46 protein-coding genes and 2 pseudogenes (1 of these 48 only partly in view) are annotated in these 48,584 nt (G+C 70.7%); 16 read left to right on the top strand and 32 right to left on the bottom strand.

The features are described from left to right. Positions 1 to 120 precede the first annotated feature (120 nt). From AB8A24_RS06765 to AB8A24_RS06750, 4 genes are all read right to left on the bottom strand, one after another. On the bottom strand, positions 121 to 864 hold the full coding sequence (locus AB8A24_RS06765; RefSeq protein WP_328965042.1) for an SOS response-associated peptidase: 744 nt from the start codon (positions 862 to 864) through the stop codon (positions 121 to 123). A gap of 37 nt (positions 865 to 901) precedes the next feature. Continuing rightward, positions 902 to 2,827: a helix-turn-helix domain-containing protein gene (locus AB8A24_RS06760; protein WP_369475131.1), complete on the bottom strand. Its 1,926-nt coding sequence runs from the start codon at positions 2,825 to 2,827 to the stop codon at positions 902 to 904. A 159-nt stretch (positions 2,828 to 2,986) separates the two neighbouring features. Further along, positions 2,987 to 4,378, bottom strand: a complete 1,392-nt coding sequence (locus AB8A24_RS06755; protein WP_369475135.1) for an MFS transporter — start codon at positions 4,376 to 4,378, stop codon at positions 2,987 to 2,989. Positions 4,379 to 4,482: 104 nt separating this feature from the next. Continuing rightward, positions 4,483 to 5,448, bottom strand: a complete 966-nt coding sequence (locus AB8A24_RS06750; RefSeq protein WP_369475130.1) for a MarR family transcriptional regulator — start codon at positions 5,446 to 5,448, stop codon at positions 4,483 to 4,485. Positions 5,449 to 5,659: 211 nt separating this feature from the next. Here AB8A24_RS06750 and AB8A24_RS06745 point away from each other — a divergent pair, with 211 nt between their 5' ends. Beyond that, entirely contained in the window at positions 5,660 to 6,766 is a 1,107-nt protein-coding gene (locus AB8A24_RS06745) for a serine hydrolase domain-containing protein (protein ID WP_369475129.1), read from the top strand. Between the two features lie 353 nt (positions 6,767 to 7,119). Here the strand turns inward: AB8A24_RS06745 and AB8A24_RS06740 are convergent. Together AB8A24_RS06740 and ppk2 are read right to left on the bottom strand one after the other, a co-directional pair. Then, positions 7,120 to 8,139: pseudogene (locus tag AB8A24_RS06740) on the bottom strand (PEP/pyruvate-binding domain-containing protein); the annotation flags it as partial. A 293-nt stretch (positions 8,140 to 8,432) separates the two neighbouring features. Then, entirely contained in the window at positions 8,433 to 9,227 is a 795-nt protein-coding gene (gene ppk2, locus AB8A24_RS06735) for a polyphosphate kinase 2 (RefSeq protein WP_328966109.1), read from the bottom strand. A gap of 178 nt (positions 9,228 to 9,405) precedes the next feature. Between ppk2 and AB8A24_RS06730 the strand changes: the two genes are divergently transcribed. Continuing rightward, on the top strand, positions 9,406 to 11,088 hold the full coding sequence (locus AB8A24_RS06730; protein WP_369475134.1) for a GAF domain-containing protein: 1,683 nt from the start codon (positions 9,406 to 9,408) through the stop codon (positions 11,086 to 11,088). A gap of 8 nt (positions 11,089 to 11,096) precedes the next feature. Here AB8A24_RS06730 and AB8A24_RS06725 read toward each other — a convergent pair whose 3' ends face one another. Both AB8A24_RS06725 and AB8A24_RS06720 read right to left on the bottom strand, forming a co-directional pair. Then, complete coding sequence (locus AB8A24_RS06725) at positions 11,097 to 11,597, bottom strand: pyridoxamine 5'-phosphate oxidase family protein (protein WP_328965038.1); 501 nt, start codon at positions 11,595 to 11,597, stop codon at positions 11,097 to 11,099. A 129-nt stretch (positions 11,598 to 11,726) separates the two neighbouring features. Next, complete coding sequence (locus AB8A24_RS06720; protein ID WP_328965037.1) at positions 11,727 to 12,053, bottom strand: STAS domain-containing protein; 327 nt, start codon at positions 12,051 to 12,053, stop codon at positions 11,727 to 11,729. A gap of 262 nt (positions 12,054 to 12,315) precedes the next feature. Here AB8A24_RS06720 and AB8A24_RS06715 point away from each other — a divergent pair, with 262 nt between their 5' ends. After that, on the top strand, positions 12,316 to 13,023 hold the full coding sequence (locus AB8A24_RS06715; RefSeq protein ID WP_328965036.1) for a response regulator transcription factor: 708 nt from the start codon (positions 12,316 to 12,318) through the stop codon (positions 13,021 to 13,023). Between the two features lie 101 nt (positions 13,024 to 13,124). Here the strand turns inward: AB8A24_RS06715 and AB8A24_RS06710 are convergent, their stop codons facing one another. Beyond that, entirely contained in the window at positions 13,125 to 14,000 is an 876-nt protein-coding gene (locus AB8A24_RS06710; protein WP_369475128.1) for a universal stress protein, read from the bottom strand. Between the two features lie 237 nt (positions 14,001 to 14,237). On the opposite strand from AB8A24_RS06710, the pseudogene AB8A24_RS06705 reads away from it, so the two are divergent. After that, a pseudogene (locus AB8A24_RS06705) lies at positions 14,238 to 14,558 on the top strand (phosphoketolase); the annotation flags it as partial. Positions 14,559 to 14,786: 228 nt separating this feature from the next. On the opposite strand, the gene AB8A24_RS06700 reads toward AB8A24_RS06705, so the two are convergent. The 3 genes from AB8A24_RS06700 to AB8A24_RS06690 all read right to left on the bottom strand — a co-directional run bounded on the left by AB8A24_RS06700 (position 14,787) and on the right by AB8A24_RS06690 (position 17,206). Beyond that, on the bottom strand, positions 14,787 to 15,068 hold the full coding sequence (locus AB8A24_RS06700) for an SHOCT domain-containing protein (protein WP_328965034.1): 282 nt from the start codon (positions 15,066 to 15,068) through the stop codon (positions 14,787 to 14,789). Positions 15,069 to 15,446: 378 nt separating this feature from the next. Further along, positions 15,447 to 16,307 (bottom strand): universal stress protein, encoded by an 861-nt coding sequence (locus AB8A24_RS06695; RefSeq protein WP_328965033.1) that lies wholly within the window; start codon positions 16,305 to 16,307, stop codon positions 15,447 to 15,449. Then, positions 16,304 to 17,206, bottom strand: a complete 903-nt coding sequence (locus AB8A24_RS06690) for a universal stress protein (protein WP_328965032.1) — start codon at positions 17,204 to 17,206, stop codon at positions 16,304 to 16,306. Before AB8A24_RS06690 ends, AB8A24_RS06695 begins: the two co-directional genes overlap by 4 nt. A gap of 205 nt (positions 17,207 to 17,411) precedes the next feature. Between AB8A24_RS06690 and AB8A24_RS06685 the strand changes: the two genes are divergently transcribed. From AB8A24_RS06685 to AB8A24_RS06645, 9 genes are all read left to right on the top strand, one after another. Further along, on the top strand, positions 17,412 to 18,113 hold the full coding sequence (locus AB8A24_RS06685) for a CBS domain-containing protein (protein WP_369475127.1): 702 nt from the start codon (positions 17,412 to 17,414) through the stop codon (positions 18,111 to 18,113). Positions 18,114 to 18,284: 171 nt separating this feature from the next. After that, a complete protein-coding gene (locus AB8A24_RS06680; RefSeq protein WP_369475126.1) occupies positions 18,285 to 19,154 on the top strand; it encodes a universal stress protein in 870 nt (289 codons plus the stop codon). Between the two features lie 28 nt (positions 19,155 to 19,182). Then, positions 19,183 to 19,872, top strand: coding sequence for a CBS domain-containing protein (locus tag AB8A24_RS06675; protein WP_328965029.1), 690 nt, complete (start codon positions 19,183 to 19,185; stop codon positions 19,870 to 19,872). 240 nt (positions 19,873 to 20,112) lie between these two features. After that, positions 20,113 to 20,721, top strand: coding sequence for a CBS domain-containing protein (locus AB8A24_RS06670; RefSeq protein ID WP_369475133.1), 609 nt, complete (start codon positions 20,113 to 20,115; stop codon positions 20,719 to 20,721). 12 nt (positions 20,722 to 20,733) lie between these two features. Continuing rightward, a complete protein-coding gene (locus AB8A24_RS06665) occupies positions 20,734 to 21,360 on the top strand; it encodes a CBS domain-containing protein (protein WP_369475125.1) in 627 nt (208 codons plus the stop codon). Positions 21,361 to 21,369: 9 nt separating this feature from the next. Next, positions 21,370 to 22,026 carry a CBS domain-containing protein gene (locus tag AB8A24_RS06660; protein ID WP_369475124.1) on the top strand — a complete coding sequence of 219 codons (657 nt, stop codon included), beginning with the start codon at positions 21,370 to 21,372 and terminating at the stop codon, positions 22,024 to 22,026. Positions 22,027 to 22,108: 82 nt separating this feature from the next. Then, complete coding sequence (locus tag AB8A24_RS06655) at positions 22,109 to 22,984, top strand: universal stress protein (protein ID WP_369475123.1); 876 nt, start codon at positions 22,109 to 22,111, stop codon at positions 22,982 to 22,984. Positions 22,985 to 23,420: 436 nt separating this feature from the next. Beyond that, positions 23,421 to 24,296: a universal stress protein gene (locus AB8A24_RS06650; protein ID WP_369475122.1), complete on the top strand. Its 876-nt coding sequence runs from the start codon at positions 23,421 to 23,423 to the stop codon at positions 24,294 to 24,296. A gap of 27 nt (positions 24,297 to 24,323) precedes the next feature. Further along, the gene (locus AB8A24_RS06645; RefSeq protein WP_369475121.1) at positions 24,324 to 25,313 is read left to right on the top strand and encodes a nitroreductase family protein; all 990 of its coding nucleotides are present in this window, start codon (positions 24,324 to 24,326) and stop codon (positions 25,311 to 25,313) included. A gap of 73 nt (positions 25,314 to 25,386) precedes the next feature. Here the strand turns inward: AB8A24_RS06645 and AB8A24_RS06640 are convergent, their stop codons facing one another. The 10 genes from AB8A24_RS06640 to AB8A24_RS06595 form a co-directional block, all read right to left on the bottom strand. After that, the gene (locus AB8A24_RS06640; protein ID WP_369475132.1) at positions 25,387 to 26,862 is read right to left on the bottom strand and encodes an AAA family ATPase; all 1,476 of its coding nucleotides are present in this window, start codon (positions 26,860 to 26,862) and stop codon (positions 25,387 to 25,389) included. 103 nt (positions 26,863 to 26,965) lie between these two features. Beyond that, a complete protein-coding gene (locus tag AB8A24_RS06635; RefSeq protein WP_328965023.1) occupies positions 26,966 to 27,841 on the bottom strand; it encodes a universal stress protein in 876 nt (291 codons plus the stop codon). 223 nt (positions 27,842 to 28,064) lie between these two features. After that, positions 28,065 to 29,429 (bottom strand): Ni/Fe hydrogenase subunit alpha, encoded by a 1,365-nt coding sequence (locus AB8A24_RS06630; RefSeq protein WP_369475120.1) that lies wholly within the window; start codon positions 29,427 to 29,429, stop codon positions 28,065 to 28,067. After that, positions 29,426 to 30,244: an oxidoreductase gene (locus AB8A24_RS06625; protein WP_369475118.1), complete on the bottom strand. Its 819-nt coding sequence runs from the start codon at positions 30,242 to 30,244 to the stop codon at positions 29,426 to 29,428. Before AB8A24_RS06625 ends, AB8A24_RS06630 begins: the two co-directional genes overlap by 4 nt. A gap of 1 nt (position 30,245) precedes the next feature. Next, complete coding sequence (locus AB8A24_RS06620) at positions 30,246 to 31,052, bottom strand: FAD/NAD(P)-binding protein (RefSeq protein ID WP_369475116.1); 807 nt, start codon at positions 31,050 to 31,052, stop codon at positions 30,246 to 30,248. Next, on the bottom strand, positions 31,049 to 31,534 hold the full coding sequence (locus tag AB8A24_RS06615; protein WP_328965019.1) for a cyclic nucleotide-binding domain-containing protein: 486 nt from the start codon (positions 31,532 to 31,534) through the stop codon (positions 31,049 to 31,051). The genes AB8A24_RS06620 and AB8A24_RS06615 overlap by 4 nt, the downstream gene beginning before the upstream one ends. Then, positions 31,531 to 32,700, bottom strand: a complete 1,170-nt coding sequence (locus AB8A24_RS06610) for a 4Fe-4S dicluster domain-containing protein (protein WP_369475114.1) — start codon at positions 32,698 to 32,700, stop codon at positions 31,531 to 31,533. The genes AB8A24_RS06615 and AB8A24_RS06610 overlap by 4 nt, the downstream gene beginning before the upstream one ends. A gap of 42 nt (positions 32,701 to 32,742) precedes the next feature. Beyond that, the gene (locus tag AB8A24_RS06605) at positions 32,743 to 33,279 is read right to left on the bottom strand and encodes a hydrogenase maturation protease (protein WP_328965017.1); all 537 of its coding nucleotides are present in this window, start codon (positions 33,277 to 33,279) and stop codon (positions 32,743 to 32,745) included. Between the two features lie 371 nt (positions 33,280 to 33,650). Further along, positions 33,651 to 34,517, bottom strand: coding sequence for a potassium channel family protein (locus AB8A24_RS06600; protein ID WP_328965016.1), 867 nt, complete (start codon positions 34,515 to 34,517; stop codon positions 33,651 to 33,653). A 101-nt stretch (positions 34,518 to 34,618) separates the two neighbouring features. After that, positions 34,619 to 35,104: a pyridoxamine 5'-phosphate oxidase family protein gene (locus tag AB8A24_RS06595; protein WP_328965015.1), complete on the bottom strand. Its 486-nt coding sequence runs from the start codon at positions 35,102 to 35,104 to the stop codon at positions 34,619 to 34,621. Between the two features lie 180 nt (positions 35,105 to 35,284). Between AB8A24_RS06595 and AB8A24_RS06590 the strand changes: the two genes are divergently transcribed. The 3 genes from AB8A24_RS06590 to AB8A24_RS06580 all read left to right on the top strand — a co-directional run bounded on the left by AB8A24_RS06590 (position 35,285) and on the right by AB8A24_RS06580 (position 37,282). Beyond that, positions 35,285 to 35,749, top strand: coding sequence for a Crp/Fnr family transcriptional regulator (locus tag AB8A24_RS06590; protein WP_079403917.1), 465 nt, complete (start codon positions 35,285 to 35,287; stop codon positions 35,747 to 35,749). A 45-nt stretch (positions 35,750 to 35,794) separates the two neighbouring features. Beyond that, positions 35,795 to 36,439, top strand: a complete 645-nt coding sequence (locus tag AB8A24_RS06585; protein ID WP_369475112.1) for a CBS domain-containing protein — start codon at positions 35,795 to 35,797, stop codon at positions 36,437 to 36,439. A 114-nt stretch (positions 36,440 to 36,553) separates the two neighbouring features. Beyond that, positions 36,554 to 37,282, top strand: a complete 729-nt coding sequence (locus AB8A24_RS06580; protein WP_369475110.1) for a response regulator — start codon at positions 36,554 to 36,556, stop codon at positions 37,280 to 37,282. A 13-nt stretch (positions 37,283 to 37,295) separates the two neighbouring features. Here the strand turns inward: AB8A24_RS06580 and AB8A24_RS06575 are convergent, their stop codons facing one another. The 10 genes from AB8A24_RS06575 to AB8A24_RS06530 all read right to left on the bottom strand — a co-directional run. Further along, positions 37,296 to 39,044 (bottom strand): GAF domain-containing protein, encoded by a 1,749-nt coding sequence (locus AB8A24_RS06575; protein WP_369475108.1) that lies wholly within the window; start codon positions 39,042 to 39,044, stop codon positions 37,296 to 37,298. Between the two features lie 85 nt (positions 39,045 to 39,129). Continuing rightward, the gene (locus AB8A24_RS06570) at positions 39,130 to 39,360 is read right to left on the bottom strand and encodes a DUF1918 domain-containing protein (RefSeq protein ID WP_107470136.1); all 231 of its coding nucleotides are present in this window, start codon (positions 39,358 to 39,360) and stop codon (positions 39,130 to 39,132) included. Between the two features lie 5 nt (positions 39,361 to 39,365). Then, positions 39,366 to 41,948, bottom strand: coding sequence for a cation-translocating P-type ATPase (locus AB8A24_RS06565; protein WP_328965011.1), 2,583 nt, complete (start codon positions 41,946 to 41,948; stop codon positions 39,366 to 39,368). Positions 41,949 to 41,956: 8 nt separating this feature from the next. Continuing rightward, positions 41,957 to 42,814: a universal stress protein gene (locus tag AB8A24_RS06560; protein ID WP_328965010.1), complete on the bottom strand. Its 858-nt coding sequence runs from the start codon at positions 42,812 to 42,814 to the stop codon at positions 41,957 to 41,959. Continuing rightward, a complete protein-coding gene (locus tag AB8A24_RS06555) occupies positions 42,814 to 43,716 on the bottom strand; it encodes a universal stress protein (protein ID WP_328965009.1) in 903 nt (300 codons plus the stop codon). Before AB8A24_RS06555 ends, AB8A24_RS06560 begins: the two co-directional genes overlap by 1 nt. A gap of 168 nt (positions 43,717 to 43,884) precedes the next feature. Then, a complete protein-coding gene (locus tag AB8A24_RS06550) occupies positions 43,885 to 44,184 on the bottom strand; it encodes a dsRBD fold-containing protein (protein WP_328965008.1) in 300 nt (99 codons plus the stop codon). Positions 44,185 to 44,205: 21 nt separating this feature from the next. Further along, on the bottom strand, positions 44,206 to 46,887 hold the full coding sequence (locus tag AB8A24_RS06545; protein WP_369475106.1) for a cation-translocating P-type ATPase: 2,682 nt from the start codon (positions 46,885 to 46,887) through the stop codon (positions 44,206 to 44,208). Beyond that, entirely contained in the window at positions 46,880 to 47,473 is a 594-nt protein-coding gene (locus tag AB8A24_RS06540; protein WP_369475105.1) for a hypothetical protein, read from the bottom strand. Before AB8A24_RS06540 ends, AB8A24_RS06545 begins: the two co-directional genes overlap by 8 nt. 99 nt (positions 47,474 to 47,572) lie before the next feature. Continuing rightward, positions 47,573 to 48,076, bottom strand: a complete 504-nt coding sequence (locus AB8A24_RS06535) for a flavodoxin domain-containing protein (protein ID WP_328965005.1) — start codon at positions 48,074 to 48,076, stop codon at positions 47,573 to 47,575. 308 nt (positions 48,077 to 48,384) lie between these two features. After that, positions 48,385 to 48,584, bottom strand: the final stretch of a protein-coding gene (locus AB8A24_RS06530; RefSeq protein WP_369475104.1) for a glycoside hydrolase family 65 protein. 2,203 nt of this gene lie beyond the right edge of the window; 200 of the gene's 2,403 nt are visible here — the last part of the coding sequence; the start codon falls outside the window, past its right edge; the stop codon is at positions 48,385 to 48,387.

Below are 48,584 nucleotides of genomic sequence, written 5' to 3'. Positions count from 1 at the left end.
CCCATCACATCAGGACACCGGACGGAAACCAGCGCCGTCAGGCGGAACCCAAGATCTGAAACAGAACACGCCTCATGGGGCGAGCCCAGACCTCAAAACCAGGTCACTAGGAGATGCTCCTCAGCGGCCCGGGGCGGGGGGCTCTTCGAGGAGCTCGGGCCCGTTGTTGCGCACGTTGTTGACCGCGGTCGACACGGCGCGGACGTCGAGCCTGCCGCCCGCAGGAGCGGCGAGCAGGGCGCGCAGCGCGTCCGGGTCCTGGTGCGACGGGTCGAGCCAGGCCTCGTAGTCCGCCGGGGCGAGGGCCAGCGGCATCCGGGGGTGGACCCGGCCGGCCGCGTCGGTGGCCTCGGTCGTGATGATCGTGCAGGTCGCCCACCAGGCCGCCGGATCGTCGTCGTCGGTGACGGCGGAGTCGCGCCAGAACTCGTACAGCCCGGCCATCGCCATCACCTCGCCGTCCTCGGGGCGGATGAAGTACGGCTGCTTGTAGGCCTTCACGGAACCGGAGGCGGGCACGGGCTCCCACTCGTAGAACCCGTCGGCGGGCAGCAGGCACCGCCGCTTGGCGAAGGCGCGCCGGTAGGCGGGCTTCTCGTGCACCGTCTCCACCCGCGCATTGATCATCTTCGCGCCGCCGGACAGGCTCTTCGACCACGAGGGCACCAGCCCCCAGCGCAAGGGGCGCAGTTGCCGCTCCAGTACCCCGCTCTCCCGGTCCGCGCGCTCCAGTACCGCCCACACGGCGTCGGTGGGGGCGACGTTCCAGCTCGGCTCCAGCACGTGCCCCGGATCCGGGGGCGTGGCCTGGAACAGGCCGGACAGGTCCTCGGGACTGCGGGTGGAAGCGTAACGGCCGCACATACCGTCCACCCTGCCGGCTGAACCGGGCCGGCGCGGGCTACGCCGCGAAGTCTCCCGGGCCGGGGCCGTCGTGGCGGTTCACCTGATGGATCCGCAGCGCGAGTTGGAGCTCCAGTGCCCGCTCCGGGCGCTGCCAGTCCCGGCCGAGCAGGCTGCCGATGCGCTCCAGGCGCTGCACGACGGTGTTGACGTGCACGTGGAGGGCCTCGGCGGCACGGGACCGGCTGGCGCCCGCGTCGAAGTAGGCCCGCAGGGTGTGGGCGAGGTCGGTGCCGCGCTTCGCGTCGTACGCGAGCACGGGGCCCAGGGTCTGCCGTACGTAGCCGCCCAGATCCGTCTGGTCGCCGAGCAGCACGCCGAGGAAGCCCAGGTCGTGGAGGGCGGCGCCGGTGCCTTCGCGACCCAGGGCGCACAGTGCGGTCCGGCAGCGGCCGGCCTCGGCGTAGGCGCCGGCGAACTCCGCGGGACCGGTGACCGGACCGGCGGCTCCGACGGTGACGGGAGCGGCGAGGGCCTGGCGCAGCTCGCCGGCGAGGCCTGCGGCGACGGGTCCGGGGCCGCCGCCGGGCACCTCGGCGGGGCAGACGAGGACGACGTCCTCGTGGTGCGGCCCGGCCAGCCCCTTCCGGGCCTGGGCGATGCGGGCGGCGGCGGCCAGGAGGCGGGCCCGGGGCACGGCCGTGGTGTGCAGGACGAACACCGCGTGCGGGTGGCCCAGGTCCACACCGAGCCGGCGGGCGCGCGCCGACAGGCCGGCCGGGTCGGCGGCCCGGGTGAGGAGGTCGCCCAGCAATTCGCCCCGGATCCGGTCCTCGGTCTCGGCGACCGAGCGGCGCAGGAGCAGCAGCAGGGCGGTGACCAGGCTGGCACGCTCGAAGAGCCGGCGGTCGGCGTCGTCGAGGTCGGCGCGGCCGGTCAGGGCGATGCTGCCGAGCAGTTCCTGCCCGGCGAGGACCGCGCACACCCACGTTCCGTGGACGAAGACGGCGCGTCCGCCGGCCCGCGAGGCGGTGACGGCCTCGGCGGACGGGGGCCGCGGGTCGGTGCCCGCCCGGGCGAGTTCGGCCCCCTCGGCGTCGTGGACGAGGGTGCCGCCCTGCAGGACGGTGCCGATGGCGGTGGCCACGTCGGTGACGTCGCCGCCGCGCAGCACCAGGTCGGTGAGCCGGTCGTGGGCGTCCTCGGCGCGGCGCATGGCCTCGTTGTGCGCCTCGATGGTGCGCGAGGCCGCGTTGAGTTCGACGAGTGCGGTGCGCGTCTCGTCCAGCAGGCGGGCGCCGTCGATGGCGATGGCGGCGTGGTCGGCGAGCGAGGACAGCAGGGCGACCTCGTCGGGCGTGAAGGTACGGGCGGTGCGGTCGGCCGCGTAGAGGACGCCGATCACCCGGGTGCCCAGGCGTAGCGGTACGCCGAGGATGGCGCGGAGGCCCTCCTCGGTGACGGCGGTGTCGATGGTCGTGGTGTGCCTGAAGCGCCGGTCGTCGCGGTAGTCGCCGGTGGAGTACGGGCGGGCGGTCTCGGCGACCAGTCCGCCCAGCCCCTCCCCCATGCCCAGGCGCACCTGCTGGAACGCGGCGGAGACCGAGCCGTCCGTCACCCGCATGTACGTGTCGCCCGCCTCCTCGTCGTTGAGGGACAGGTACGTCACGTCCGTGCCGAGGAGCGACTTGGCCCGGTGGACGATGGCCTTCAGCACGGCGTCCGGCTCGCGGAGGCGGGCGAGGTCGCCCGCGGTGTCGAAGAGGGCGGCGAGTTCGGCCTCGCGGCGGCGGTGCTGGCCGAGGGTGCGGCGGATGCGGAGTGCGACGCGGGTCGCGTCCGCGACCACCGCCGCTTCCGCGTCGGAGAGTTCAGGGTCCTGGAAGGCCTCGACGGGCGCGCCCTGGTCCAGCAGGTCCAGGAGGGTGCGCAGCCGCGACAGCGCGCCGGTGGCGCGGGTCCCGCTGTCTTCGGTGGTGGGCATCGGGTGCTCTCCGTGCTGCTCGACGCTGACGTGGGCGGCGCCGTTCGAGCCGGCGCCGCCCACGCCCAGCAGGCCTGTCCTGTCGGTCCTGTCGGTCCTGTCTGACCTGTCTGACCTGTCGCTACGGTCCGTACGGTCGGTCCGGTCAGGCCCGGAAGGTCAGTTGTCGGCCGGCACCGGGTCGTGCCCGGCCCGACGGGTGGCCGGGACCGGGCCCCGTGCCGGCGTGTGTTCCCCGGTCAGGCTACGCCCGCGGGTCTCCTTGGCCACCAGGACGGTCAGCGTGGTGACCGCGGCCGCCGCGGCGAGGTAGACCGAGACGGGCAGGGACGAGTCGTAGTCGCGCAGCAGGGCCACGGCGATGATCGGGGCGAGCGCGCCACCGAGGATGGAAGCCAGCTGGGAACCCATCGAGGCGCCGGAGTAACGGACTTCGGTGGCGAACATCTCGGAGATGAAGGCCGCCTGCGGTCCGTACATCGCGCCGTGCAGGAGCAGCCCGACGGTCACGGCCGCGGCGATCACCGGGAAGGACTTGGAGTCCAGCAGCGCGAAGAACGCGAAGGCCCAACCGATCATGCCCACCGAGCCGATGAGGGTGACGGCGCGGCGCCCGATCCGGTCGGACAGCGCGCCCCAGGCCGGGATGGCCACGAAGTGGACGGCGGAGCCGATGAGTACGGCGTTCAGGCCGTCGCTCTTGGGCAGCCCGAGGTGGCTGGTGACGTAGACGAGGAGGAAGGCGGTGATGACGTAGTACGAGATGTTCTCGCCGAGGCGGGTACCGATCGCGGTCAGGACCCCGCGCCAGTTCGTTCGGAACACCTCGGCCACCGGCGGCTTGGCCTCGGCCCCGGCGGCGGCCTGCTCCGCGGCCCGGGCCTGTGCCTCCAGGAAGACCGGGGACTCCGAGACCGACACCCGGATCCACAGGCCGATCATCACCAGCACCCCGGAGAGCAGGAACGGGATCCGCCAGCCCCAGGCGAGGAAGGCCGCGTCGGACTGTACGGCGGCCAGGACGGCCAGCACCCCGGTGGCCAGCAGATTGCCTCCGGGCGCGCCGGCCTGCGGCCAGGAGGCCCAGAAGCCGCGGCTCGCGTCGTCCCCGTGCTCGGAGACCAGCAGTACCGCCCCGCCCCACTCGCCGCCGAGCGCGAACCCTTGGATCAGGCGCAGGAGGGTGAGGAGGACCGGGGCGCCGACGCCGATGCTCGCGTGGGTGGGGAGCAGGCCCATGGCGAAGGTGGCCCCGCCCATGAGGAGCAGGCTGAGGACGAGCAGCCGCTTCCGCCCGATCTTGTCCCCGTAGTGGCCGAAGACCAGCCCGCCGAGCGGGCGGGCCGCGAAGCCGATCGCATAGGTCAGGAACGCGAGGAGGGTTCCGACGAGGGGCTCGCTGCCGGGGAAGAACAGCTCGTTGAAGACGAGTGCGGCGGCCGACCCGTAGAGGAAGAAGTCGTACCACTCGATGGTGGTGCCGATCAGGCTGGCGGCGACGATCCTCCGGATGGATCCGGATGTCGCAGGAGCGGTCTCGGGGGAGGCCATGAACACCACTTCCAGGCGGTCGACGAGGAGCTTCCGTGTCGCCACAACGTAGAAGTCGCCAGGTCCGCCGCATATGTGGCTACCCATCACATTCAGGCACCCTCCTATGTGTCCCACGGCCACACGCGCGTGGGACTCTGGGCGAGAGCCGTGCGCTGGGCCGGAGTGAGCCTGCCGTGCTGGGCTGTGACCAGGTGGGCGCCGGAGGGGGTGCGCCGGAGTGTCAGTGGTCCGCAGACCTCCGGCTGGTGCTCGGCGGCTTGCACAGCAGTGGCGGCGCGCGCCTGTGGCCAGCCGAGGGCGGCGGCGAGTTCACGGGTGGCGAGGGGCCGGGCCGCGTGGAGGAGAGCGGCGAGTACGGTAACCGCGTCGTCGAGGGCCACGGTGACCGACGGGCTGGTCATGTCCCGGTGGACTCCGACGAAGAACTGCCGCATTGCCTCAAGCCGTGCTCCTGCCGGGGTGCCGGGGCCGAACAGGTCAGCACCCACCTGCGCGGTCTCGGCCCACACCGCGTTCCTCCGGGCGCTGTTCAGCCAGGCGCGGAGCCAGACGTCGTCGTCGATGACGTAGCGTGCGCGGCGACGGCCGGGCTCGTGCTCGCGTGTGAGGACATCGAGCCCTTCGAGGTACCCCACGGCCTTGGACACCGAGGCTGGGCTGACCCGCAGCCGTTGGACGAGTTCCGCAGCAGTCCGCGCCCCGGAGGGGGCAGTTACCAGGCAGGCCAGCACCCTGGCGGCCGTGCGGGGCAGTCCGGTCCCGACCAGCATGGCAGCGAACCTGTCCGCGTAGGCGTGGACGGCGTCGGGGTCCCGCCCGTGCGTGGCCTCGGCGTCGGCGGCCGGTTGTGTCGCGGGCCGAGGCGGCCGGTTGCGTCGCTGCCAGGCGCTGGCCCGGTCGGCGTGTTCCGCGCGGTAGCCGCCGGGCCCGCCGTTGCGGGCAACCTCCCTGCTGACGGTCGAAGTCGGCCGGCCCAGCCGTCGCCCGATCGCGGCGTACGGCAAGTCCTCGGCCAGTCCCGCCTCGATGTCCCTGCGGTCCTCCGCGGTGAGTCGCCCGCCGCCCATGTCCGCCCTCCCACCCGTGGGCACCGCGAGCCGGCCGAACGCGACCGTCTCCGCACGCCCGTGCCATGCGTTGCGTTAGCCGTCACCGGCAACGCTACAAGATCCGGGAAACTCCCCGGTTCCCGGAGCTTCCTTCGCTTGCACCGCTTCTGTGGACACACGTGCAACGTAGCTTTCAGGTGTCGCGAAAAGCTGAAACCAAGGGGTTCACATGGAAGATGGCACGCCCGCGGTGCACGTCACCCGCAGGAACCACGACGCCGCCCGGCGTGTGCTCGACCGAGCGGTGCGGGAAGGGGAAGCACCGGGAATTCTTGCGGAGGTACGTGACGGTGACGGGCACTGGTTCGGCACGGCGGGGGTCGCCGACACACGGACAGGTCGGGCGCGCGGGCACGAGGACCGGTTCCGGATCGGCAGCATCACCAAGACCTTCACCGCCACAGTGGTCCTGCAACTCGTGGGCGAGGGCCAACTGGCCCTGGAGGACACGGTGGAGCGATGGCTGCCGGGCGTGCTCACCGGGAACGGGCACGACGGCAACACGATCACTGTCCGACAGCTCCTCGACCACACCAGCGGAGTCTTCAGCTACACCCACGACCAGCCGGCACTCAGTAGGCAGGAGAGCTACACGCCCGAAGAACTCGTGGAGATCGCCGTATCGCATCCGGCCGACTTCCCGGCGGGGACGGGTTGGGCGTACTCCAATACCAACTACGTTCTCGCAGGGATGATCGTTGAGCACGTGACCGGCCGGATGCTCGCCGATGAGATCACCGACCGTCTCGCCCGCCCGCTCGACCTGACGGGAACCGGCCTGCCGCTCGGCGCCGACCCGACTCTTCCCGGACCGCATTCGAGCCACTACACCAAACTGTTCTCCCCCGACCCGAACGCCACGGTCCACGACGTCACGGAACTGGAGACGAGTCCGTACTGGGCGGCGGGCGGCATGGTCTCCACCCTCGCCGACCTCAACCGGTTCTTCGCAGCACTGCTCGCAGGGCGCCTCCTCCGGCCGGAGCAGCAGCACGAGATGTTCACCATGGTCCCGACGGAAGGCTGGCTTCCGGGTGCCGCCTACGGTCTCGGGGTTTCCCGCCTGACCCTGCCTTCCGGCACGGTGGTCTGGGGCATGGGCGGCGCACTCTTCGGCTCCTGGTCGTACGTCTACGGCATACGCGAGGGCACACACATGCTCGCGGTGAACATCAACGCCGACTGGGCGGCAGGACCTTGGGAGGACCCCATCGGCATCTTCACCGACCTCCTGGAGGCCGAGTTCGGCCGCAGTGCCGACTCAGGTACCGCATGAGGCGATCAGGCAATCCGGTGTGCACCGTCATCCTCTGAGTCGAACGGTGAACGGTGATCCACGAAACTCCCCGGTAGCGGCTCGCCTTTCTCGACAGGCTCCTGGCCGGGCCTGTCCCCACCGGGCGCCGCCGACCTCATCCCTCACGTGGCGGCTCAGCAGCAGCTGAGGTCTTGGTCCGGCCGGCCGCGGTCTGTCGGATCACGTGGTCCCGGGTTCGGCTGTCGCCGGCCATGCGGACGAGGGCTGTCCGGTCGAGGGCCGCGTCGGCGGCGCGGTCGCCGCCTGGTGAGAGACGGTGACGGTTGGTTCTGCCGCAGCCGTCCGGCTGAGGGGCAAGGGGTCGGCTACGTCGTGTGTCTGCCAACCCGGGCGTCGAGCATCCACAGGGTGCCGTGTTCGATCGTGAACTCGACGTCGCACAGGTCCCGGTAGTGCGCCTCCAGCTGCTCCATGTATCCACACAAGCGGTCGAACGAGGCCGGATCCAACGTGGCCAGCTCCTGAAGCGGCAGGGCATCGCGGATACCCGAGACGACGTCCTCACCTTGTGCGTTCGGCAGGTAGTCGCCGTACAGACCGGGACGCCCCGTGCTCTGGTCGCGGCTGAACGCAACGCCGCTGCCCGAGTCGGCACCGAAGTTGCCGAAGACCATGCTCTGGACGGTGACCGCCGTTCCGAGATCGTCCGAGATGCGTTCGCGGCGCCGGTAGAGCCTGGCCTCCTCGCCGTTCCAAGAACGGAACGCGGCCAGGATCGCCTGCCACAACTGCTCGGCCGGATCCTGCGGAAACGCCCTTCCGGTGCGTTCGAGAATGAGGTCCTTGAACGTTTCGACGACCCGGATGAGATCGCAGGTGTCCAGATGTGAGTCGTTCACGACGCGGTGCTGAACCTGGATGCGCCGGAGCACGCCTTCGAACAGTGAGGCGTCAACGCCCATGATCACACTCCCGAACAGCTGCACGAGCCGACGGTAGGAGTCCCAGCCGAACCTCTCCCGATCGGGCCTCTTGCCCAATCCGAGCACGGACAGGTCGTTCAGGCCGATGTCCAGGACGGTCTCCATCGTGTCCGGCACGGAGCACCTCGCCCCCGACCGGACCGACAGCAGCAGCGGGTCGTCCACCTGCCCCAGCCGCTTGCCGGTGGCCCGTTCCAGCGCCGCCAGGTGTTGGCCGACCTCGCGGTGCAGGCCCTCCGGTGGCTCGCCGGTGGCCAGGAAGACGCGGCAGGCTTCGGCCGTGATGGTGAAGCCGGGCGGAACGGGCAGGCCCAGACGAGCCATCTCCGCAAGGTTCGCGCCTTTGTCTCCGAGGAGGTCGGCCATGTCCCGGCCTCCCTCGGCGAAGTCGTATACGTAGGATCCCATGACCTCCACCAGTCTCCTCGGCAACACCCCTCGTATCGGGGGCACTGATCGTTTCTGCGCGGACACGCGTCGTTCATTCGGGCACAACCGCCGGATACATGTACAGCGCTGCTCCTGCTCTCAGACTGTCTTGCCGGCTCTGCCTTCACGAGGGGCCGTTCGGCCCTTCCCGGAGCCAGTGGGCCCCGGGCGCTCTCCCCCGGTGGCCGCCGACGGGTTGCGGACGCGATATGCCGCCGGAGCCGTGGTCAGGTTCACGCAGCCGAACGCCGCCACCGCGACTGTGGCGGGAGTCAGGGTGTGCGAAGTGTGGCCGCGTGATCGGGTACGGCGGTCTGAAGCTCTTTGGGCGGACGCTGGTATCCGGTCGAGGGGGGCCGCGGCGGTAGGACGAGCGAGGGCAGAGCCACGTCGCCGTACGGGACGGAAGACAGCAGGTGGGCCATCATGTTGAGTCTCGCGCTACGTTTGTCGTCGCTCTCGACCACGTACCAGGGGCAGTCCTCGGTATCGGTGTGGACGAGCATCTCGTCCTTGGCGCGGGAGTACGCCTCCCAGCGGGTCAGGGACTCCAGATCCATCGGGGAGAGCTTCCACCCCCGCAACGGGTCTTCCGTGCGGCGGCGGAAGCGTTCCTCCTGGACCGCGTCGCTCACGGAGAACCAGTACTTGCGGAGCAGGATCCCGTCCTCGACCAGCATGCGCTCGAAGACCGGGCACTGGCGAAGGAAGCGCTGGTGCTCGGCCGGCGTGCAGAAACCCATGACGTGTTCCACGCCGGCGCGGTTGTACCAACTGCGGTCGAACAGCACGATCTCACCGGCGGCGGGCAGGTGCTCGACGTACCGTTGGAAGTACCACTGCGTGCGCTCCCGCTCCGTCGGAGTGGGCAGAGCCGCGATGCGCGCGACGCGGGGGTTGAGGTGTTCGGCGACGCGCTTGATCGTGCCTCCCTTGCCCGCAGCATCACGGCCCTCGAAGACGACGACCAGGCGGGCGCCTTCCGTTCGCGTCCATTCCTGGAGCTTGACCAGCTCCGTCTGGAGCCTCAATAGCTCGCTCTCGTAGACCGCCTTCTTGAGACCCATGATCGTCCCCTCCTCGTCGTCGTCCAGTGCCGAGATCAAGTCAGTCACGGCAGGCATCCGCGCGCAACGATGTCCCTCCGGGCCTGGGCGTGTCGATACGCTGACCCCCGGGGGACGGCACCGGCAGGCGGAGGGGAAGCGCGTGAGTGTGGAGGATCCGTTGAGTCAGGTTCCGCGGATGCGGCTGGACGAGCTCCTCGACGAACTCCAGGCGCGCATCGACGCGGTGCGGGGAACCCGCGACCGGGTGCACAGCCTGCTGGAGGCCGTCGTGTCGGTCGGTCGGGAGCTGGATCTCGCCCAGGTGCTCCGGCGGATCGTGGAGGCCGCCGCGCTGCTGGTCGACGCCGAGTACGGCGCGCTGGGCGTCATCGGCCCCGACGGACGGACGCTCTCGCAGTTCCTCACGGTCGGACTCACCGAGAAGGAGATCGCCGAGATCGGCCCCCTGCCGGCCGGCCACGGCCTGCTCGGGGAAGTCATCCACCACCCGGAGCCCCTGCGCCTCACCGACCTCGGCGCGCACTCCTCCTCCCACGGGTTTCCGCCTCACCACCCGCCCATGCGCACGTTCCTGGGCGTGCCGATCCGGGTTCGCGACGAGGTGTTCGGCAACCTCTACCTGACCGACAAGCGCGGCGGAATCGATTTCGACACCGAGGACGAGACGGTGATCTCCACCCTGTCGGTGGCGGCCGGCGTGGCGATCGACAACGCACGGCTGTACGAGGGCTCGCAGCGCCAGCAGCGGTGGCTCAGGGCGAACGCGGAGATCACCGAGAGCCTGCTGTCCGGGAGTTCGCGCCCTGCGGTGCTGGAGCTCATCGCCCGCCGCGCGCAGGAGATCACCGCGGCGCGGCTCGCGGACATCTCCATGCCGGTGGCCGGAGCCGATGGCCTGGTCGTCGAGTTCGCGGTCGGCGCCGACAGCGAAGCACGGCAGGGTCTCCTCGTCCCCCTCGCGGGAACGCTCTCGGGAGCCGCACACCGGACCGGCCGGTCCGTCGCGTCCCTGCACGCCTGCGACGATGACCGGTATCCGGCCGATGTCCAGGTGCGGGACGGACTGGGCCCTGCCGTGGCGGTGCCGCTGGGCACCGCTGCCGGAGCGAGCAGGGGTGTCCTGCTGCTCGCGCGCGCGTTGGGAGAGCCGGCGTTCGGCGAAGGGGAACTGGAGCCGCTCGTCGCCTTCGCGGGTCAGGCGGCACTGGCCCTGGAGCTGGCGGAGCGGCGACGGGACGCCGAGCAGATCGCCCTGCTGGAGGAGCGTGACCGGATCGCCCGCGACCTGCACGATCTCGCCATCCAGCGGCTCTTCGCCACCGGCATGACCCTGCAGAGTGCCGCTCGCCTCGTCGAGCACGAGGGTGCTGCGGAGCGGGTCGGTCGTGCGGTCGACGATCTGGACGAGACCATCAAGATCATCCGATCGACGATCTTCGGGCTCCGTACGAAGGACCGCGAGAGCGGCCCCGGCCTGCGGGCTCGCGCCGCCCGGGCCGTCGGCGACGCGGCCACGGCCCTCGGCCATCCGCCCCGTCTGAGCATGGAGGGCCTGCTCGACACGGACGTGCCGCCGCAGCTCGCCGACCACGTCATGGCGGTGCTCGGCGAGCTCCTGAGCAACGCGGCCCGCCACGCGCGGTCGACCCGCGTCGGCGTGATCCTCAAGGCCGGACCGGGGGAGATCACTCTGACCGTCTCGGACAACGGCAGGGGCATCCCGGCGCAGGGCCGCAGGAGCGGCCTGCGCAACCTCGCCGAACGGGCCGAGGTCGTGGGCGGAACCTTCACCGTCGACACGCCCGACGAGGGAGGCAGCAGGCTCGTCTGGCGGGCGCCGCTGCCCACCGGGACCTGACGCCACGGTCACGACGCGTCCCGGGCGGCCGACGTGGCCCGCGGCGCCTGCGCCTCGATCCTGAAGCCGGTGACGAGATCGGGGCGGATCCGGAGAGCGCCGGCCATGGGCTGTGCCACCCAGGGGCGCAGAAATTCCGCGTAGCGGTCCACCTCGCCGGCGTCGGCCACCGGACTCGCGTACCCGGTGACTACCACGCTCCACCCGAGGTGCGTGTCGGGGTCTATGACATCCGCTTCGTAGGCGACCACCAGACCGGGAACGTCGGCGGGTGCCACGAGGGAGGCGAGCGCACCGTCGTCGTGGATCCGGATGATGATGTCCCCGCCCTCGACGAGGTGGTTGACCAGGCGGACAGCGGGCAAGGCGTGCTGCGTGAAGACGATGCGTCCCAGGGCCACCGTCGCCACCAACCGGAGCGCCTCGGCCCTGTCCAGCTCCCGCATGCGCCGGGCAGGCGTCGTATCACGGACCTGCCCGTCGGCGGACTGCGTGCCGTCCTGGTCCATGATGCGCACCTTCGTCGAGTAGCCAATCGGTCCTTACGGCTTTCGATCCACCAGCCTCCCTCCCCATCCGGTGAGGGATCCAGGGCCGAACGGTCCGCATCAGGGCTCCGGATTCGAACGACCCCGCGATCACGTGACGACGAGCCGAAGATCTCTGTCCGCACCGAGCACCCGCATGGACTTGACCACCTGGGCCGGCACATCGCAGAGGAGGAGCCGCGTTCCCGACGCACGACAGCGGCGGTTCAGACGGATGAACAGGTCGATACCGGCGCTGTCGCAGAAGGAGAGGCCACACAGGTCCAGAATCAGGTTCCGGTGACCGGCTCGTGCGAGTTCGTGGAGGCGAGGCTCCACTTGCTCCGCCGTGTAGAGGTCGAGCTCCCCGGACAAGGTGACTTCCAGGCCGCGGGCATCATGTGCCATGGTCCGCAGGTCGATCAAGGCGGTCGTCATCGGATCCTCCGCGCTGCATGCGGCTCCGTCGAGTCGCGCCGTTCCCCGTGCGCCCTCAGTTCATCCGGTGCCGAGTGCACCCGGGAAGGTCCGGCAGGCCCTCCGGACAGGGCCGAAGGTCCCTCCTCCGAGGGCCGACCGGTCCCCCGCCGAGCCGAGCACGGACCGATGAGGGCCGATCGGCCCTGTCCGTTCGGCCCGCGCGGGAGGCAGGATGCTGAAGTTCGTGCGCCCAGGACGAACCCGGCGAAGGAGTTGCCTCATGACCGACAGCGGTGCCCTCCCCCCTACGAAGACGCCGATCACGGTCTTCCTGCTCGACGATCACGAAGTCGTGCGCCGCGGGGTGCACGACCTGCTGGACGCCGAGCCCGACCTGACCGTGGTCGGTGAGGCGGGCACGGCGGAACAGGCGCTGATCCGCATTCCCGCGCTGCGCCCCCGGGTGGCGGTGCTGGACGTGCGGCTCCAGGACGGCGACGGGGTGAGCGTGTGCCGTGAGCTGCGCTCCCGGATGCCCGAGCTGGCCTGCCTGATGCTCACGTCGTTCGACGACGAGGAGGCACTGCTGGACGCCGTGATGGCGGGAGCCTCCGGGTATGTGCTGAAGCAGATCTCCGGCACCGACCTGGTCACCGCCGTCCGGACGGTGGCGTCCGGGCAGTCCATGCTCGATCCCGGAGCCACGACCCGGCTCATGGCCCGGATGCGCGGCGACGTCCCCGAGGAGGAGCAGGTCCCCGGTCTGCCGGGCTTCACCGACCGGGAGAAGGAGATCCTCGTCCTGGTGAGCGAGGGTCTCACCAACCGGGAGATCGGCAAGAGGATGTTCCTTGCGGAGAAGACGGTGAAGAACATCATCTCGCGCCTGTTCATCAAGCTGGGTGTGGAGCGTCGTGTGCAGGCCGCCGTCATCGCCAGCCATGCGCTGACCCCTCCGAGCCGGCACTCGGTCCCGGCCGCCGAGTAGAGGGTGCCGTGGCGGGCGGGCCGGGCGGGGCGGGGCGGGGTGCACCGTACAGTCACGCACCCCGCCCCCGCCCCCTTCCCCTTCCCGCTCCCCCGGCCCGGTCAGGAGTGCGGGACCACCGCGACCGGGCAGGCCGAATGGTGCAGGACCGCATGGGCCACGGATCCGATGCGCATCCCTACCGAGGACTCGCGGACCCGGCGGCCGACGACGAGGAGTTGCGCGTCCGACGACGCGGTCAGCAGGACGTGGCCGGCGCTGCCCCGCTCCACGTGCTCGACGACGTCCACCTCGGGGTACCTCCGCCGCCACGGCTCCAGCGCCTGCTCCAGCGCGGCCTTCTCGTACGGCTCCAGACCGCCGAACTGGTCGGCGATCCACATCGAGCCCGGGCTGTAGCCGTAGACCGGGGGCAGGCTCCAGGCGCGGACCGCGCGGAGCGGGACCTTGCGTGCGGCGGCCGCCTCGAAGGCGATCCGCAGTACCTCGGCGGATTCCTCCATGCCGCCCTGCTGGCCCACGACGACCTCACCCAGCTCCGGCAGGGCCACCGGCCTGCCGTGCGCGGAGCGTACCGACACCACGGGGCACTCGGCGGCAGCGATCACCTGCTGTCCGGAGGAGCCGAGCAGGAAGCCGACGAGTGCGCTGTGCCCGCGGGTGCCGAGAGCGAGCAGCTCCGCTCCCTTGGCGGCATGCAGCAGAGCCGGCACCGCGGCGTCGGAGAGAACTTCCGCGGTGATGGTGAGCCCCGGGTACCGGTGGGTGAGCTCGCCCTCGGCCTCCCTCAGGATGTCCTCGGCGCGACGCGCTTCGGTGCTGCGGTCCTGGACGAGCGGGAGTACGAGCGGCTGCCACAGCCAGGCGTGCACCACGTGCAGGGGCAGGTCGCGCCGTACGGCTTCGCGAGCGGCCCAGTCGGCCGCGGCCCGGCTTTCCGGGGATCCGTCCACTCCGACGACGAGGGTGCGCTTCACAGGTCTGTCCTCCGTACTGATGCCGGGGCATCGGGGTCGGCCGGCAGGGGGAGCGGCACCGGCCGGGGGTGCCGGCGCCGCTGAAACCACCTTGGCCGCGACGGTCCGTGCCGCACAGGGGCCGACAGTCCCTCCCCGAGGGCCGGTTCTCCCCTCGCGACGGGAACGGGGCGAGGGCAGCGTGTCGGCATCGGCTCGGTCGACGAACGTTCCGAACCGCCGCACGGAGGAGCGGACATGACCGCGTATCCCGTCTCGGAGGTCGACGCCCACTGGCGTGCAGCCAACCACCTGGCAGTGGGCCAGATCCACCTCAAGGACAACCCGCTGCTGGTCGAGCCCCTACGTCCGGAGCACATCAAGCCTCGGCTCCTCGGCCACCGGGGCGCCCCCCGGCCTCGATCTCGTTGCACACCCACCCTGAACCACGTGGTCAAGGAGCGGTCCCTCGACGCCCTGTGCGTCTGGGGTCCGGGCCATGGCGGCCCCGCCGTCCTCGCCAACTCCTGGCTGGAGGGGACGTACACGGAGACCTGTCCCGGCATCACGCGCGACGCTACGACCAGCAGCCCGGGGTGGTCGAACGCGGCTCCGTAGACGTGGGACAAGGCGTACCCGAGCTCGCCGTCCTCGGCTCTCTTCCAGACCGTGCGCATCCGGAGCGGCACCACGACCGTCGGTGCGAGGTCCCCCCGTGGTGGGAGCACGTGCCCCTCCCTCTGGACCGGGAAGCCGAGCCATCCCCGCAGAGCGTGCCCAGGTACCCGGGCACTGGCGCCGGCGGGTTCAGCTGTCTCCCGGTCCCGGCCGGTCCCGGCCTGGCCCGTGCGCACGCAGTTCGGTCAGACGTCGTTCGTACTCTTCTTCGTCGATCTCGCCTCGGGCGAACCGCTCGGCGAGGACCTGCTCGGCGGAAGGCGCGGCCGGGGGCTGCGACGGGCCTGGGGGGAACCGGTCGACGCTACGGAGGAGCAGGACCACTGCCGCGACGGCCAGGACCGCGAGGAGGATGCCGAGGGACACGGCAACCCAGCCCCATCCTCCCATTCCGTGGTCGTACCAGAACATGGTTCGCGCTCCTGTTGCGATGGTCCGGGCCATGACGTGCAGGGCATGCCCCGCATGTCCTCACTGTCTGTCGGCCCGTGTCGTCCGGGCATGGGCCGGTCGGGGTCGCGACGGGGACCGATTGGCCCATCCCCATGGCCGTGTCTGCCTCTCGGTACGCCTCCCGCCCCAGGGCACCACGGCAAGTGTCGGCTCGTCACCGCAGAAGTTGTGCCAGAAGCCGAGTACCGGAACAGCACTGACGGCCCTGGCGCAGCGGGTGGGCGCCGAGACGACACCGTGTCCGCTCTAGGCCGGCGGTCCGTGCCGCGGCTTCGGAGCCGCCGGTGCCCGCGACGTGCTGGAGCTGGGGTGCCGGCCATGGTCGTGACGCAGTCCTCACCGCACCGGGACCGTGATCACCGGGCAGTGCGCCCGGTGCAGCAGCCCGTGGACGACCGATCCGAGGCGCATGCCCGTGTAACCGCCTTTCCCCCGACGGCCCACGACCACGGCGAGGGCATGCTCGGCGGCACCGGCGAGCTCCTCCACCGGGTGCCCGGTCAGCACCTCGTGGGTCAACACGACGTCCGGGTACTCCTGCGACCAGCCTGCCGTCGTCTCGGACAGCATGCGTCGTTGCCCCTGGAGCGCGGCCTCCTCGTCGTGGCGCAGGGAGAGCGGTGGCTGCCACACCGACACGGCACGCAGGTTGGCCCCCCTGAGGTCGGCCTCCTCGAATGCCAGCGCGAGTGCCGCCTTCGACGACTCGCTTCCGTCGATGCCCACCACCAGGTAGGGCGGTTGTTGAGTGACGTGCTCGGCGTCGCCCACGACGACGACCGGGCACCGCGCCTGCGCGCTGACGGGGACGACCAGGGAGCCGGCGCTGAGGAACTCCGAGGTCCGGCTCAGGTGGCGGGAGCCGAGCACGATCATGCGGGCATGGCTCGACAGTCGGCCGATCTCCGGAGCGGGGAAGCCTTCGACGAGGTCCACGACCGCTTCGACCTCCGGGTGTCGATCCCTGCTCCAGGCCGCAGCCGCGTCGAGGGCCTCCGAGGCCGCCTGGTGCAGGGCCATGCTGCGCGGCGTGTCGTCGACGTGTTGCGTGTCGTGCTGGGGAGGCACGGCTACGACGAGCCGCAGACGTAGGCGGCGTCGTGCGGCCTCGTCCACCGCCCAGGCCAGGGGCAGACGCCAGTCCCTGGCCGGGTCGACACCGACGACGACCTCCTCGTGTTCCCCCGCGTCGCTCACGATTCGCTCCCGTCCTTGTCCGTGTGGCGCGGAATGAGCTGTACGGGGCAGTGGGCATGGTGGACCAGGCTGTGCGTGACCCGCCCGAGGGTGGGCCCGAGATAGCTGGGTGACCGTCGGCCGCCCATCACCAGCAGGTCCGCCTGGCGCGAGGCCTCAACCAGTACAGAAGCCACTGACGTGCTCTTGTCCGCGTCCACCTGCACACTCAGGTCCGGGAACTCCTCGCGGATCCGGTCCGCCACGGCGTTCAGGTGATGGACCTGCTCGTTGGCGATTTCCTCCACGTCGTCGAGCAGGGTCACGACCTCGCCGACGGACTGCAGGATGTTCCACACGTGCAGCAGCCGCAGCGAGCCCGCGCGGAGCTGTGCCTCGCGTGCGGCATATCGTGCGCAGTCGAGGTCGTGTTCGTCTCGGACGGCGGCGAGCACCACGCCCGTCTCGGCGCCGTTCTCGGCGCCTCTGACGATGATGACGGGCGTCTTCGCTCCCGCTGCGACCTTGAGGCCGACCGATCCGAGCATGAGGGAGCTGAAACCGCCCAACCCCCGGCTGCCGACCACGATGGTGCCATCGGGGCCCGCGGCTTGGTGGAGGCTTCGGACAGGTGCGCTGCGGCTGAACTCGGGGTTGACCTGTAGGCCGGGGAACCGCTCCCTGACCGCGGCCGCCGTGGCGTCCAGCAGTTCGCGACCTGTCCGGCGGACCCGCTCGATGCTCTGCGCCGAGACGTAGAGGACCCGGCCGTCGGTGTCGGACCCGTGCACGATGTGCAACGGACGCTCGCGGCGTGCGGCCTCCGCCGCTGCCCACATCGCTGCCTGGCGGGCCGGTTCGGAGCCGTCGACGCCGACGATGACGGCTCCGAGTTCCGAGCTGCTCGTAGTGGCTTCCATGGTTCCTCCTCGGAGAGCCGCCAGGGGTCCGGCTCTCGGGTCGGTTCTTCGGGCTCCTCCGCCAGGAGACTGCGGCACGGGTCCGATCGGGCCCGGCTCCGGACCATTCGGCCCTCCTCCTCTCCTGGCATTCGGCGGATCGTGGTTATCGGCGTCCTCCGGCCTTCCCTTCCGGGTGGATCGCTGTGACGGCAGGAGGTGCCTCATGAAGCACATCAAGGTCGGAGACCTGATGACCGACGAGGTCGTCTCGGTCCTGACGTCCACCCCTTTCAAGGATGTCGCCAAGCTGCTCGCTCAGCACGACATCAGCGGATTGCCGGTCCTCGACGACGACGACCGGGTGCTCGGCGTCGTCTCCGAGAGCGACCTGATCGGCCGCGCAGTCGCCGATCAGCCACCGATGGGCGAAGAGCCCGATGCCGGCCGGGGTGGGGCCGCGTTCACGTTCCCGTCCGAGGCGACCTTCACCGCCGGTGAGGCCATGTCCGCGCCGGCGGTCACGGTTCATGGGGACGAGACCGCGGCAGGAGCCGCCCGGCTGATGGCCCGCCGGGGCGTCGAGCGGCTGCCGGTCGTGGACGACGGGGACCGTCTCGTCGGCATCGTCACCCGCCGTGACCTGCTCTGGCTCTTCCTGCGACCGGACTCGGAGATACGACAGCGTGTGGTCGCGGACGTACTCGTGGACACCATGGGGCTGGGCGCGGACGCGGTCACCGTCCACGTGGTCGACGGCATCGTGACCCTGGAGGGCCGGCTGGAGCGACAGAGCCAGGTTCCGGTCCTGATCCGCCTCACCAGCCAGCTGGACGGTGTGGTCGCGGTCGCCCCCCGTCTGACGGCCCGCATCGATGACTCCCAGCTCACCCCAACGCACCGCAGCGCCCTCGGGATGTCCCTGTGACCGCGACGTCCGGTGTGGACCGTCCGGGGGACGCCCGGACGGCCGCGCGCCGTGAAGTAGCGGGGGGCTGGTCGGCCCCATAGGGGGCCACTCGGCCCCTCCTCGGTCGTCGCGCCGCAGGCGACTCTGGAAGAGGACCGCGGCCCCGCGCCGCCCGAGGAGGTTCTGACGATGAAGCACCATGTGACCGTCGGCGTGGACGGCTCTCCGGAGAGCCGGGCCGCGGCCCGTTGGGGCGCTCGGGAGGCGGCCTTGCGCGAAGTGCCGCTGAGGCTCGTCCATGCCGTCGACTGGTTGATCAGCCCTGCGGTACCGGTGCCGGGCCGCGATGTGGCCGACCGTTGGGCCGACGAGGCGCTCACCGAGGCATTGGAGGACGTGCGACGCCGGCTTCCCGGCCTGGAGGTCTCGACCAGGTGCCTCTCCGGCAGGCCGGTGGCAGCCCTGGCCGCGGAGGCGGTGGACGCCGGGTTGCTCGTACTCGGCTCCCGCGGGGTGGGAGGCCTGGTCGGCTTCCTCGTCGGCTCGGTGAGCTTGTCGACACTGGTGGCCACCGAGACGCCGGTGGTGCTCGTACGCGTGTCGGACGCGCCGGAGGAGGCCGAGCCCGTCCGGGACGGGGAGATCGTCCTGGGTGTCGACATCCACGAGGCAGCGGACAAGGTTTTGACCTTCGCCTTCGAGGAAGCCGACCGTCGCAGCTGCGCCCTGCGTGTGATCCACGGCTGGACGATGCCCTCCATCTACCAGTACGCGCCCTTCTTCGACCCTGAGAACGAGCGGGAGGTCGGCCGGAGTGTCAGCGTGATGCTCGACGACATGCTGATGCCGTGGCGGCACAAGTTCCCGTCCTTGAGCGTCACCCACGAGGCGTTCATGGGGGCCGCCGGCGACCAGCTCGTCCGAGCCGCGGCGAGCGCGGACCTCGTGGTGGTGGGCCGCCGTCTGCGCCGCTCTCCTCTGGGGGCGCATCTGGGGTCCGTGGCCCATGCGGTCCTGCACCACGCCGCCGCCCCCGTCGCGGTCGTCGCTCACGACTGACAGCCCTACTCACACGGGAGATCGGACCATGTCTCACCGCACTGTCGCAGACGTCATGACCAGGAACGTGGCCACGACCGGCCCCGAAGCGTCACTCAAAACGGTCGCCCTCGACCTCGACCACAACGGTGTCTCGGCCCTGCCCGTCGTGGACACCCGTCACCACCCGATCGGCATCGTCTCCGAAGCCGACCTCCTCCGCAGGCAAGCCGGGCTGCCCGACACCGAAGGTCGTGATCCTCTGCACGGTACGGCGTCCATGGACCGTGCCTCCATGGACGCCCGAACCGCCGGCGATCTGATGTCCACCCCCGTCCTGACCGCCCGGCCGGAGTGGGGCATCGTCGAGACGACCCGCTTCCTGCACGAGCGGGGTGTCAAGCGTCTGCCGGTGGTCGACCAGACCGGAATCCTGGTGGGCATCGTCAGCCGCACAGACCTGTTGCGGCCCATGCTCCGTCGCGACGACGCCATCCGCGATGAGATCGTCGACGACGTGCTGGGCCGGACGCTCAGGATGACACCCGGCGGCGTTGCCGTGACCGTACGCGACGGGGTCGTCTCCCTGAGCGGCCAGGTCGAGGACCGGTCCACCATTGCGGTCGTGGAACGGCTGTGCCAGTCGGTCGACGGGGTCGTCAGCGTGGACCAAGCACTCGGCTACGCGATCGACGACCTGTCGACGGCTGCCGACCCGGACCGCACCGCCGCGCATTGACCCCTCACAGCAAAAGGGCGGAAAGAGTCCGCCCGCTTCTCGCGGATCCCGATCGTGCGGTGCACGGCCGCCGGCCGCTTCTCCGCATCCTCTCAGGGACTCTTTCCGTCAATGTCATGAAAGCACGCCCGACACGATCGACAACAGGGCTGATCAGCCCGAAGTGACCCCCTGACGGCCCTACCGCCGACGGGCACAGGTGTCCACGCTCGGACGTATCAGGACTCCGCTTCTGGAGGCATCATGAAGCAACTTCACACCGTCGAGGACGTGATGACGCATGCCGTCATCTCCGTCGACCGCAGAGCACCGTTCAAGGACATCGTGGAGACCATGCGGCAGTGGCGGATCAGCGCCCTGCCCGTCCTGTCGGAGGAAGGACGGGTCGCCGGCGTGGTGTCCGAAGCGGATCTGCTGCTCAAGGCCCAGGGCGCGGACGAGTCCCGCGCAGTCACCGCCGGGCAGCTGATGACCGTACCGGCGGTCACCGTGACCAAGGACGCCACCATCCCCGGCGCCGCACGCCTGATGGCTCGCGGCCACCTCAAGCGGCTCCCCGTCGTCGACGGCGCCGGCCGCCTCGTCGGCGTGGTCAGCCGGGGCGACCTCCTCAAGATCTACCTCCGCCCGGACGCGGACATCGCCGAGGAGCTCCGCCGGCTGATCATGGCCGAGCTCATCCCCGGCGGCTCGGCCATGGTGCAGGTCCACGTGGCCGACGGCATCGTCCACCTGGACGGTTCCATCCCGGACCCGGCTCTCAAAGACGTGCTGGTCCGAGTCGCACGCACGGTACCCGGAGTCGTGGACGTCACGGCCGTGCGCCTCGACACCGAAGTCCGCGCGTGAAGGAGGCTGACGATGAGGCACCGCAGCGTCGCCGACCTGATGACTCCGACTGCTGTCAGCGTCCAGCGGGGCACCCCGTTCAAGGAAATCGCAAGACTCCTGAAGGAGTTCGACATCTCCGCCGTACCCGTGGTGGACGAGGCCGAGCGCCCCGTGGGCGTCGTCTCCGAAGCCGACCTGCTCCGCGAGCGCGGCTCCGGCAGCGGCACGAACACCGCCGCCGATCTCATGACCAGCCCCGCCGTCACCGCCCGGACCGAATGGAGCGTCGTCCGCGCGGCCCGGGTCATGCGGGGGCGCCAGGTCAAGAGACTGCCTGTGGTGGACGCCGGCGGCCGGCTGATCGGCATCCTGAGCCGCAGTGACCTGCTTCAGCTCTTCCTGCGCAGGGACCACGCCATTCAGGAGGAAATCCTCGAAGACGTACTGACCCGCGCCCTCGGGCTCAGCCCGTCGTCGTTGACCGTCGAGGTCACCGACGGGCTGGTGACCCTCAGCGGGACCGTCGGCCGACGCAGCATGGTCCCCATCGTGCTGCGCCTGTGTCAGAGCGTCGACGGCGTCGTGGACGTGGTCAACCGGCTCGACTACGAGCAGGACGACGTGTCGGTCGGCGCTGGGCCGGCCACGGAACGGTAGGAGAAGAGCATGAAGCATCGGGAAGTCCGCGAGCTGATGACCCGCGAGGTCGTCACCGTCCCCAGCAACGCCCCCTTCAAGGAGATCGCCCGCACCCTGACGGAACACAAGGTGTCGGCCGTCCCTGTCGTCGACCAATCCGGCCACCCGCTCGGCGTGATCTCGGAACGGGACCTGCTGCCGAAATCCGCGGGCCAGAGCGACTACTTCCGGTCGCTTCCCGAACGGGAGGCATGGCAGGAGGACAAGGCCGCAGGTACGCGCGCCGAGGAGCTGATGTCCTCGCCCCCTGTGTGCGCCAGGCCGGACTGGACCGTCGCCGAAGCCGCCAGGTTGATGGAGGCCCAGGGAGTCAAGCGGCTCCTGGTGGTGGACGACTCGGACGTACTGATCGGAATCGTCAGCCGACGGGACCTGCTGCGGATCTTCCTCCGGGACGACGAGGACATCCGGCACGAGATCATGGCTGACGTGCTCGACCTCAGCCTGCGTCAGAGCCCCTCGGCCATCACCGTGGCCGTCACCGACGGCCGGGTCGAACTGCACGGAACCGTCGACTTCAGGAGCCTTGTCCCGCTCATCGAACGTCTCTGCCGGACCGTGGACGGCGTGGTCTCCGTAACCCAGCATCTCGGGTACGCCATCGACGACACGAACTCAGCCTGAACAGGCCGCCGCTCCGCCTGGGCAAGGGCGGAGACCGGATCCCGGACCCCTGTGGGCCCCCGCCCTGCCGAGGGAAGCCATCATGAACGATCGAATCGTCGCCGGCCTCGACGGATCCGCGGAAAGCCTCGCGGCGGCCCACTGGGCGGCGCGAGAGGCCTCCATGCGCGGCGTGCCGCTCCACCTCGTCCACGCCGAGGAATGGTCGTCGCCCCGCGGCCTCCCGGTGCCGACGAGCGAAGTGCGCCGCCACTGGGCCCAGGCGCTGCTGACCGAGACCGCCGACGAACTACGCGCGAGTCAGCCCGGATTGGATGTCGATGTCCGATCATTCGACGGCAGACCGGCCGCCGAGCTCGCCAGCGTGGCGGCCGGCGCGAGCATGATCGTCCTGGGCTCCCGGGGACTGGGCACCGTCACAGGCTTCGTCCTCGCTTCCGTCGGCATGGCGGTCATCCAGGCGACGATACGGCCGGTGGTCATGGTGCGGGCGAGCGAGGACGCGGTGCAGCATCCCGACGGCCGGCACGCAGCCCGCGACGTGCTGGTAGGCGTTGACATCAGCCGACCGTGCGACGCGCTGCTCGCCTTCGCCTTCGAGGAGGCGGCGCGGCGGGCCTGCGCCCTCCATGTCCTGCACAGCTGGTCGCTGCCTCCGCTGGTGGGGTACGGCGCGGCGTACGATCCGAGAGTTCACGCCCAGCTCGAAATGAACGCGAATGCCTCTCTGGGCGACGTCCTGGGGCCCTGGCGGGACAAGTACCCGGGCGTCGGCGTCATCTCACGCGCGAGCGCCGGGCATGCGTCTACCGAACTCGTCGACAGATCTTCCGAAGCGGGTCTCATCGTCGTCGGCCGCCGCATCCGAAAGTCCTCGATCGGCGCGCACATCGGACCGGTCACCCACGCGGTCCTCCACCACGCCGAGGCGCCTGTCGCCGTCATCGCGCACGATTAGCGGCGCGAGACGAGACGCTGCGGTGTACCGCTCCGCGCAGCGTCTCGGTCTCCTGTACGCAGGTGGCGCCACTGTGCATGATGTCCCGTGCGGTGGTCACGGCTGCCTCCTCACTCGCGTGCCCCTGACCGTCTCCAGTCCGGGCTTTGGGCCCAACGCCGCGCTCGTCGACGCGAGAGCATGGGGGCGTGGCTTCTCCGCGCCGTAGGCAGCAGCCCAAGGCCGTCCGAGCCCTTGCCGGACGCCGGGCCGACCGGCACACCGCCTGTCGTGACCGCACTGGTTGATCAAGGCCCAAGACCTCTCGTCCACCGCACCGCAGACAGGGCCGGTCGGTCCCACGAGGGGCCGACCGGCCCCTCAACAGGAGACCGTCGGGCAGTCAGGCTTGAGTGAGCGGGAGAGGCGCCGCCCCACGAAGAAGGAGATGGAGACCATGGCGAACCGAGTGACCGTCGGCCTCGACGGGTCCCCGGAAAGTACGGCGGCTGCCCGCTGGGCAGCCCATGAAGCCGAGCTCCGCGGTGCCTCCCTGGACCTGGTCCACGCAGAAGAATGGCTGGAGAATCCTCCCCTTCCCGTCACGACCACCGAGGACCGTCGGCGGTGGGCCGAGGCCGTCCTCCGCGACACCACCGAAGACGTGCGCCGCGTGCATCCGTCGTTGAAGGTCGACACCCGCCGAGTGGGCGGGCTGCCTTCCCTGGCGCTCACGCACGCCGCCGAGAACTCCGACATGCTCGTACTCGGCTCGCGCGCACTCGGCAGCGTCGCCGGGTTCCTCGTCGGATCCACCGGCTTCGCCACCGTCGCCGAGGCCGCGCGCCCCGTCGTACTGGTCCGGTCGGTGGACCGCGCCGGCAATCCGCCGGACGGTGCCCGCGACACCGGGCCCCTCGTGGTCGGCGTGGACATCCACCAGCCCTGTGACAACCTGCTCGCCTTCGCCTTCGAGGAGGCGTCCCACCGCCACTGCCCGCTCGTGATCATCCACGGCTGGTCGCCACCGCCCATCCTCAGCTACGCACCGGCTCTCGACCCGGGGGTCCAGCAAGAAATGGCCAACGGCGTCGTCACCACACTGGACGACATGATCAGCCCCTGGCACGAGAAGTACCCTTCTCTGCAGGTCGACTCCCGAGCCACCATCGGCCAGCCGGCGATTCAGATCCTCGACGCGGCCTCCACTGCCGCCCTCGTCGTCGTCGGCCGCCGTATCCGCCACGCCACATTCGGCACTCACATCGGCCCCATCACACATGCCGTGATGCACCACGCGGTCTCACCGGTCGCCGTCATCGCACACGAGTGAGGCCCATCGCACAGGCAGGAAAGCCTCATGACCGCATCGCTTCCGAACCCGGCAGAGATCGTTCCGCTCATCGAGGATGCCGTCACTGCTCCGTCCATGCACAACGCCCAGCCGTGGAAGTTCCTCTACCGACCGGCCTCCGGACTCATCGAGCTGTACGGTGACCCGGGCCGTGCCATGCCCCGTGCCGACCCGGACCACCGTGCCCTCCACCTGGGCTGCGCCGCCGCCCTGTTCAACCTGCGGGTGTCCGCAGCCTCGGCAGGGTGGGGCACAGACGTGCGGTTGCTGCCCGACCCGGACGATCCGTGGCTGCTGGCCGCTGCCGACCTCCGGGCACCCGGGCCCACGGACAGGGATCTCGGAAGCCTCCATCCAGCCGTACGGCGACGTCACACCAGCCGCTTTCCTTTCGCGGAGGAGGAGATCCCTCCGGCGCTGTTGGACGGTCTGCGCGCCGCCGCCCTTCTCGAAGGGTGCCGCCTGGCGGTACCGGACGCTTGGCACACGGACACCGTGCTGGGACTGGTTCACGACTCCGAGAATCGCGAGGAGATGGATCCCGCGATGACGGCGGAGACGATGGCGTGGACACATGCAGGCGCTCCGGAAGGCCAGACCCGTCCTGACGGAATTCCCGTGGACGCCTTCGGTCCGAAACACGCGGGTCGCGGTGGGGTCGTGCGCGATTTCGGTCGCTCCCGACGCGTTCCGGGGCGCGGGTGGGCCACCTTCGAGGAGAACCCGCACATCGTGTTGCTGGGTACTTCGGGTGACGGGCCCGAGGACTGGCTACGAGCAGGACAGGCCCTGCAGCGGGTTCTCCTTCAAGCCACCGCCGACGGGCTGGTCACATCCATGACTTCGCAGCCGCTCGAATGGCCCGCGCTCCGCTGGACGGTGCGCGATCCGGGCTCGGCGATGACCCACGTCCAGATGGTGATCCGGCTCGGCTACGGACCGCAGGGTCCCGTGACGCCCCGGCGCCCCGTGGCCGAGATGCTGGACATCCGATGAAACCGGAGATCGAGCTGTCGCCAGGACGTTCGTTGCGGCGAGCGTGCCTCTGCGCGCGGGGTCGTCATTCTCCTTAATCCGGCTCCATGTAAGGGCGGCGGAAGACCGGGGCCTGGCCGGAGCCGTAGGGGCGTACGGCCGCCATCGCCTGGATGACCGCGGCCTCCAGAAGGCCGCCGGTGTCGATGGGGACGGCCTCCTCCCACGGGGGCTCCGCGGCTGCCACGGCCTCGGCCACCTCAGGGGTGGCGTCGGATGCCCCGGGGGCGCGGGTGGTCAGGCGCGCGGCCGACACCTCTCCCGGAGCCTGGCAGTGCAGGGCCACGAGGTCGGCACTGGTGCGTTCGGCCATGCGCAGGGCGGCCTCGCGCTGTCCCGCGTCGGACCAGGTGGCGTCGAGGACGACCGACTCGCCACGGGACAGCAGGGTGGACGCCCGGTCGAGCAGGGCCGCGTACGTCCTCGCGGTCCACTCGGGCGTGTACAGCCCTTCGCCGTACCCGGCGGCCGCTGATTCCTCCGCCGGGATGCCTGCCAGCTCCTTGCGCAGGCGGTCGCTGCTGAGCAGCGTGACGCCCAGACGATCGGCCAGTGCGCCGGAGAGCGTGGACTTCCCGCTGCCCGGCAGGCCGCCGACGAGGGTCAGGCCGACGGTGGACGTGCGCAGATGGCGCAGCGTCGTGGTGACCAGGCGCCGCGCGGCCGCCTCCGCGCCGCGAGCGCCTTGAGCTGCCTGGATCAGGGACACCTTGGCCCGGACGAACGCGCGGTAGGCGACGTAGTGGTGCCACAGGGACGGCGGTGCGGGGTCGCCGGAGTACTCGCCGTACTGGGCGAGGAAGAACGCCGCGGCCTCCCGGGCACCCGTCTGCTCCAAGTCCATGGCGAGGAAGGCCGCGTCGTCGAGTCCGTCGACGTAGCGGAGGCGGTCGTCGAACTCCAGGCAGTCCAGGACGCGGGGGCCGTCGTCGAGGCAGAAGATGTCCTGGGCGAGCAGGTCGCCGTGACCGTCGACCACCCGCCCCTGCTCGATACGGGTGTCGAACAGTGTCTCGCGGCCTGCGAGATAGCGACGCACCAAGCGCTCGATCTCCTCCACCCCGTCGAGCAGGCGACCGTCTTCGGTCAGTTGCCTGACCTGCGTGAAGCTCGCTTCCCAGCGTGCGGACAGCGCGTCCCGCCTGCCCTGCTCGTCGATGTCCGGGCCGCGGGGCGCGTCCGCGTGGCGGGAGGCGAGGAGGCGTGCGACCGACCGCAGAGCGTCGTCGACATCGGCGCCTTGACTCACGAGCAGGGAGAGGCGGCGTTCCGCCGGCATGCGGCGCATCACCACGAGCGGCTCGGGCGTATCGGCGTCCGGTCCACGGAACTCACCCAGGCCCAGGTACACGTCAGGGGCGAAGCGACGGTTGAGGGCGATCTCCCGTTCGCAGACGATCCGCCGGGCCGCCGTGGTCGTGTAGTCGAGGAACCCCAGGTCGACCGGTTTCTTCAGCTTGTAGGCGCGGTCACCGACGAAGAACAGGACCGCGGTGTGCGTCTCGCACACCTCTGCGCGCGGGAGTGACGGAACATCGAGGCCGGTGCCGGTCCGGAGCGCGGACGCGTCGGTCCGGTGCGCCGGCGCCGGCGGCCCCTCGCGGTGGCTCGGCTCAGTCATGGGGAATGACGGCGACGGGGCAGCGCGCGTGATGGATCGCGGCGGTGGCCACGGAACCCAGTGGGGGTGCAAGGGCGGGACGATGCCTGCGTCGGCCGACGACCAGGAGCCCTGCGCCCTTGGCAGTCCGGACCACGACCTTGGTAGGGCTTTCAAGACCGATAGCGGGAGTTACCTCCACGCTCGGGAACTTCTCGCGCCAGGGGCGGAGAGCGCCACTCAGGAGCTTCTGCGCGTCCTGCCTGATCTTTTCGGTCACGTCGTGGTCCGTGCCCCAGGGAGCGTGAGCGTGGAGGGGCATGCTTCGGCCGTGGACGGCTTGCAGGGGAACACCTCGTGCCGCGGCGGCGGCGAAGGCGAACGCGAGCAGGTCATCGCACGGACCGTGCAGTTTCAGCGCCACCACGACGACGCCCGAGGCGCCTGGAGTGGACGGCGGACCCTCTTCGCGCGCCCCGGCGCGCACCAGGACCACCGGCCGCTCGGCCCGTGCCACGACGGGCATGCTGATGTCACCCAGGAAATAGCTCTCGACGGGCTCCATCCCCCGCGAGCCGAGCACGGTCATCTCGGACTCCGCCGACGCTTTCAGCAGCGCCTGCTCAGCGTCCTCGGCGACCAGGTTTCCGACGATGATCAGGCCGGGGTGGCGCGCTTGGAGCTCCGCCTTCGCGTGGTGCACGATCCGCTTCGCCCAATAGTTCTGATCCATCTCGGAGGGGAGGTGGGTCGGTTCCGGAGCCAGCAGGGGCCACGCGTGCAGCAGTCGCAGGGTGAGTTTGCGGCGGTCGGCTTCGTCAGCGGCCCAACGGGCGGCGGCGAGGCTCTCGGGTGAACCGTCGAGGCCCACGGTGACGACTGGCTCCATGCCGGCTGCTCCGTCAGGTAGGTGACTGGAAGGGCGGTGAAGTGTCCGGTGTCCGGTCGGCCGGAGCGCTGTCGTCCCCGATCGCGCCGGTAGCCGTGCAAGTGACCGTAAGCGGTACTCGATGAAGCACCTGTGCCAACGCGCCGAGCTACGGCCGCATGTCATCCGAGGAGCACCTGAGGCCTCCCCGCAGCGCGCAGGAGGCCGTCCTTCCAGGGCGTGATCAGTGGGTGCGTTCGATGTCCAGTTCCAGGAAGTGGGCCGAACACGAGATGCACGGGTCGTGGTTGCGGACGGCTCGCTCGCACAGCCGGGTGAGCTCGGCCTCGGAGCCCTCGCCCCGATCGAGGCCGGCTTGGACCAGCCGACGCAGGTCCTCCTCGATGGCGCCCTGGTTCTGGGCGGTCGGTGGCACGATGCGGGCGTCCGTGACACGCCCCCCGTCGTCGAACGCGTAGCGGTGGTAGAGCAGGCCGCGTGGCGCCTCCGTGGCACCGTGGCCGGTGCCGGCCCGGGCCGGCACCTCTACGCACGGGCGGGCCGGACGTTCGTACTCCGTGATGATCCTCAGGGCCTCCTCCACCGCGTACAGGACTTCCACCGCCCGGACGAGGATGCTTCGGTACGGGTTCCTGCAGACCTCCCCCCGTCCGGCACCCGCGCGCGACGGGGGGTCGCCCAGTCCGGCCTCCCGTGCCGCTTCCAGAGCCAGTGGGGACAGCAGGTGGCCGCTGACCGCCCAGCGCGCAAGGGAGCCGGTGAGGTGCCTTCGGCCGTCCAGCCGGGAGTGGAGGGCGGTGGAGTGGGAGACCTGCTCCTCGGCCACGTGGTCGGTGAAGTCCCGCAGGGGGAAGCTGTACGGCGGGAGTGTCTCGTCGTACGGGAGCACGGTGGGAACGCCGGACTCGATGGCGTAGGTGCCGGTCTCGGCGAGGGCGAGCAGGTCGGCGGTGCACTCGGCGTCCGGGAATTCGAAGCCGGCGACCCAGCGCACCGTGTCCCAGGCGTCGTCGAGGGCGGTGCGCAGCCGTTCTTCCAGGGGTCGGAGTTCAGCACGGGTCGGGGCGCGGTGGAAGCCGCCGATCCGGACGTTGACGGGGTGGATGGCCCGGCCCCCGAGCAGTTCGACCACGGCGTTGCCGGTCTGCTTCAGGCGCAGTCCGCGCTCGACGTGCTCCAGATGGGAGCGGGACAGACCGATCACGTCGTCCTCGCCGAGGAAGTCCGGTGCGTGCAGCATGTGGATGTGCAACGTCTGGCTCTCGATCCATTCGCCGCAGTACAGCAGGCGGCGCAGGGCGGCCAGTTGTCCGTCGACGACGACGCCGCACGCGTCCTCGATGGCACGGCAGGCACTCATCTGGTAGGCGACGGGGCAGATCCCGCAGATGCGGGAGGTGAGGTCGGGTGGCTCTGTGTGGGCTCTGCCCCGGAGGAAGGCTTCGAAGAACCGCGGAGGCTCGTAGATCTTGAGCCGCGCTTCGGTGACGGTGCCGTCGTGGATCCTCAGGTGCAGCGCGGTCTCACCCTCGACACGGGCGAGTGAGGGGATGCGCAACTCCTGGTATCGGGGCGCGGGGTCGCTCATCCCGGTCCTTCGGCGTCGGTCACGTCGGGCTGTCCTCGCTCCTCCGCGGCGGTGAAGGCGGTCACGTTGAAGGTGTGCAGGAACCTGCCGATGTCCTCCTCGCTCATCCCGTCACGCTGCATGAGCGGGACCAGCGCGGGAAGGTTCGTGGTTCCGGCCGGCCCGAAGCAGCCGTAGCAGCCGCGCCCGTAGGTCGGGCACAGGGCGCCGCAGCCCGCGTGGGTGACGGGGCCGAGGCAGGGTGTGCCGTGGGCGACGGTGACGCAGACGTTGCCGCGCCGTTTGCAGGCGAAGCAGACGCTGTGGTTCGGGATGGCGGGCTTGCGTCCGGCGAGGAACGCGGTGATGACCTCGACGAGCTGACCGCGGTCGATGGGGCAGCCGCGCAGTTCGAAGTCGACGGGTACGTGGGCCGAGATCGGCGTGGAGGTCGCGAGGGTCTCGATGTAGTCGGGGCGGGCGTAGACGGTCGCCAGGTACCCCTCGACATCGGCGTAGTTGCGCAGCGCCTGTACACCGCCGGCCGTGGCACAGGCCCCGATGGTGACGAGGTGGCGGGCTTCGGCGCGGATGCGCCGGATGCGCTCGACGTGCTCGGGTGTGCTGACCGACCCTTCGACGAGGACGAGGTCGTAGGGGCCGGGAGCAGCATCGCTGGACGCTTCCAGGAAGTGGGCGATCTCCAGTTCGGCGGCGATGCCGAGCAGTTCGTCCTCGCAGTCGAGGAGGGTGAGCTGGCAGCCGTCGCAGGAGGCGAACTTGAACACGCCGAGGCGGGGGCGGGCAGGGGGCTGGGGTGTGGTGGGGGTGCTCATCTCACAGTTCCCGGACGGTGAGCAGGGGCTCGGCCTGGTCGTAGCCGACGACCGGGCCGTCGCGGCAGAGCAACAGGGGTCCGAGCTGGCAGTGTCCGCAGTGGCCGGTGGCACAGCGCATGTTGCGTTCGAGGGAGACCCGGATGTGGTCGGGACGTACCCCTTGGTGGATCAGCGCGCGTGCGGTCGCGCGCATCATCACCTCGGGCCCGCAGACGAAGGCGACCGTGTCCGACGGTGTGAACCGGGCCTCGCGGAGCAGCGTGGTGACGACTCCGACCCGGCCGGTCCAGCCGTTGGCAGGCCGGTCGACCGTGACGGCGGCGAACGGCTTTCCCCAGGCGGGAAACTCGTCCCCGTACAGCAGATCGGCGGGGGTCCGGGCACCCGCGAGGACGTTCAGCCGCCCGAACGCCTGGGGCTCGGCCAGAACGGCGTCGACGAGGGGACGGAGCGGAGCGAGCCCGATGCCGCCGGCGATGACGAGCAGGTCGTTGCCGTGAGCGGCGGCCGGGTCCCAGGCGGTACCGAAGGGGCCGCGCACGCCGACCCACCCGCCGATCCGCAGGCCGCACAGTGCGCGGGAGACGGCACCGACGGCGCGGACCGTGTGCGTCAGCCGGTGCCCGTCCGCGATCCGGGACACGGACACCGGGATCTCGCCGACACCGAACGCGTACAGCATCGCGAACTGGCCGGGCGCGAAGGGCTTCAGGGCATCCGCGGCGGGCTCCAGTACGAGCGTGACCGTGTCGTGCGTCTCGTCGCGGCGGTCCACCACGCGGTAGGAGAGGGGAGTGAGCGTCATGGCACCGGCCCGCTCCCCGGCGGTCCCGGCGGTCCGTACAGGTCGAGCAGCCGGGTGCGGGTGGCTCGAAGCCGGTCGCCGATGGTCTCGGCGACGACGGTGACCAGCGACAGGCCCAGCGCCGTGTCCTCGGCGCACAGGTCATGGACGGCCGCGGCATCGAATTCCCAGGCTCGGACGGGGTCCCGGGTCTCGGCCGCGAGGTGCCACTGCCGCGGCGGGCACAGCCAGGACCAGCCGAGCAGGCTGCCCGCGCCGATGGTCTCGACGACCACTCGCCCCCGGCCGGGCATGTGGACATCGAGCGCGACCGTGCCCGAGCGGATGACCCAGAAGCGGTCGGCCTTCTCCCCCTCCTCGAAGATCCGCGTGCCGCCCGGAAGGGCGACTTCCCGGGCGAGGGTCATCAGCTTTCCGCGGTGCTCCGTCGTCAGAGCGGTGAACACCTCCTCGCCGGGAGGCCCGCCGGGTTGCGAGGTCACGGCGTGTTCTCCCGCTGCGTGGCTTCCTGGTGCAGGGCGTGGGCTTCCTCGGTGAGGTCGATGCCCGTGGGACACCAGACGATGCACCGGCCGCAGCCGACACAGCCGGAGCTGTCGAACTGGTCGTGCCAGGTGCCCAGCTTGTGAGTGAGCCACTGGCGGTAGCGGCTGCGCGGGGTGGACCGGACCGGACCGCCGTGGAGGAGCGAGAAGTCCAGGTCGTAGCAGGAGTCCCAGAGGCGCCAGCGCTCGGCGTGATCGCCGGTCAGATCGGTGACGTCCTCCGTCGTGGTGCAGAAGCAGGTGGGGCAGACCATGGTGCAGTTGCCGCAGCTGAGGCACCGGGCGGTGACGTCGTCCCAGCGATCCGCTTCCAGGTTGTCCCGCATCAGCGTGCGCAGGTCCACCGGCGGCATGGAGCGGCCCATGCGTTCGGCGGCGGCGCTCACGGCCTGGATCGCAGCCGCTCGGGTGGAGCCATCGGCGCTACGACCCGGTAGTTCCGCGAGGACCGCAGCTCCCTCCTCGCTCCCGCTCCGGCACAGGAAGCGGTGGCCGTCATCGTCCACCACCTCGGTGAGGGCGAGGTCGTACCCGGCGTCGGCGGCCGGCCCGCTCCCCATCGAGACGCAGAAGCAGGTGGCACCCGGCTCGGTGCACTCGGCCGCGATCAGGAAGGCACCCGTACGCCGGGACAGATAGGCGGGATCCCGGTACCGGCCTCCGCTCATCACCCGGTCCAGGATCTGAATGGCACGCAGATCGCAGGGCCGCACGCCGAGAAACGCGTAGGAAATGCTCTCCTGTTTCTCCTCCCGGACGACCGGCGCACCGTCCGGGCCTCGATCCGCGGACCACTGGCGGACGCGCTCCGGATGGAGGAACGACTTCCACGACTGGGGTCCCGCGCTGTGTGCGAAGGCCGCCCCGTCCTCGCGGCGGCGGAGCCGGTACTGCCCCGCCTCCAGCTCGACCCCCCACCCGTAGGGAAGGGCATCGGCGGAGTCCAGTTCGTCGAGGACGATCGCGCCGTCGCGCACGGTCGGGCCGATCACCGTGCGGCCGCGTGCCTTCAGGACACGCACGAGAGCGGCCAGACCGTCGCGGTCGAGGACCGCCTCGTCGTGGTGGTCGAGGACGGCTCCGGCATCCGAAGCGTCGGTCATGGTGCACCTCTCGGTCTCCACGTGTCCAGATCCGGCAGCATGTCAGACCGGCGGGCTCCCTGGTTCGAAGCTGGTCCGGCGAGTCCGCTCGCCGTGTTTGCGGACGTCTTCCTCGATGCGTCGGGCCAGAAGTGGCAGGGCGGCCGCCACGGCTGGGGTCAGCCCCGTGCCCAGCGAGCGGTCCGCTCCCTCGACCGCGTACACGATGAGGCGGCCGGGACCGCGCCCGAGACTGTCGGCGAGGCACAAGGCCTCGGCGAGCCCCAGCCCGTGGGTGCTCTGCCTACCCGCGGCGGCCGGGTGCGGCATCTCGCCCGGGGCCACACACCACCGGTGTGTCCGCCCGGGCCGCGCCGCAGGTGGGAAGCAGGCGTCGATGACGAGCGTGAGGGACTTGTCCTCCCAGAGGGTCATCAGGCGGCCGGGGTCTCCGTCGCTCTGGGCGAGCTCAGTACCGGAGGGGAGAGGTCTCCGTGCTTCCCGTTCGCACAACAACGCGATGGTGGCCCACCCCACCCCGTCATCGCGCCGGAACTCGTTGCCGATCCCGATGACCGCCGTACCGGCGAGCGGCTTCATACGTACCCGCTTCCTTCGTCGGGCGTCTCCAGGTACAGCCTGCCCTACGCGCGGGACGCGGTCCTGTGCCATGGGGCAAACGGCGCACGGCGCATCCCCCTGCCCGGGGTCCTCGCCCGGTACCGCGAAGTACCGCTGGGCGACAAGGCACGCAAGGAGACGGCGGAGTTGCTCATGACCGCTCCGGCCTCATCGTGCGACCAGGCGCGACCGTTGCGGAGGCGGCCTGGCTGGCATGTGTCACCACGAGCACATCGCCGGTCCGGACCTCGACGGAGTCTGCGGGGCAGCGCGGTGTGGACGCCGCGGCGTAGAAACGGGCTGACGGTCGAGGTCGTCGTCCACGCCGGAAGACTCACGGCAGGGCGTGGTCACCGGTGCCCGTGGTCGTGTGCGAACGCGGCGAGAGCTTGCCTGGGCGTGCCCTGGGTGTGCAGGAAGCGCTCGTCCAGGATGCTCGCAAGGTCTTGCAGGGCGGAACGCAACACCGTGGAGGCGAGCCGGACATCCCGATGTCCGGCTTCCGACCCCTCATCGGCGATGTCGAGTGCGTAGCCGATCTGGTGGGCGAGGGAGGTCCGGTCGTCGCCGTCGTGGAAGTAGTAGGACTCCGCGTACTGGAGGAAGTCGACCGCTGCCGCGGACAGCGCTGTGGCCAAGCCGTCCAGCATGGCGGCCCCGGCCGGGGAGTCGATCTGTTCCTTCCTGGGATGGGTACGGGAGAGGTGGGACAGCCGCAATGCCAGCGCCCTGCGGCGCGCCAACGCTGGATAGATGCCGAGGATCCAGGAGACCGTCGCGGTCAGAAGGGCGAACCCGACCAGCGCCTCCAGGGGTGCGAGGAGGCGCAACCACCCCTCGGCGGGTGCGACGTCACCGAGGCCGAGGGTGGAGAGCGTGACCAGCGAGACGTAGGTCGCGTCCAGCAGGCTCGCATGATCGTCGGGGTGCAACCCGCCCGCGTACACGAACGCCTCTGGCATGTGAGGCCAGTAGATCAGCGCCCAGCCCGCCGCCACGGTCAGGGCCCACAGGGCGACGACGGACACCATGGCGAGCGGGCCGGCCAGGCCGGCCGCTGTGCGACGGGTGCCCAGGACGGACGACAGCCGCCACAGTGTGGTCATGACCAGGCGGCTCAGCCCGCCGTGACGCGTCGGGTGCCACAGCGTGTGGAACACGTCCCGCAGGATCAGCAGGACCAGGGCCGCGCCCGTGACCGTCACCAGCCAATCCATCCGGCACTCCCTTTCCACCGCGTTTCGCCCAGGTTCGCGCACCTCCGTAGCCGCTGATCGCAGCCCACGCCGTCGCCAGGTGTCGGAAGCAGGGCCGGGCCTCACCCGGCGGTGGAAGTCGGCCGAGGTTCCGGCCCCAGGCGGAACCCTGTGACGAGTTCGGCCCGGATGCGCAGCACGCCGGCCGTCGGCCGGTTCGTCCACAGGTCGAGCAGCGCCTCAAGCCGTTCGGCGTCGTTGCGATTCTCGACGAGCTCGGCGTAGCCGATCACCACGACACTCCAGCCGAGATGCGTGTCGGGGTCGATGGCGTCTGCTTCGTAGGCGAGGACGATGCCGGGTGTACCGGGGATCGCCACCAACGACGCGCGTGAAGCGCCTGCGTCGAGCCGGACGATCACGTCCTCCCCCTCGACCACGTGGTTCACCGGTCGGATGGCCGGCAGCGCCTGGTGGGTGAAGACGACGCGGCCCAGCGGCACGGTCCCCAGGAGCCGCAGCGCTTCGGAGCGGTCCAGCTGCTCCGTGGACCGCATCGGGTCCAGGACGGAGCCGTGGTCCGGGCTCCGGGCGGTTGCGTGATCCATCACACGGCCCTCCGCTCCGACCTCATGGTTTCGGCCTCGGTTTCACCCAGCGTCCTTGCCTCCTCGTGTGCCGTGCCAGGGCCGAACGGTCCCCTGTCCTGCGGAATCGGGGGCTGGTCGGCCCATACCCAGCGCCTCTGGAGGCGCCCAGAATTGAATCGGAATCGACCGGAGGCCGCCATGAGGACCACTCCCCCTACGAAGATCGCCGGCGCGCTGCCGGCTGAGCACCGCTCCCGGCTGATGGACATCGCACGGGAGGTCAACTTCCCCGAGAGCGCGCGCCTCTTCAACGAGGGCGGCCGGGCGGACAGGTTCTGGATCGTCCGAACCGGCATCGTCGCCCTGGACGTGCATGTGCCCGGCAGACAGCCGGCAGTGATCGAAAGGCTCGGACCGGGCGAACTCGTGGGGTGCTCGTGGATGCTGCAGCCCAGTGCCTGGAGACTGGGCGCGGTGGCCACGACGCCGGTGCGCACGTACGAATTCGACGCCGCCGCGGTGCGCACGATGATGGATACCGACCCTGCTTTCGGCTCCGCGATGGGCCACTGGGTCGCGCAGGTGCTCGCGCACCGGCTGCACGCCGCCCGTATCCGGCTGCTCGACCTCTATGCCCCGCACGGCAGTGGCAGCTATCTCTGACGGCCGGTGTCCCGCACCCGAACCCCCAGCAGTGAGGAGGGCGTCATGCCCGCGTCCCGGTACACCGTCAGCGACGTCATGACCCATACGGCTGTGGCCATCGGCCGTGAGGCCTCGTACAAGGAGATCGTCGAGCTGATGGATGAGTGGAAGGTCAGCGCCGTTCCCGTCCTGGAGGGCGAGGGGCGAGTCGTCGGGGTGGTCTCCGAGGCGGATCTACTGCCGAAGGAGGAGTTCAGGCAGGACGACCCCCGGCTTCCCGATCAGCTGGAAGAGGCTTCCAAGGCGGGGGGTGTGCTGGCCGAGGAGCTGATGTCGAGTCCGGCCGTGACCGTGCACCCCGACGCCACGCTCGCCGAGGCTGCCCAGATCATGGCCCGCAGGCGCGTGAAGCGCCTCCCCGTGGTGAACGGCGTGGGGATGCTGGAGGGGGTCGTGAGCCGGAGCGACCTGCTCAAGGTGTTCCTGCGCACCGACGAGGAGATCGAGGAGGAGATCCGCGACGCGGTTCTCGCCGAGCTCGCTCCCCCGGTAGATCTACAGGCATCGGTGAAGGACGGCGTCGTCACCCTGCGGGGATCTCTCCGTAATCGCGCCCTGGTGCCGCTGGTGGCCCGCGCCATCCGTGCCGTGGAAGGCGTGGTGGACGTACGGATGGAGCTGGAAGGGAAGCCCGCCGGAGCTGCCTGAAACCCTTCACCGCCGCGCCGGCTCCGGTACGCACCACAAGGTGCGTCCACCCGCTCCGCTGAGACAATGCGTACGACAAGAGGTACGCACAGCCGATCGATCACAGGGGCGTACATGTCCGACGCACCAGCACCCTCTGTCTCGTCCGGGGCGCCCATCAGGGTCTTCCTCCTGGACGACCACGAGGTCGTACGCCGCGGCCTGTACGACCTGCTGGACGCGGAGCCCGACATCGAGGTCGTCGGCGAGGCCTCCACCGCCGAGCAGGCATTGACCCGCGGGCCGGCGCTGCGCCCGGACGTCGCCGTGCTCGACGTCCGGCTGCCCGACGGCGACGGGATCACCGTGTGCCGCGAGTTGCGCTCGCGGATGCCGGATCTCGCCTGCTTGATGCTGACCTCGTTCGATGACGAGGACGCGCTGCTCGACGCGATCATGGCCGGAGCGGCCGGCTACGTCCTCAAGCAGATCAAGGGGTCGGACCTGGTCTCGGCCGTACGGACCGTGGCGACCGGACAGTCCATGCTGGACCCTGCGACGACCGCTCGGCTGATGCACTCGCTGAGGGACCCGGAGACCGTCAAGGCTCCGGACGACGATCGGCTGGCCGCTCTCTCCGAGCGGGAGCGTTCCGTGCTCGAACTGATCGGCGAGGGCCGCACGAACGCGCAGATCGCCAAGCGGCTGTACCTGTCCGAGAAGACGGTCAAGAACCACATCTCGCGGCTGCTGGGCAAGCTGGGGGTGGAGCGCCGGGTGCAGGCCGCCGTCATCGCCGCGCAGGTCCACGAACACGAGCACGGGCGCGGGCACGAGCCGGAGCACGGCAAGGGCCGGAGCTGAGTGTCGAGGGGGGTCACCCGGGGGGTGGGAAGTCGCCTCCATCCAGCGGTACCCGCCATTCCAGTTTCGTCCCCCGCCCGGTCGACCCGTGCGCCGATACGGAGAGCTCGCCGCCCAGGCGTTCGGCCCGCTCGGCGAGATTGCGGAGCCCGCCGCGACGGCCTCCCTGTGCCACTCCCACTCCGTCGTCGGTGACCCGTACGGTCAGTACGCCCTCGACGGCCGAGAGGGACACTTCTGCGCGGCCTGCCTGTGCATGGCGGGCCACGTTGGTGAGTGCCTCCCCGATCACCGCGAGCGCCTCGTCCGCGGTCTCGGGGGGTACGTCGGTGTCGATCAGGCCCTCCATCCGCAGGGCCGGGGCGAAGCCGAGCGCCCGGGCGGCCTCCTCCACGGCTTGGACAGCACGCAGCCGCAGCTTCGGCGTGACCCCGGGCGCCTCGTGTTCGCGGAGTCCGAAGATCGTCGAGCGAATGATCTTGATCGTGGCATCCAGGTCGTCGATGGCTCGGGCGAGCCGCTCCGAAGCCTCGGGATGCTCGACGAAGCGCTGGGCGCTCTGCAGGGTCATGCCTGTGGCGAAAAGGCGCTGGATGGCAAGGTCGTGCAGGTCGCGGGCGATGCGGTCGTGGTCCTCCAGCATGCTCATCTGCTCGGCGTCCCGGCGCCGGTCGGCGAGCTCCAGGGCCAGGGCGGCCTGGCCGGCGAAGCCGGGCAGGGCCGCGATCTCGGCGCGGGCGAATGCCGGGCGGCCGCGTCTGCGGGCCAGGATGAGGACACCGCTCAGCTTCTCCTTGGTGCCGACCGTGACGGCGACGGCGGGGCCGAAGCCCTTCCAGCGTTCCGGCTGCACGGTGATCCGGACCTCGGTTCCGACGTCGGCCACAGTGATCAGTCCGTCCTCCTCGCCGAGGGCGGCTGCTGCCAGGGTTCCCGCGCTGCTGGGCAGCACGATGCCGCGATGCGCCTCGGCGCCCTCACCCAGGGCCAGCGAGCCGCGCAGTTCCCCGCCCTGGCCCACGAGGTAGAAGACACCGATGTCGGCTCCCGTGATGTCGCGGGCCCGCTCCAGCATGCCCTCCAGTACCTCCGTTTCGGCCAAGCCGGAGAGCAGAGCACTGGTGAAGTCGGAGCTTGCGGTCAGCCAGCGTTCCCGAAGACGTACTTCCTCGTAGAGGCGGGCGTTCTCGATGGCGATGCCGGCTGCCACCGCCAGTGTGGACAGGACCGCCTCGTCCTCCTCGTCGAAGTCGATGCCGCCGCGCTTCTCGGTCATGTAGAGGTTGCCGAACACGTCCTCGCGGACCCGGATGGGGACGCCGAGGAAGGAGTGCATCGGGGGGTGGTGGGCCGGGAACCCGTAGGAGGCGGGGTGATCGGACAACTCCGACAGCCGTAGGGTCTCGGGGTGGCGGATGAGTTCGCCGAGGATGCCGTGGCCGGAGGGCAGGTCGCCGATCTCGGCCCGGAGGTCGTCGCTGATGCCGACGGGGAGGAACTGGGCGAGCTTCTGGTCGTCGCCGATGACGCCCAGGGCTCCGTACTCCGCGTCCACCAGGACGACGGCGGCCTCGACGATGCCCCTCAGGACCTGCGGAAGGTCGAGCTCCCGGCCGACGGACATCACGGCTTCAAGGAGCCCGTTGAGCCGGTCCCTGGTGCCGCGCACTTCGTCGATGCGGACCTGGAGCTCTTCGAGCAATTCGTCCAGCCGGAGCCGCGGCAGCCCCGAACGCACGGCACCCTGCTCGTCCCCGCCCATGCGTAACCTCCAAGCGGCGCCCAGGGGAAGTCCGGCCTGCCTCTTCACCGTATCCCCGCCCCCACGTTTCCGCGCAGGCTGAAGATCAGCCGGAGTCGTCGGTTCCGAGGTGCCGGACGTGTGCGTCCGGTCCGGGGAAGAAGAGGGTCGTCCTGCCGGTGTCCGACCAGCGGACGTCGTAGGGCGGGGTGCCGTCGTCGTGGTGCAGACCGACGACTTCGCCGTCGCGACCCGCTTTGCCCACCGAGGGCCCGCCCACCACGATCTCGTCGCCCACGCGGGCGTGGGGACCGTGCTCGGACGTGTGTGCCTTCATGATCATCAGCTCCTTAGGAAAGCGTGCCGTGCGAGTCGGGCTGCCGCGAAGCCGCTCGCGAGGGCGACTGATGCCAGGGCAAGGCCCGGCCATCCAAGTGGTTCGGTCTCCAGAACCGACTGCAGCGGCGGAAGGTAGAGCGCTGCCGCCCCGAGCAGGGCGGAGGCGAGGACGGACAGGGGCAGGAAGAGGTTCTCCCGGGTCAGCAGGCGGGTTCGCAGGCCCAGCACGACGCCGAGCTGCGCAGCGAGGAGGGACAGGAAGAGGACGCTCTGCCAGGGCAGGCCCCAGGCCCGTGCGACCGTCCCGGCGGTGAGGCAGGCGGCTGTGACGACCGCGGCGAGCACCACGAGGCGCTGCCAGGCACCCGCGCCGAGGATGTGCTGGCCGGGCGGCCTCGGGGGCCTGCGCATCGCCTCCGGATCCACCGGCTCGGCCCCCATGGCCACCCCGGTCAGACCGTGGGTCAGGAGGTTGATCCACAGGATCTGGCCCGCCCGGAGCGGGAGCGGAAGGCCGAGGAGGGGGCCGATCAGCATGACGAGGATCTCGGCGGCGCCGCCGGCCAGGCCGTAGACCAGGAAGCGGCGGATGTTGTCGTAGACCCGCCGGCCCTCCTCGACCGCCGCGACCACGGTCGACAGGTCGTCGTCGGTCAGCACGAGGTCGGCGGCCTGGCGGGCGACCTCGGTCCCCCGCTGCCCCATGGCCACCCCGATGTCGGCGCGGCGCAGGGCTGGGCCGTCGTTGACCCCGTCGCCGGTCATCGCGGTGACGGCTCCCTTGGCCCTCCAAGCGTCGACGATGTCGAGCTTCTGCTGCGGATCGGTCCGGGCGAAGACGCGTGCGGAGGTGAGGTCGGCAACCCGGCCGGCGGCCAGATCGGGGCCGTTGACCACGGTCTCGTCATCGTCGTCCGCGCCGGCCAAGCCGACGCGGACGGCGATCGCGCGTGCCGTGGCCGGGTGGTCTCCGGTGATCAGGACCGGGGTGATCCCGGCCTCGTGGCAGGCGGCGAGAGTGGCCGCTGCCGCGGGCTTGGGCGGATCGCTGATGGCGACCAGGCCCAGCAGCCTCAGTCCTGCCTCGGCCGTCTCCGCGCTGTTCGGCTGCTCGGCGTGTTCGGCGGACGCCACGGCGAGCACCCGGTATCCGCGGGAGGCCAGGATCGCCGCCTGCTGCCGGGCGCCGGCCACCAGGTCGGTGCGGTCGGCGAGAACAGCTGCGTCCAGCACCACCTCCGGGGCACCCTTCATACACACCAGGGCGCCACCGGACGGCAGGCGGTGGACTGTCGTCATGCGCTTGCGTCCGCTGTCGAACGGGATCTCCCACGTCCTGGGGCGGGTGCCCCTGAGAACCTCCGGCTCATCGCACCCGGCTTTGACGGCCGCTGACAGGAGGGCGGCCTCCATGGGGTCGCCGACCGCGGTCCACCGGTCCTCGTCCGAGGGCTCTCCCTGGGGCGGCCGCAGGGAGGCGTCGTTGCAGAGCGACGCGGCCGTCAGCAGCTCCTGCACGGGCCCGAGCTCGGCCGCCGTCGGCGACCTTCCCTCGACCAGGACGTCTCCCTGCGGTTCGTACCCCACTCCGAAGAAGTCGACCGAGGACCGTGGCGTCCACACGTGCTGGACGACCATGCGGCCTTCGGTAAGGGTGCCGGTCTTGTCGGTGGCGAGGACCGTGACGGAGCCGAGGGTCTCCACAGCGGGGAGCCGGCGGACGAGAGCGTGCCGGGCCGCCATGCGCCGGGCTCCCAATGCGAGGGCCAGGGTCACGACGGCCGGCAGGGATTCCGGAACCGCCGCGACGGCGAGGCTGATCGCCGTCACCGCCATGATTCCGAGCGGCAGGCCCTGTACGAGCCCGAGGCCGAAGACCACCAGGCAGAGGGCCAGGGTGACGATGGCCAGGATGCGCCCCAGCGAGGCGAGACGGTGTTGCAGGGGTGTCGGCTCCCGCTTGGTGTCGAGGAGGGCGGCGATCCGGCCGAGCGCGCTGTCGGGGCCGGTGGCCCTCACCGTCGCCACACCCCGGCCTCGCACGACCACGGTCCCCGCGCTCACCGTCGAATCGTCCTCCTTGTCCACGGGGACGGATTCCCCGGTGAGCATGGATTCGTCGATCATGAGGGCGGACGCCTCGGTGACATCGGCGTCGGCCGCCACGATGTCACCCTCGGCGAGAAGCAGGACATCGCCGGGCACCACGGCGGCGGCGGGGACCTCGCGCGGAGCGCCGTCCCGCAGGACCCGCGCCTTCGGTGCCGACATCGCGGAGAGAGCGGCCACGGCGTGATCGGCCCGGGTCTCCTGCACGACGCCCACGGTCGTGTTGACGACGATCACCACGGCGATGACCACCGCGTCGGCGTGGTCGCCGATCGCGATCGTCAGTACCACCGCGCCCAGGAGCACCATGATCAGCGGATCGCGCAGCTGGGCCAGCACCCTGGCGTACCAGGGTGCCGCCGGGGCGGGCGGGATCTCGTTGCGGCCGTGCTCGGTCAGTCGGCGTTCCGCCTCGATGTCGGTGAGGCCGTCGGGCGTGCGGACAGGTACCTCCGCGGTGGCCGGGGTCATCGCCATGGCGGTTCCTATTCCGCCGGAACCGTGATCACCGGGCAGAACGCCCGGTGCAGCAGTCCATGGACGACGGAACCCAGGCGCATGCCGGAGTAGCCTCCGCGTCCGCGGCGACCCACCACCACGGCCAAGGCGTGCTCGGCGGCCTCCGCGAGCTCCTCCACCGGATGCCCGATCGGCACCTCGTGGGACAGCACCACGTCCGGATATTTCTGCGACCAGCCGGCCGTGGCCTCGGACAGCATCCGCCGCTGGGCCTGCAGTGCGACCTCCTCGTCGTGGAGGAGGAAGACCGGGGGCTGCCATACCGCGATGGTGCGCAGTGCGGCGCCGCGCAGGTCGGCTTCCTCGAACGCGAACGCGAGCGCCGCCTTCGAGGACTCGCTGCCGTCGATGCCCACGACCAGGTAGGGCGGCTGCTGGGTGATGTGCTCGGGGTTTCCGACCACGACGACAGGGCAGTGCGCCTGGGCCGTGACCGGGACCACCGTGGAGCCGGCGCTGAAGTACTCCGCGGTCCGGCTCAGGTGGCGGGACCCGAGCACGAGCATGCGGGCCTGCTGGGACAGGCGGCCGATGGCGGGTACGGGGATTCCTTCGATCAGGTCGGTGGCCACCTCGGCCCCCGGGTGCCGTTCCCGCGCCCACCCGGTACCGGCTGCCAGGGCTTCCGAGCCCGCCTGGTGCGGGGCCGTGGTGCGAGGGGTGCCGTTGACCTGCCGCTTCTGGTGCGGCGGAGGCACGGTCACGACGAGTCGGAGCCCGAGCCCACGGCGGTGGGCCTCGTCCGACGCCCAGGCGAGGGGCAGGTGCCAGTCCCTGGCCGGGTCGATGCCGACGACGATCTCGCGGCGTTCGGCGGCGGCCATCACGATTCGTCTCCGTGCTTGTCCGTGTGGCGCGGGATGAGCAGCACGGGGCAGTGGGAGTGGTGGACGAGGCTGTGGGTGTGCCGCCCGAGGGTGGGTCCCAGGTACGCGGACGCCCGCCGACCGCCCATGACCAGCAGATCGGCGTGTCGGGAGGCCTCGACCAGGACACCGGCGACGGACACGCTCTTCTCGACGTCCGCCCGCACGGTGAGGTCCGGGAACTCCTGGCGGATCTGCTCCGTCACCGCGGTCAGGTGCCGGACGTACTCGTCGGCGATCTCCGTGACGTCGTCCATCATGGTCACCACGCTGCCGACGGACTGGAGCACGTTCCACACGTGGAGCAGCCGCAGCTCGGCCTTGCGGAGCTCGGCCTCCCGCGCCGCGTGACGGACGCAGTCCAGGTCGTGCTCGTCACGGACCCCGGCGAGCACCGTCCCGCTCGCGGCGCCGCCGTCGGTCCCTCTGACGATGATGACGGGCGTCCTCGCGCCGGCCGCGACCTTCAGGCCCACGGATCCGAGCATGAGCGAGTTGAATCCGCCCAGCCCCCGGTTGCCGACCACGATGGTGCCACGAAGGCCGGCCGCTCGGTGCAGGCCGGCCACGGGGTCGCCGCGACTGAATTCCGTGGTGGCGACCAGTCCGGGGTGCTGTTCCTCGACCGCGGTGGCGGTTTCGTCGAGCAGTTCGCGGCCGGCGCTGCGGACGCGCTCGATGGTCTCGGCGGATACGTAGAGGGCCCGGCCGTCCGTGTCCGCGCCGTAGACGATGTGCAACGGGCGCCCGCGGCGTTCGGCCTCTCCCGCTGCCCAGAGCGCGGCCTGACGAGCGGGCTCGGAGCCGTCGACGCCGACGATGACGGAGCCGAGTTCCGAGCCGCTGACGATGTTGTTCATGATGTCTCCTCGCCCGGGGCCAGTGGGGGTCTGTTCTCACGCTGACACCGCGGACCTTTCAGGAGGAGGGCCGCTCAGGACCTTCATGGGGGCCAAAGGTCCCTGCCGCGGACGGCCCGCGGGATCCCTTGCGAACGCGCCGGCCCGGCCGGCACCGACCCTTCGTGTTCATGCTTCGGTGTCCAGCCACCCGGTGTACGGCTTCAGGGACTCCTGGAGGGACGGGGCGCCGGCGGCCTGCATGTCACCGTAGGCGGCTCGCTTCATCTGGAGGGCGAGATCCTCCATGGCGCGAGCGACCGCGAGTTCGTCGCCGATCTCCGGGACGTCGGTGTCCTGGGGTGCGCAGCGGGCGGTGCCGTGGCCCGTGATCCTGTTCGTGCCCGTGTCGAGTTCCAGGCGGGCCTTGGTCGCGTGGCCCTCCTCGAAGAGGTAGAGACGGACCTTCCATTCAGCGGTGTGTGACATGCCGTGCCTCCGGTAAAGGTGTCAGGGCGTCGTGTGCCGGTGAGTGCGCCGGATCCAGCGCCGTAGTTCGTCGGTGCCCCAGACGAGGACGGGGAAGGTCGCGATGAGGGCGACGACGTCCAACGGCAGGGCGGCGGTACCGAACAGGCCCTGCAGGGGCGGCGCGTATACGAGGGCTGCCGTGAAGGCGAGCTCGAAGGCGATGCCCGCCAGGAGCAGGGGGTTGGTGAACAGGCCGATGTCACGCAGGGCCGCATGATCGGTGCGGGCGGCGAAGGCGGTGCCGACCTGGCAGGTGACGATGCCTGCGAACGTGGCCGTGGTCGCGGTGACGTACGCGTGGTGCAGTGGGCTGCCCGCGCCGGTGGGATCGCCCGGGTGCCAGCCCGCGCCCCACAGTACGTAGAAGAACGCGCCCATGACCAGGACTGCGGAGACGGTACCGAGGTAGCCCCAGCTGCGGATGAGCATGTCTCGGGAGATGACTCCTTGCGAGCTCGGGCGGGGCGGGCGGCTCATGGTGCCCGGCTCGGCTCGTTCGCGGCCGAGCGCGAGGGCGGGGAGGGTCTCGGTACCGAGGTCGATCGCGAGGATCTGCAGGACGGTCAGCGGGAGCGGGACAGTGCCGGCCGACAGCGCGAAGACCAGGAAGGGAACGACCTCTGGGGTGAGGTGGGCGAAGATGTAGACGATGAATTTGCGGACGTTGTCGTAGACGCGGCGACCGGATTCGATCGCGGTGACGATGGTGGCGAAGTTGTCGTCGGTCAGCACCATGGTGGACGCCTCACGGGCCACGTCCGTGCCCGAGAGTCCCATCGCCACCCCGATGTGGGCTCGGTGCAGGGCGGGGGCGTCATTGACCCCGTCACCGGTCATGGCGACGATCTGCCCGTGTGCGCGCAGGGCGTCGGCCACCTTCAGCTTGGTCTCGGGTGAGGAGCGGGCGAAGACGACTTCGGCGTCCGACGGTGCGAGGAGTGCGTCGAGTTCGTGGTCGCCGATCGACTCGGACTGTGCCACCACTTGCAGTCGAGGTTGACCGATGCCGACTTCGCGGGCGACGGCCGCGGCGGTGGCGCCGTTGTCGCCGGTGACGATGTGCACGCGGAGTCCTGCCTCGTGGCAGCGCCGGACGGCGGCGGCGACTTCAGGGCGTGGCGGGTCGTACAGGCCGACGAGCCCGAGCAGGCGGAGTCCGGTTTCCGCGTCCTGGCGACGGGTCGGTACCTCGGCACCGGCCGGCAGTGTTCGGACGGCGACCGCCAGGACGCGCATGCCTTCGTGGGCGAGTTCCTCCGCCGCCGCGGCCGCGGACTGCGAACTGCCTTCCAGGGTTTGCAACACCGTCTCCGGCGCGCCCTTGACGATGACGCGCAGACCCTGCACGCCATCGGCTTGGACGACGGACATCAGACGCAGCCGGGGGTCGAAGCGGAAGAGGGCTCGGCGCCCGGTGTCACGGCCGTCGAGGTCGACGGGGGCGGCGCGGGCAGCGGCACCTTCGACCAGCGCCGTCTCCGTCGGGTCGCCGCGAAGTACGCCTTCTTCGCCGCGGGTGACCGTCGTGCACAGCGCGCTGGTCCGCATCAGCTCTCCGTCCCAGGGGCCGGGCTCCCTTCCGTGCTCCGGCGTCCACACGGCTTGGAGTCGCATGCGGTTCCGGGTGAGGGTTCCGGTCTTGTCGGTGCAGATGACGTTGGTGGAGCCGAGCGTTTCGACGGCGCTCAGGCGTTTGATCACCGCTCCCTGGCGGGCGAGGACGCGTACGCCGACGGCGAGCGCGAGGGTGATGGTCGGCAGCAGGCCCTCGGGGACGTTGGCGACGAGGAGCCCGATCGCGAACATGAGGGTGTCCGTCAGCGGCAGGCCCACGGCGACCCCGGCCGCCAGGAAGACGCCGCCCATGGCGACCGCTACGGCGGCGATGAGCCAGGCGACCTTCTTGACCTGCTGTTCCAGGGGGCTGGGGTCGCGGCGAGTGCGCTGACTCAGTGCGGCGATGCGGCCGAGTTCCGTGTGGTCTCCGGTGGCGAACACGATCGCCTGGGCCTGGCCCCCGGTGCAGACGGTGCCGCTGAACACGAGGTTGGGTTCCTGCAGCAGCGGTGCTCCGACGAGTCCGGGGCCGGCGATCCGTTCGGCGGGGGTGGACTCCCCCGTCAGCATCGAAAGGTCGACCTCGATGCCACCCTCGGTCAGCCGTGCGTCGGCGGGAACCTTGGCGCCCTCTTCGAGAACGGCCAGATCGCCCGGCACCAGTTCCCTTGCCTCCACCGCCGAGGACCGGCCGTCGCGAATCACCAGGGCGTGCTCGGGCAGGTACTTCGCGAGAGTCTCCACCGCTTGTTCGGCCTGCCGTTCCTGGAGGAGCGCGAACGCCGCGTTGACGAGAACCACGGCGATGATGGCCCACCCGAGCACGGGAATACCTGCGACGAACGCCAGCGCGGCAGCCGCCCAGAGCAGCAGGGCCAGCGGGTGGACGAGCTGCCGTACGAGTTCACGCCCCAGCGACGTACGCGCCTTGCGGCGGACCTCGTTGGGGCCGTAGACGGCAAGGCGGCGGGCCGCCTCGCGTGCGGAGAGGCCACTCGGCCCGGTGCCGAGCTCACGCCTCAGGAGCGGCAACGGTTCCAGAGGGTCGGGGCTCGGGGGCAGCCCGCCCGCCGGGGACGGGGGCCGGGTGCCTGCCTCAGTCATCGCCAGGTCCCCGTTCGCGCCGCGGCCTGCCGGACCAGCGCGGCTCCACGGCCTCCCACTCGTGCTCCCACTGGGCCAGAGTGCGGGTCTCGACCAGGAGCAGACGAAGGCGGACCACTGCCCCCGAGGCCAGGACGAGCAGGCCGAGGGCTCCTACTCCCGCCGCTGCGGCCGTGAAGGCGCGGCGAGCTTCGGACGAAGGTGCCTGCGCTTCCGTGCCCGCGTCATCGACCCAGAGCGTGACCGGTCGGCCGGCCGGCGTGCCGAGCGGGACGGAGACCGTCCCGGAGTGCTGGTGAGCGGCCGGGTACTCCCAGACGGCCGGCGCCACCACCTGCGAGTTACCGCCGGAGCGGTTGGAGACCGCGCGCTCCGCGGAGCGGACCGTCGTCGCCTCGATCTGGTGCCGGTGGCGGGCCGTATCCCTGGCAGTCCGGCTTTCGGACTCCCAGACGGCCGTCGTGACGACGACGCCGCAGAGCAAGGCGATCAGGAAGGACAGTACGAAGACGACGTTCCAGCGGCGCCGGGTCCGGTCGACCGGCCGACGCAGCTCGTTCGGACGTCCGTCGAACAGCCGACGCACCCGGCCGTCTCTCGCCGGACGCGATCGCGTGGGCCCGTCTCCGGGCGTGGCGGCCTCGGACATCGTGCACCTCCGCGCGCTCTGATCCTGCCCGGCCGCTCAGCGGGGAGCGGCGAGTTCGGCGCTGATGTGGTGGGCCCACGTCCGGATCCGCTCAGGATTGCGGAAGTCCCCGCCCTTGCCCGCACGGACCATGGCCCGGGCGATGAACCCGGGCGTACTGGAGGTGATGCTGCCGCCGAAGGTGACGTGCTCGCGTGCGCCGAGGCGCTCCATCTCCCGGGCCACCGCCGCCACCGGCGCGATGTCGTGCTGCTCGGCGGAACTGTCGACGGGGCCGCTGCTGAACAGGTAGACCGGGCGGTGCTTGAGGAGGTGCTCGTTGCGTTCGGCGCAGCGCTTGGCCTTGCCGCTCCAGTGCCCGGCGTACAGGGCGCCTCCGAGCACCACGGCGTCGTACCCGCGTACGTCGTCCACGTCGTCGGCGGGGACCACGACGGCGTCGAGCCCGTCCTCACGCAGGGTCCTGCCGATCTCGGAAGCGATTCCGGCGGTCGCACCATGCTTGGTGCCGTAGGCGACCAGGACGCGCTTGGAAGTCATGACGACTCTCCGTTGCTCTCTGTTGTGATGCGCTTGAGCGCCTTCATGTGGTGTCTTCCTTCACTGTCGCGAGGGGGACGGCTGCTCCGCTTGGGGCCATCGGGTCCCGGATGGGGCCGTTCGGCCCTCCCCGTACCGGACCAGTTCGGCGGCGGCCACGTGCTGCTTGACCGCGGCGAAGCTGTCCGGGGCGACGGAGATGGAGTCGATACCGGTCTTGATGCGACCACCACCGATCTCGGCGGGGCGGCGATGGCCGTGCCCGTGCCGGCGAGGGAGTGTGCGCGATCCTGAACGGTATCCACAGGTCAGCCGGCTTCCGTGCGGAACCACCTCTGCCGACCCGCGGGCAGGTCCGCGGTCACCCCGTCGGGCAGGCGCAGGGGAAGGGGAGGCGCCGTTCGGGATGAGGGGACCTCGATGCCCAGCTTCCCTGGGACGAACCGGATACGAATGCCGCGGTGACCCAGGCAGTCGACGGTGAACGAGCAGCGCGGCACCTCCCGGA

The organism is Streptomyces sp. BF23-19, assembly GCF_041106355.1.
GTDB lineage: Bacteria > Actinomycetota > Actinomycetes > Streptomycetales > Streptomycetaceae > Streptomyces > Streptomyces virginiae_A.
Note: the sequence above shows the minus strand (reverse complement) of the source record. Positions and strands in the feature narration are given on the sequence as shown.

What these genes read in the sequence shown, in the direction of transcription:
- AB8A24_RS06595 (WP_328965015.1), bottom strand. Translation starts at nt 35,104, where the DNA reads ATGGATCACGCAACCGCCCGGAGCCCGGACCACGGCTCCGTCCTGGAC.
- AB8A24_RS06605 (WP_328965017.1), bottom strand. Translation starts at nt 33,279, where the DNA reads ATGAAGCCGCTCGCCGGTACGGCGGTCATCGGGATCGGCAACGAGTTC.
- AB8A24_RS06745 (WP_369475129.1), top strand. Translation starts at nt 5,660, where the DNA reads ATGGAAGATGGCACGCCCGCGGTGCACGTCACCCGCAGGAACCACGAC.
- AB8A24_RS06555 (WP_328965009.1), bottom strand. Translation starts at nt 43,716, where the DNA reads ATGAACAACATCGTCAGCGGCTCGGAACTCGGCTCCGTCATCGTCGGC.
- AB8A24_RS06565 (WP_328965011.1), bottom strand. Translation starts at nt 41,948, where the DNA reads ATGGCGATGACCCCGGCCACCGCGGAGGTACCTGTCCGCACGCCCGAC.
- AB8A24_RS06675 (WP_328965029.1), top strand. Translation starts at nt 19,183, where the DNA reads ATGTCTCACCGCACTGTCGCAGACGTCATGACCAGGAACGTGGCCACG.
- AB8A24_RS06755 (WP_369475135.1), bottom strand. Translation starts at nt 4,378, where the DNA reads ATGGCCTCCCCCGAGACCGCTCCTGCGACATCCGGATCCATCCGGAGG.
- AB8A24_RS06720 (WP_328965037.1), bottom strand. Translation starts at nt 12,053, where the DNA reads ATGACGACCGCCTTGATCGACCTGCGGACCATGGCACATGATGCCCGC.
- AB8A24_RS06590 (WP_079403917.1), top strand. Translation starts at nt 35,285, where the DNA reads ATGAGGACCACTCCCCCTACGAAGATCGCCGGCGCGCTGCCGGCTGAG.
- AB8A24_RS06730 (WP_369475134.1), top strand. Translation starts at nt 9,406, where the DNA reads ATGCGGCTGGACGAGCTCCTCGACGAACTCCAGGCGCGCATCGACGCG.
- AB8A24_RS06715 (WP_328965036.1), top strand. Translation starts at nt 12,316, where the DNA reads ATGACCGACAGCGGTGCCCTCCCCCCTACGAAGACGCCGATCACGGTC.
- AB8A24_RS06760 (WP_369475131.1), bottom strand. Translation starts at nt 2,827, where the DNA reads ATGCCCACCACCGAAGACAGCGGGACCCGCGCCACCGGCGCGCTGTCG.
- AB8A24_RS06660 (WP_369475124.1), top strand. Translation starts at nt 21,370, where the DNA reads ATGAAGCATCGGGAAGTCCGCGAGCTGATGACCCGCGAGGTCGTCACC.
- AB8A24_RS06610 (WP_369475114.1), bottom strand. Translation starts at nt 32,700, where the DNA reads ATGACCGACGCTTCGGATGCCGGAGCCGTCCTCGACCACCACGACGAG.
- AB8A24_RS06570 (WP_107470136.1), bottom strand. Translation starts at nt 39,360, where the DNA reads ATGAAGGCACACACGTCCGAGCACGGTCCCCACGCCCGCGTGGGCGAC.
- AB8A24_RS06580 (WP_369475110.1), top strand. Translation starts at nt 36,554, where the DNA reads ATGTCCGACGCACCAGCACCCTCTGTCTCGTCCGGGGCGCCCATCAGG.
- AB8A24_RS06725 (WP_328965038.1), bottom strand. Translation starts at nt 11,597, where the DNA reads ATGGACCAGGACGGCACGCAGTCCGCCGACGGGCAGGTCCGTGATACG.
- AB8A24_RS06765 (WP_328965042.1), bottom strand. Translation starts at nt 864, where the DNA reads ATGTGCGGCCGTTACGCTTCCACCCGCAGTCCCGAGGACCTGTCCGGC.
- ppk2 (WP_328966109.1), bottom strand. Translation starts at nt 9,227, where the DNA reads ATGGGTCTCAAGAAGGCGGTCTACGAGAGCGAGCTATTGAGGCTCCAG.
- AB8A24_RS06635 (WP_328965023.1), bottom strand. Translation starts at nt 27,841, where the DNA reads ATGGAGCCAGTCGTCACCGTGGGCCTCGACGGTTCACCCGAGAGCCTC.
- AB8A24_RS06655 (WP_369475123.1), top strand. Translation starts at nt 22,109, where the DNA reads ATGAACGATCGAATCGTCGCCGGCCTCGACGGATCCGCGGAAAGCCTC.
- AB8A24_RS06690 (WP_328965032.1), bottom strand. Translation starts at nt 17,206, where the DNA reads ATGGAAGCCACTACGAGCAGCTCGGAACTCGGAGCCGTCATCGTCGGC.
- AB8A24_RS06650 (WP_369475122.1), top strand. Translation starts at nt 23,421, where the DNA reads ATGGCGAACCGAGTGACCGTCGGCCTCGACGGGTCCCCGGAAAGTACG.
- AB8A24_RS06625 (WP_369475118.1), bottom strand. Translation starts at nt 30,244, where the DNA reads ATGAGCACCCCCACCACACCCCAGCCCCCTGCCCGCCCCCGCCTCGGC.
- AB8A24_RS06545 (WP_369475106.1), bottom strand. Translation starts at nt 46,887, where the DNA reads ATGACTGAGGCAGGCACCCGGCCCCCGTCCCCGGCGGGCGGGCTGCCC.
- AB8A24_RS06575 (WP_369475108.1), bottom strand. Translation starts at nt 39,044, where the DNA reads ATGGGCGGGGACGAGCAGGGTGCCGTGCGTTCGGGGCTGCCGCGGCTC.
- AB8A24_RS06550 (WP_328965008.1), bottom strand. Translation starts at nt 44,184, where the DNA reads ATGTCACACACCGCTGAATGGAAGGTCCGTCTCTACCTCTTCGAGGAG.
- AB8A24_RS06585 (WP_369475112.1), top strand. Translation starts at nt 35,795, where the DNA reads ATGCCCGCGTCCCGGTACACCGTCAGCGACGTCATGACCCATACGGCT.
- AB8A24_RS06645 (WP_369475121.1), top strand. Translation starts at nt 24,324, where the DNA reads ATGACCGCATCGCTTCCGAACCCGGCAGAGATCGTTCCGCTCATCGAG.
- AB8A24_RS06560 (WP_328965010.1), bottom strand. Translation starts at nt 42,814, where the DNA reads ATGGCCGCCGCCGAACGCCGCGAGATCGTCGTCGGCATCGACCCGGCC.
- AB8A24_RS06665 (WP_369475125.1), top strand. Translation starts at nt 20,734, where the DNA reads ATGAGGCACCGCAGCGTCGCCGACCTGATGACTCCGACTGCTGTCAGC.
- AB8A24_RS06700 (WP_328965034.1), bottom strand. Translation starts at nt 15,068, where the DNA reads ATGTTCTGGTACGACCACGGAATGGGAGGATGGGGCTGGGTTGCCGTG.
- AB8A24_RS06620 (WP_369475116.1), bottom strand. Translation starts at nt 31,052, where the DNA reads ATGACGCTCACTCCCCTCTCCTACCGCGTGGTGGACCGCCGCGACGAG.
- AB8A24_RS06630 (WP_369475120.1), bottom strand. Translation starts at nt 29,429, where the DNA reads ATGAGCGACCCCGCGCCCCGATACCAGGAGTTGCGCATCCCCTCACTC.
- AB8A24_RS06600 (WP_328965016.1), bottom strand. Translation starts at nt 34,517, where the DNA reads ATGGATTGGCTGGTGACGGTCACGGGCGCGGCCCTGGTCCTGCTGATC.
- AB8A24_RS06685 (WP_369475127.1), top strand. Translation starts at nt 17,412, where the DNA reads ATGAAGCACATCAAGGTCGGAGACCTGATGACCGACGAGGTCGTCTCG.
- AB8A24_RS06680 (WP_369475126.1), top strand. Translation starts at nt 18,285, where the DNA reads ATGAAGCACCATGTGACCGTCGGCGTGGACGGCTCTCCGGAGAGCCGG.
- AB8A24_RS06750 (WP_369475130.1), bottom strand. Translation starts at nt 5,448, where the DNA reads ATGGGCGGCGGGCGACTCACCGCGGAGGACCGCAGGGACATCGAGGCG.
- AB8A24_RS06535 (WP_328965005.1), bottom strand. Translation starts at nt 48,076, where the DNA reads ATGACTTCCAAGCGCGTCCTGGTCGCCTACGGCACCAAGCATGGTGCG.